The organism is Streptomyces sp. NPDC051243 (assembly GCF_044455405.1).
Lineage (GTDB): Bacteria > Actinomycetota > Actinomycetes > Streptomycetales > Streptomycetaceae > Streptomyces.
Map to the genome: position 1 here is coordinate 667248 of NZ_JBITES010000002.1, position 56522 is coordinate 723769.

Consider the following 56522-nt stretch of genomic DNA (forward strand, 5'->3'; position numbering starts at 1 on the left):
ACCGCAAGTGCGCTGTGTTCCGAAATGTCCGTTTCTGGGTGGATGTTCGGGTGTTGGAGGGCGTAGGGAAGGCGTAGTGTTCGAGAGCGTCAGTCAGCAGTCACGACGTCGGGAGTGAGAGACGGCATGGACCGCGGGACCGTCGGCAGCGCACAGTCTGGCCGACTTCTGGTCGAGGTGCGGGAAGAGGGTTCCAGCGCCGTCGTGACCCCGGCGGGTGAGTTGGATCACCACACGGCCGATTTGTTGCGTGAGCCACTCGAGGACTGCCTCGACAAGGGCTTCAGTCGGCTGGTCGTCGACTGCTCGCGGCTGGAGTTCTGTGACTCCACGGGGCTGAACGTGCTGCTCGGTGCGCGCCTCAAGGCGGAGGCCGCCGGCGGTGGGGTGCATCTCGCGGGCATGCTGCCCGCCGTTGCGCGTGTGTTCGAGATCACAGGAGCCTCGGCGGTCTTCACGGTCCACGACTCGCTCGGCGCCGCCCTGGCCGACGGGGTGGACCAGGCCGACAAGCCGGGCTGACCTCCCGCGTCCCTCCCTGCATCGGACGTCACATCATTTGTGCCGAATACAGGGGTGTTCCCCCGGCCCGGTCGGGCAGGAGACATCCTGAACCTGTCGGCTGTGACGTCGGCCACCGGGGGTGTGGGGACTGTGACCGACGCATCAAGCAAGGACCATGTACTGACGTACTGACTCTGCGTACTGATTCGTGAATTGTGTGAACGTTGAACTGCTGAATCGGTGAATCGGTGAGGTGAAGCGCTGATGAGCACCACCCGGCCTTTCTCGCCGGGCGACCGCGGCCCAGAGCCCAGCGGCGCTTCCGGGGCGTCCGAGGGGCCTTCCGGGGCATCCGACGGGCCCGAGGCGTCCGCCGAGCCGTCTGCGGGACCTCAGGTCCGGCGGCTGGACTTCGAGGGCCAGAGCGGGGTCGTCCCGCTCGCCCGCGACTTCGCCCGCCAGGCGCTGTACGCGTGGGGCTGGCTGCCCGCCGCGACCGCCGACCAGCGGGCCGCCGCCGAGGATGTGCTGCTCGTCGTCTCCGAGCTGGTCACCAACGCCTGCCTGCACGCCGAGGGGCCGGACGAGATGTGGATCGCCTGCGACAACAAGGTGATCCGCGTCGAGGTCTCCGACAAGGGCACGGGCCAGCCGGCGCCCCGCACCCCGCACCGCGCGGGCCGCCCCGGCGGCCACGGCATGTTCATCGTGCAGCGGCTGTGCCTGGACTGGGGGGTCGTACGGACGCCGGGCGTCACGGGCAAGACGGTGTGGGCGGAGCTGGGCGCACCGGCGTAGGGCGCCCGTCCGGCCGTACCGGAAAATCGGTTCCCGTTGCCGAAACGCCCACGTGGCTCCGCCACGCGGGCGCTCCGGCGCCTTGCGATCGCACGCACCAGACGCCGCGGAGCCCGCCCTCCGGGCGGACGATGGGAGCTTGAAGCCGCGGCCCAGCCACCAGCCGCCTGCTGCCCGCGATCCTGGAGCAGCACCAGCGGGCCGACGGCACCGTCGAGGTCCCCGAGGTGCTGCGGCGATGGGGGCTCCCTGAAGTGCTGCGCCCGGTCTGACCCTGAGTTACCGAGGGTCACCTCCTCCACTCGGTGCGCGCCGGATCGCCACAACTCCGGCGTGCGCCGTGTCTTCCTTCCTCAGGGCCCCGGGCGTACCTTGACGGCCGATCTGATGTGCCGTCAGGAAAGAGGGGACCGTGTCGAAGCAGAAGCGAACCGCCGCGCTCGCCACCGTCGCGGCCCTGGCCGGATCGGCGGTGCTGATGGCCGCCCCCGCGGCCCGGGCCGAGGTCGTCGACGTCAACTACGCCTGCAAGACGCCGATCGGCGACAAGAGCGCCGTCTCGCCCATCGACATCAAGGGCGTCAAGAGCGGCAGCGGTTACAAGATCACCATGTCGTGGCAGAAGGGCGTCTCGTCCAGCCCGGTCGAGCTGGGCAAGGGCGCGATGAACCCGAGCGCCACCATCAAGCTGGGCGGCGCCGACAGCGGCACCCTGTCCGTCACCGGGCCCGCCAACCAGGAGGCGATTCCCGCCAACACCCCCATCAAGATCAATGACTTGACGGGCACGTACACCCCGAAGAAGACCGGCAAGGTCACCTTCACCGCGGGCGTCCTCACCATCAAGGCGCTCGGCACGACCACCACGTGCACACCGACCAACAGCCCCGGCCCTTCGCTGACCCTCGACGTGACGGCGGCGGGCGGCGGCGGTTCCGGCGGCGGCACGCAGTCCGGCTCCGGCTCCGGTGCCGAGCTCCCGCAGACCGGCCCCGAGGACTCGGCGATCGCCCTCGGCACCCTCGGCGGCACGGTCCTGCTCGCGGGCGCGGCGGGCGCGCTGTGGCTGACGCGCAGGGGGCAGACGGTACGCCGCTGACCTGTTCTCGTCCGACCGCTGGAGCCGCCGATGTCGTCAGCCGTCCGTGTCCTGTTCCTGTCCCTGCTGCTCGCGTTCCTGTCGGCGCCGGCCCCCGCGGCGGCCGCCGCCGACGGGTGGTCCCTCGCGCCCTCGGGCGGGGGGCGGCCGTCCGTCTACGGCGAGGGCCCGGCGGGGACGGTCCTGCAGGACACGGTGTCCGTGACCAACCCGGGCGGCGAACCGCTCACGGTCCGGCTGCACGCCCCCGGCGTCACCTTCGCGGACGGCACCGTACGCGTCCCCGCCCGCACCCGCGCCGACGTTCCCTTCACGGTGACCGTCCCGGCCGCCGACCGCGCCGTCGAGATCGTCGCCCGCGACACGGACGGGGCGCAGCGGCGCGTGCGGGTCCACCTGCGGGTCACCGTCCCGGAGCTGTCGGCGCTGACCGTCGAGCGCGTGACGGTGACCGGCGACCGTATCGCGTACGAGCTGGTCAACCGCGGTACGACGCCCCTCACCCCGAGGCTGGCCGTCCACGCCGACGGCGTCTTCGGTCCGGTCCTCGACCGCGCCCCGCGCACCCTCCCCGTCGACCTGCCGCCGGGCAGCCGCACCAGGCTCACCGAGCCGTGGCCCGACCACCCCGCGCTCGACGCGGTCGACGTACGGCTGACGGTGACGGCGGCGGCCGGGGCGGGCGACACGGCACAGGTGTCGGCGCGGTTCGTGCCATGGGGCGCTCTGGCAGGGGGCGTGGGGTGCGCGGGGGCGGCGGGGCTGGGCGCTTTGTTCGTCGTACGGCGTCGCAGGCGGCGCAGGCCGTACGACGGCGGGGAGCCCGAGGCCGAACCGCTGGACAAGCAGCGCGAGTTGACGGGAGCGGGGACGTGAACGGCAGGGTGCGGATGTCGGTGTCGCCGGCTGTGGCGGCCGTGCTGTCGGTGCTGTCCGTGCTGGCGCTGCTGTCGGCGACGACCCCCGCCATGGCAGCCGACCCGCCCACCGTGAAGCTCTCCAAGTCCCAGGCGGGGACGGGCGGCTCGATCACCGTGACCGGCGACGGCTGGCGGCCGAAGGCGCTGCTGATGCTCCTGATCTGCGGCCAGTCCGTGCCGTCGACCGGCGTCACCGGCGGCACCAACTCCTGCGCCAACGCGGACGGCAGGGCCGTGACGACGGACGCCGAGGGGCGGTTCAGCCGGAAGCTGCCGGTGGCCGAGCCGCCCGTGCCGTGCCCGTGCGTGGTGCACGTGGCGACGGTCACCGGAGCGAAGGCCGAGGCGGACGCGATCTTCCAGGTGGCCGGACACGCGGTCGAGCCGCTCCCGGCGGAACCGGCGGGCGGACGCCTGTCGGTCCTCACCGACACCCGCCTCGACGGCTCCGACGGCCTGCTCACCTGGTTCGGCGCACCGCCGGCCCGGACGCTCGTCTTCACCGTGGGCAACGTCGGCACCTCGGCGGTGCGGAACCCGGTCTTCCAGGTCGGCACCTCCCACGGCGTGTTCGCCCCCGAGTGGCAGGAACAGCAGTGGCGCGGCACGATCCGGCCGGGCGGAAAGGCTCGTATCGAACTGCCGGTCGAGCTCGCCGCCGGGGCGCACGGCGACTACACGGTCTCCCTGAAGTACGGCGGCAAGGTGATGGCCGAACAGGCCTGGGGCGTGGGCCGGCCCTGGGGCGTGACGCTGTTCTGGGTCCTGGTCTGCCTGGTCGTACCGGCGGCGCTGTTCCGCGTCGGGATGGCGGTGGTGGACCGGGTACGGCCCCGGCAGACGTCCCGCCGCCGAGGCTTCCGTATGCCCGAGGCGGCCCTGCGCATCCCGGGGCTGAAGCCCCGGGCGGAGGCGAGGCACGCCTCGCCCGCACCCTCGACCCTGCCGTGGTTCGCCCCGGACAACGACCCGGGCACGGCCGGTCGGCTCTCCGCACCGCACGACGACAGCCCGACGAGTCCTACGACTCCCACCAGGAAGGGACCCCCGTGAGCAAGCGAAGGAGAGTCACACCGGTCGGGCCGTGGAGCCCCCCACGCCCTCGGAGAGCGACCGCGGCGGGCGCCGCCCTGATGCTCGGCGGTGCGGGCGTGCTGCTCGGCGTGGCCGCAGCTCCCGCGCAGGCCGCCGAGGTGGCGTACGCGACCGAGTGCATCCCGCCCGCGATCTCCGGGCTGCCGCCGGTCCAGGGCACGACCAAGGTGGAGATCATCGCGCCCGCCGAGGCGAAGGTCGGCGACGAGGTGGAGGTGGTCTGGAAGTTCGTCCAGGCGGCGTCCAAGAACCCGAACATCCTCGACCTGGAGGCGAACACGGTCCAGCCGACGGGCACCCTCAAGGCGGCCGGTGCGCAGACGGCGGACATCGCGATGCAGGGGCCGCGCCAGAACCCGCCGATCCCCAAGAACACCGACATGAAGCTGTCCGACATGAAGGGCAAGCTGAAGCTGACGGCGCCGGGCGAGGTGACGCTGACGCCGGGCGCGTACAACATCAACGTCAACAAGCCGATCTCGACGGACACCAAGTGCACGCCCAAGGAGACGGTGAAGCCGGCGGCGACGATCAAGGTGACGGACGCGGGCGGGGGCTCGGGCGGTACGACGGGAGGGCTGCCGACGGTCGTGCCGACGCTGCCGACGGGTGTGCCGACCGATCTGCCCACGGGGCTGCCGACGGGTACGTCGGACCCGACGCCCACGGGTCCGACGCCGAGTGAGAGCGAGACCGGCGGGGACTCCGGTGGCTCGAACACCGGTGGCGGCAGCGGAGGCGGTGACGGCGGCCAGACCGACTTCACGGGCAAGGAGGTCGAGGTCCCGTACGAGTGCAAGACGCCCATCGGCGACAAGAACGCCACCTCGCCGGTCCAGATCAACGCCAAGAAGAACGGCGGGAACTTCGACCTGACGGTCCAGTTCAAGAAGTCGGTGATGGACAGCCCCGCCGACATCCCCAAGGACTCGGTCAAGCCGTCCATGGAGGTCGTCCTCGGCGGTGCGGACAAGGGCACGGTTCACGTCGAGGGCCCGACCAACTCCGAGGACATCAAGGCGGGCGACCCGATCGAGATCCCCGACCTCACGGGCACGTACAAGCCGGGTGCGAGCGGGGAGTCGACGTTGTCGCCGGGTGTGCTGACGATCGAGGCCCTCGGCACGACCACGACCTGCACACCGGCCAGGACGGAGGTCTCGCTGACCCTGGACACGACCGAGCAGGCGAGCGGGGCCTCCGGCGGGTCAGCCGGCGGTTCGGCGGGAGGTTCCGGTTCCGCCGGAGGCTCGTCGACGGACGGCGGCTTGGCGGCGACGGGTGCGGAGGACCAGGGGGCGCTGAAGGCGCTGGGGCTGGTGGCGGGGACGGCGCTGCTGCTCGGGGGAGCGGTGTTCACGTTCATGCCCGGGCGTCGCGTTCGCTAGCGCCCGCCCTTTCGACAGGCGGTACGGACCCTGCTCCCGGACATCTCCGAGCAGGGTCCGGCATCTCCTCGTCACATCCCGTGGTCCAGCCGCAGATGCGTGCGCATCAGTACGTTCGCGTCGGCCACCGCGCTGTGGTCGTACGCCCTGCGTGCGGCGGCCCGCTTCGCCGCGAGGTCCCGGCAGGAATCGCAGTTGTCCACGGGTTTGGGCGAGCGGCTCACGTCGAAGGAGGGATACGGCGACTGCTCGGTCACGGCGCACACCCCTTTCCGACGCTCCAGTGCTCCCGCAACTCCCGTTCGTAGACGTCGGCTTCGGCGGTCCGGCCCGCCTCTCGCGCCGCGTCCCGCTGCGCCAGTAACGCTCCGCACACGTCACAGGCGGGCGGCGGTGGGGGCGCCGCCGTCCACGCCGGACGCGTGCTCACGCCGACCACCGCGCGAGCGCCGCCTCCAGCGCACGCAGCACGGCGGGAGTCGGCGGCGCCCAGCCGCCGGGCGGCGTCCAGGCGGCGGCCGAGCGGTTCGGGCGCGTACGGCGGGGGAGACGGGGGACGCGGGGGAGCGTCGTCGGCGTCATGGCTCACTCCTTGAGGTTCGCGTTCCTGGGAACGCCTGTGCAGTGCGCATTCGCTGGATTACGCTGCGTGTCCAGGTGTAGATACGAGCATGCCGTGCCCGGGACGCGAAAAGGCTGTTGGGACGCGCTAGTTCCACGCTCGGCTCGCCAAATTCCACAAATTCCACAGCCGGGCGGAGGGGGAAACAGGGTGCCGCAGCGACGGAGGGTGACGAGTCGCAGCCATGAGCCGCGACGACGGTTCGCGGAGGAGGTACGGGCGCTGCGTGAGCGGAAAGGGGTCAGTCTGCGGGAACTTGCGGCGGAACTGGGCTGGGACTGGTCGATGCTCGGCAAGCTGGAGCGGGGCCAGACGCTGGGGAGCCCCGAGATGGCGCAGGCGCTGGACGAGTACTACGGGACACCGGGGCTGTTGCTGGCGTTGTGGGAACTGGCGGTCGCAGATCCGGCGCGGTTCAAGGAGCAGTACCGCCGGTACATGCTGCTGGAGGCCGAGGCGGTCAGCTTGTGGCACTTCGCAGTGAGCATCCTGCCGGGCCTGCTTCAGTCGGATGGCTACGCGAGTGAGGTGCTCGCGACGGGCGGCATCAAGGGCGAAGAATTGGCCCAGCAAGTGGAGGCACGCGTCGGCCGCCGCGCGCTGCTGCTGGGGGAGGACGCGCCGACGTTCCGCAGCATCCTGTCCGAGGCTGTGTTGCGCACGCCGTTGCGGGACGCCAAGGCCTGGCGGGAGCAGCTCGAACATCTGGCAGAGGTGGCAGAACGCCCGCACGTCACGCTTCAGGTGCTGCCGCTGGGGGCCGGGCTGCACGGCTTGGTGGGCACCGCCGTGATGTTCCTGCGGATGCCCGAGGGGCGAACGGTCGCCTATACCGAGACCGCGTACCACGGCGAACTGGTCGAGGAGAACAGGGAGGTTGAGCGGCTGCAACGTGCGTACGATTCGATGCGCGACCTGGCGCTGTCACCGGCTGAGTCGCTGAAGTTCATCGGGCAGATGCTGGAGGAAGCACCGTGCGATCCATCGACCTGACCGGCGTGACGTGGCGCAAGAGCAGCTACAGCAATCCGGACGGTGGCGAGTGCGTCGAAGTCTCCGACGACCTTCTGGCCGGGACCTCGTGGCGCAAGAGCAGCTACAGCAACCCCGACGGCGGTAACTGCCTCGAAGTCGCCGACAACATCCCCGCCCCCCTCGTCCCCGTCCGCGACTCGAAGACCCCCCACGGCCCCGCCCTGATCCTCCCGGCGACCGCGTGGGCCTCCTTCGTCACGGCCGTACGACGCGGCGAACTGCCGAACTGAGCTGACCCGAAAAGCCGGAGGCCGTCGCACCACCCTCGGTGCGACGGCCTCCGTCGGTTCCGCTCAGCCGCAGGCGTTAGTGCACGCCGCCCATGAGCGCCTTGACCTTCTTGCGGTACATCCACACCGCCACACCGGCGACCACGGCGAGCGTGGCTTCCATGGCCACCACGCTCGTCTTGTTGAGGTCGACCCCGGCGATGGAGAGCAGGCCGGTCGTGGCGTCACCGGCGGTGACCGCCAGGAACCAGACGCCCATCATCTGGGAGGCGTACTTCGCGGGGGCCATCTTCGTCGTCACCGACAGACCCACCGGGGAGAGCAGCAGCTCACCCACGGTCTGCGTGAAGTAGATCGCCACCAGCCACATCGCCGCCGCCTTGTGACCGCCCTCGGCGATCGACAGCGGGGCCAGGAAGAGGAAGAAGGACGCGCCGACCAGGACCAGACCCGAGGCGAACTTGACGATCGTGCTCGGCTCCTTGCCGCGCCGGTTCAGCGCGAGCCAGAACCAGGCGAAGACCGGGGCCAGGGCCATGATCAGGACCGGGTTGACCGACTGGTACCAGGAGACCGGGAAGTCCCAGCCGAGGACGCTGTTCTCGGCGGAGGAGTCGGCGAAGATCGACAGGGTCGAGCCGCCCTGGTCGTAGATCATCCAGAACACGGCCGCGGCGACGAAGAACCAGATGTACGCGGACATCGACTTCTGCTCGGTGCGGTCCAGGTCCTTGTCGCGCTTGATGCGGACCAGGACGAGGGTCGGGATGATCACGCCGAGCAGGGTCAGCGGAACCAGGATCCAGTTCAGCGTGTAGCTGCCGGAGAAGCCGACGATCGCGTAGAAGACGACCGCGATACCGGCCCAGATCGCGGCCTTGCGCAGGGTGGAGGACTTCTCCTCGGCGGACAGCGGCGTCGGGACGACGCTGGAGCGCTCGGCGAGGTGGCGGGAGCCGATCAGGAACTGGGCGAGACCCAGCGCCATGCCCAGCGCGGCGAGCGCGAAGCCGAGGTGCCAGTTGACGCTCTCACCGATGGTGCCGATGACCAGCGGCGCGGCGAAGGCGCCGAGGTTGATGCCCATGTAGAAGACGGTGAAGCCGCCGTCGCGGCGCGGGTCGTCCGGGCCGTCGTAGAGGTGGCCGACCATCGTGGAGATGTTGGCCTTCAGCAGACCCGAGCCGATGGCGACCAGGCCGAGACCGGCGTAGAAGGTGCCCGAGGCGGGCAGGGCCAGCGTGAGGTGGCCGAGCATGATGATGCCGCCCGCGATGGCGACGGTCTTGCGGGGGCCCCAGACGCGGTCGCCGAACCAGCCGCCGGGCATGGCGAGCAGGTACACCAGCGACACGTACACCGAGTAGATCGCGGTCGCGGTCGCCGCGTCGAGGTGCAGGCCGCCCGGAGCGACCAGGTACAGCGGGAGCAGAGCCCTCATGCCGTAGTAGGAGAAGCGCTCCCACATCTCGGTCATGAAGAGAGTGGCCAGTCCGCGGGGGTGGCCGAAGAAGGTCTTCTCGGAGCCGGGGGTGCCCGGGCGGGCCGAGTCCTTCGTCAGGCTGGACGCCATGGTCGATCCTTGCTGGTCGGGACGCGCACCGAGGTTGAACGGTGGCGCGCCCGGTGGGGGAGCGGCCGGCTCCGGCGGGTACGTCGGCCGCCCGGCCACAGGTCATTCCTTTTGATCCGCACACTGATCCGCACATAAAAGAGACCTTCGGCGTCAACTACCGCCAAAGGTCCCCGCAGTGCTACAGGCGTAGAGTCACCATACGGCAGGACACGGCCGGATATGGAAGGACTTGAGACAGGGATCACAGGTGTCGGGGGAACCGCAGGCACCCTTTCCAAGGTCCTTTCCAGGATCGCACCTCGTAGGCATAGGTCTGTACCACAGCGGGCGAAGGTAAGAGAGCGGTCAAAGGCCGGTAAGAATCAAGGCCTGCGATCACACCCCGGCTCTTGTCCGGAGCGGACTACCATCAGCTCATGACCCGTGTACTGCTCGCCGAGGACGACGCGTCCATTTCGGAGCCGCTGGCCCGCGCACTGCGCCGGGAAGGGTACGAGGTCGAGGTGCGGGAGGACGGCCCCACCGCACTCGACGCTGGAATGCAGGGCGGTATCGATCTGGTCGTGCTGGACCTCGGTCTGCCCGGCATGGACGGCCTCGAAGTGGCCCGCCGGCTGCGTGCCGACGGGCACACCGTGCCGATCCTCATCCTGACCGCCCGCGCCGACGAGGTGGACACCGTTGTCGGCCTGGACGCGGGCGCCGACGACTACGTCACCAAGCCGTTCCGGCTCGCCGAGCTGCTGGCGCGGGTCCGGGCCCTGCTCCGGCGCGGCGCCGCCGAACCGCAGCAGCCGCCCGCCACCCACGGGGTGCGGATCGACGTCGAGTCGCACCGGGCGTGGATGGGGGACGAGGAGCTCCAGCTCACGGCGAAGGAGTTCGACCTGCTGCGGGTGCTGGTGCGGGACGCCGGGCGGGTGGTCACCCGGGACCAGCTGATGCGGGAGGTCTGGGACACGACCTGGTGGTCGTCGACCAAGACGCTCGACATGCACATCTCGTGGCTGCGGAAGAAGCTCGGCGACGACGCGGCGAACCCTCGGTACATCGCGACGGTGCGTGGTGTGGGCTTCCGTTTCGAGAAGAGCTGAGCCGTTGAGGACCGTACGGGCCGAGTACAGATAAGTAGTAAGTAGCAACAGGACATGCGCCGTCGACTGATCCAGTCCACCCTCGCTGTCGTTCTCGTCGTCATCGCCGTCTTCGGTGTGTCCCTCGTCATCGTCGAGACGCGGACGATCACCAGCACCGCGCAGGAGCGGGTCGACACCGAGGCGGTCCGGCTGGTCAGCATCGTGGACAGCCGGCTGCTCGGGGACGAGACCGTGGACGCCTCGGTGCTGCGGGACCAGCTCCAGGGGGACCGTTACGCCGAGATCCGCATCCCCGGCAAGCCGGTGATCGAGGTGGGCTCCAAGCCGACCGGAGACGTCATCAGCGCCAAGGAGACGGGCGAGGAGGGCGAGACGGTCACCGTCCAGGAGCCGCGCTCGTCGGTGACGCGGGAGGTCGGCCGTACGCTGCTGATCATCGGGGCGGTGGCGCTGCTCGCGGTGATCGCGGCGGTCCTGCTGGCGGTACGGCAGGCGAACCGCCTGGCCTCCCCGCTCACGGACCTCGCCGAGACCGCGGAACGCCTCGGCTCGGGCGACCCGCGCCCCCGGCACAAGCGGTACGGGGTCCCGGAGCTGGACCGGGTGGCGGACGTCCTGGACTCCTCGGCCGAGCGCATCGCGCGCATGCTGACGGCGGAACGCCGCCTGGCCGCCGACGCCTCCCACCAGCTCCGCACCCCCCTCACGGCACTCTCCATGCGCCTGGAGGAGATCACCCTCACCGACGATCCCGACACGGTGAAGGAGGAGGCGACCATCGCCCTGACACAGGTGGAACGCCTCACCGACGTCGTCGAACGCCTCCTCACCAACTCCCGCGACCCACGCAACGGCTCCGCCGTCACCTTCGACCTCGACGAGGTCATCCAGCAGCAGCTGGCGGAGTGGCGGCCGGCGTATCGCAGCGCGGGGCGGGCGATCGTCACCTCGGGCAAGCGGCACCTGGAGGCGGTGGGCACGCCGGGCGCGGTGGCCCAGGTCCTGGCGGCCCTGATCGAGAACTCGCTCATGCACGGCGGCGGCACGGTCGCCCTGCGCACCCGCGTCACCGGCAACCAGGCGGTCATCGAGATCACCGACGAGGGCCCGGGCATCCCGGCCGACCTCGGCGCCCGCATCTTCGAACGCGCCATCAGCGGCCGCAACTCCACGGGCATCGGACTCGCGGTGGCCCGCGACCTGGCAGAGGCGGACGGCGGCCGCCTGGAAATGCTCCAGACCAAGCCCCCGGTGATCGCCCTGTTCCTGTCCCGCACGCCGCCACCGAAGAAGCAGACGCAGGATTCGGGGCCGACAGTCAGATAGGTATGCGCTCAGGCAGGCATGCCGGAGGGCTCAACGCCGGGTCCGTGCATCTCAGCCGGGACCTTTCAGCCCACCCGCTGCCCGACCCGCCGCTCAGGCGCCGCAGGCCTCCGCGGCGCAGGCTCACGCGCGTCCAGGAACGATTCCGCGCCACCCGTCGCCGCTGCCACCGCCGGCTCCTCCGAGGGCAACGCCCGGAACACCCACGTCCGGTACGACCAGAACCGGAACAGCGTCGCGACCCCGATACCGAGGAACTTGAAGATGTTGCTCTGCAGCGGGCTGTCCCAGCCGAAGCCGTACGTCGCCGCGTACAGCACGCCGTTCTCGATCACCAGGCCGACCACGCTGAACAGCAGGAACAGACCCAGTTCCGTCGTACGGCGACTCTTGTCGCGGTCCCGGTACGTGAAGTACCGGAAGCCGAGGTAGTTGAAGATGATCGCGACGACCGTCGCGATGACGCTCGCCCGCACCACCTGGAGGTCGGTCACATGCCGCACCAGGTTGAACACGAGGAGGTTGACCAGGAGCCCCGCTCCCCCCACCGCCCCGAACTTGGCGACCTCACGCACCAGCCGGTCGAAGCGCTGCCGAACGGCACTGCGGGGTACCGGAGGCGCCGCATGAAGCCCCGAGGAACCACGTCCCATGGTCGTGAAGGCTCCTGTCGGTCGATTCGTCGGACGGTTTTCGTCAACCCAGCCATGCTAACCACCCCCCTCCTCGATTGCCTGTGCGCAAGCTCATAGGTCGGGAACACTTGGGAAAGAGACCCGGAAAACTCCGGTAAGAGGGGCACTCGGGACGGCCGATACCCTAGGCACGTGACGTTCCCGGTAGTCGGCATGGTCGGCGGGGGCCAGCTCGCTCGTATGACACACGAGGCAGGCATCCCGCTGGGCATCAGGTTCAAGCTCCTCAGTGACACCCCTCAGGATTCCGCGGCGCAGGTCGTCAGCGATGTCGTCATCGGCGACTATCGCGACCTGGACACGCTGCGCGAGTTCGCGCGCGGTTGCGATGTGATCACCTTCGATCACGAACACGTACCCACCGAGCACCTAAGGGCCCTGGAGGCGGACGGCATCCCCGTCCGCCCGGGCCCCGACGCGCTGGTGCACGCCCAGGACAAGGGGGTGATGCGCGCGAAACTCGACTCGATCGGCGTGCCGTGCCCACGGCACCGCATCGTGAGCGACCCGGCCGACGTGGCCGCGTTCGCGGACGAGGGCGACGGCTTCCCGGTCGTCCTCAAGACCGTCCGCGGTGGCTACGACGGCAAGGGCGTCTGGGTCGTCGACTCCGTGGAGGAGGCCGCCGAGCCGTTCAAGGCCGGCGTCCCGGTCCTCGCCGAGGAGAAGGTCGACTACGTCCGCGAGCTCGCCGCCAACGTCGTACGGTCCCCGCACGGCCAGGCAGTCGCGTACCCGGTGGTCGAGTCCCAGCAGGTCAACGGCGTCTGCGACACCGTCATCGCGCCCGCCCCCGACCTCGACCGGACCCTCGCCCTCAAGGCCGAGGAGATGGCCCTGACCATCGCCAAGGAACTCGGCGTCGTCGGCCACCTCGCCGTCGAGCTGTTCCAGACCCGCGACGGCCGCATCCTCGTCAACGAGCTCGCGATGCGCCCGCACAACTCGGGCCACTGGACCCAGGACGGGGCGATGACGTCCCAGTTCGCCAACCACGTCCGCGCGGTCCTCGACCTCCCCCTCGGCGACCCGCGCCCGCGCGCCAAGTGGACGGTCATGGTCAACGTCCTCGGCGGCGACTACCCGGACATGTACTCCGCGTACCTGCACTGCATGGCCCGCGACCCCCAGCTCAAGATCCACATGTACGGCAAGGACGTGAAGCCCGGCCGCAAGGTCGGTCACGTCAACACCTACGGCGACGACCTCGACGACGTGCTGGAGCGCGCCCGTCACGCTGCCGGCTACCTGAGAGGCACGATCACCGAATGAGCAGCGCTGCCGGCCCCGTCGTGGGCATCGTCATGGGTTCGGACTCCGACTGGCCCGTCATGGAGGCCGCCGCCCAGGCCCTCGACGAGTTCGAGATCGACTACGAGGTCGACGTCGTCTCGGCGCACCGTATGCCGCGCGAGATGGTCACGTACGGCGAGCAGGCGGCCGAGCGCGGGCTGAAGGTGATCATCGCGGGGGCGGGAGGCGCCGCCCACCTGCCCGGCATGCTCGCCTCCGTCACCCCGCTCCCGGTCATCGGCGTCCCCGTCCCGCTGAAGTACCTCGACGGCATGGACTCCCTGCTGTCGATCGTGCAGATGCCGGCCGGCGTCCCCGTCGCCACCGTCTCGGTCGCCGGCGCCCGCAACGCCGGTCTGCTCGCCGCCCGCATCCTCGCCGCCCACGACGAGGAGCTGCTGCAGCGGATGCGCGAATTCCAGCAGGACCTGAACGACCAGGCCACCGAGAAGGGCAAGCGGCTGCGCGCCAAGGTCGAGGGAGCGGGCGGGTTCGGCTTCGGCGCGGGGAAGTGACGCCGATGACCTCCGCTTCGCTGGGGGCGGCCCGGGAACTCCTGCGTGAGTTCCCGGTCGTCGACGGTCACAACGACCTCCCGTGGGCCCTGCGCCAGCAGGTCCGCTACGACCTCGACGCCCTCGACATCGCCACCGACCAGGCCGCCCACCTGCACACCGACATCCCGCGCCTGCGCGAGGGCGGCGTGGGCGCGCAGTTCTGGTCGGTGTACGTGCGGTCGGACTACGCCGGTGACAAGGCGGTCAGCGCCACCCTCGAACAGATCGACTGCGTACGGCAGTTGCTGGCGCGGTACCCGGCCGACCTGCGCCCCGCGCTGACGGCCGCGGACATGGAGGCGGCGCGCGCGGAGGGCCGTATCGCCTCCCTCATGGGCGCGGAGGGCGGCCACTCGATCGCCGACTCCCTCGCCACGCTGCGCGCGCTGTACGCGCTCGGCGTCCGCTACATGACCCTCACCCACAACGACAACATCGCGTGGGCCGACTCGGCGACGGACGAGCCGCGGGTGGGCGGCCTGTCGGCCTTCGGCCGCGAGGTGGTCCGGGAGATGAACCGCGAGGGCATGCTGGTCGACCTCTCGCACGTGGCGGCCACGACGATGCGCGACGCGCTCGACACCTCCACCGCGCCGGTGATCTTCTCCCACTCCTCCTCCCGCGCGGTCTGCGACCACCCGCGCAACATCCCGGACGACGTCCTGGAGCGCCTCCCCGGCAACGGCGGCATCGCGATGGTGACGTTCGTGCCGAAGTTCGTGCTCCAGGCGGCGGTCGACTGGACAGCCGCGGCCGACGAGAACATGCGCGCCCACGGCTTCCACCCCCTCGAGACCACCGCCGAGGCGATGAAGGTGCACCGCGCCTTCGAGGAGAGCAACCCGCGCCCGATCGCCACGGCGTCCACGGTCGCCGACCACCTCGACCACATGCGCGAGGTCGTCGGCGTCGACCACCTCGGCATCGGCGGCGACTACGACGGCACGGCCTTCCTCCCGGACGGCCTGAACGACGTCTCCGGCTACCCCAACCTGCTCGCCGAGCTGCTGGACCGCGGCTGGTCCAAGACCGACCTGGCCAAGCTGACCTGGCAGAACGCCGTACGGGTGCTGGGCGCGGCGGAGGACGTGGCCCGTGACCTTCAGGCCACGCGGGGCCCGTCCAACGCGACCATCGAGGAACTGGACGGACCGGCCGGACTGGACGGCTGATCGTCGAGGGCGGGGTAGTCGGTGTATCCGGTCGCCCCGCCCGTGTACATCAGGTACCGGTCCCGCACCGGGTTGAGCGGGGCGCCCAGGCGCAGGCGGGTGACCAGGTCCGGGTTGGCCAGGAACGGCCTGCCCAGGGCGACCAGGTCGGCGCCGGCGGACAGCATCTCCGTGGCCGCCCGGGTGACGGCCTCGGTGGTGAGGCCGGGGAGCACCGGGTTGCCGATCAGCACGCCGGGCCAGTCCGCGCGGATCCTCCGGTACACCGCCGTGTCCGGGTCGGCGTGCACGAGGTGCAGATAGGCCAGGTCCAGGCCCCGCAGCCGGGCCACCAGCGCCGGGTAGAGGACGTCGGTGTCGTCCTCCTCGATGCCGTTGACGGTGTTTCCCGGGGAGATCCGTACGCCCACCCGGTCGGCGCCGATCGCGTCGGCCACCGCCTCGGTGACCTCCGCCGTGAACCGCACCCGCCGCTCCACCGGCCCGCCGTACCCGTCCGTCCTGCGGTTGGTGTTCCCGGCGAGGAACTGGTGCAGCAGGTGCCCGTTGGCCGAGTGCACCTCGACGCCCTCGAAGCCCGCGTCGACGGCCCGGCGGGCGGCCGCGGCGAAGTCGGCGGCGGTGGCCCGGATGTCGTCCGCGGTCATCTCCCGAGGGGTGACGGCCGGCAGCCGCCCGCGCGGTGTGAAGATCGTCTCCGGCAGCGGCACGGAGGAGGGCGCGACGGGCGTCAGGCCCGTGGTCTGCGGATGGCTCACCCGCCCGCCGTGCTGAAGCTGCAGGAACATCCGCCCGCCGCCCGCCCGCACGGCCTCGGTCACCCGCCGCCACCCGGCCACGTGCCGGTCGGTGTGGATAGCGGTGATGTTCGGGTACGTCTGCCCGACCGGGTTCGGCGTCGAGGCCTCGCCGATGATCAGTCCTGCGCCGGCGCGCTGGGCGTAGTGGGTGGCCATGAGCGGGCTCGGGGTCCCGTCGGCCTCCGCTCGGTTGCGGGTGAGCGGTGCCATCACGAGGTGGTGGGGAAGTTCGAGCCGGCCGAGCCGGGCCGGTGTCAGAAAGCCGGTTGTCCGTGTCATGGCCGTACCGTAGAAGTTGACATCAATGTCAGATTCAAGCCCGGACGGAACGGGGGCACGGCATGCGGATCGGTGAACTCGCCCGGCGGACCGGCGTGAGCGAGCGGTCGCTGCGCTACTACGAGACACAGGGGCTGCTGCGCGCCGAGCGCACCCCCGGTGGGCACCGCGACTACCCGGAGACGGCTGTCGACCGGGTCATCCGGATCCAGGAACTGTTCGCCGCCGGGCTGCACAGCACCCGGATCGCGCAACTGCTGCCCTGTATGCGGGACACCGACGGCGGCCCCTCCGCCGTCGCCACGCCCCGGCTGGTCGAGGACCTCACCGCCGAGCGTGACCGCATCGACCGCATGATCACCGACCTCGTCCGGTCCCGGGACACCTTGGACCAGGTCATCGAGGCGGCCCGGGACCGCTGACCGCCGCGCCTACCCCCGAACGCACCGTTTCACGCCGGCCGCCGCGCGGTACCCCCGAACGCCCCGTCCACCAGGAAGCCGCTCCGGGTCCGTGCCACCGTGAGCCGTACCGCTGATCAGGACACCGATCACGTACGGAGACCGCCATGGCAGACCTCAAGGACGAACTGGACACCAGCTCCGAGGTCGGCGAACTCGACGACCTGCCCGCCCCGCCCACCGCAGAGCCGTCCGCACCCGGCACCGGCCCGGGCGAAGACCCCGACACCGGCCTCCTCGACCGCGCCCACGCCCTCCTCGACGCCCACCCCGTCGCCGACGGCTACAGCGGACTGCCCTGGACGCTGCGCCATCTGCCCCGGGTCGACCTGGAGCTCGGCGAGGGCGCCGTCGACACGGACGTGCCGCGGCTGCGCGAAGGCCACGTCGGCGCGCTGTTCTGGGCGCTGCACCTGCCCGAGGGGCTGGCCGGGGACCAGGCGGTCGGTGCCACGCTGGAGCAACTGGACCTGGTGAAGACCGTCGTACGCGCCCACCCCGAGGGCCTGCGCCTGGCCGACACCCCGGGGCCGATCACCGACGTCCGCCACCACGGCCGCGTCGCCGTCCTGCCCGGCCCGGCGGGCGCCGCCGCCATCGGCGACTCGCTCGGCATCCTGCGCTCGCTGCACGGGCTCGGGCTGCGCGCCCTCACGCTGTCCGGCACGTCCTGGGCGAGCGAGGCGGGGCTGACCCGGTTCGGCGAGGAGGTGCTGCGTGAGATGAACCGGCTCGGTGTGGTGGCCGACCTCTCCGGAGCCTCCGCCGACACCGTCCGCCGTGCCTGCGTGGTCTCCAAGGCCCCCGTCCTGTGCGCCCGCTCCGCCGCCCGCGCCCTGCGACCCCACCCGGCCAACCTCCCCGACGACCTGCTCGCCGAGCTGGGCGCCGCCAAGGGCCTGTGCATGGTGCCGCTCACGGCCGAGCAGGCCGGCCCGTCCGTCCGGGACGTCGCCGACCAACTCGACCATGTGCGCCAGGTCGCGGGCCCGGAATGCGTCGGCCTCTCCGGCACGTACGACGCCGGCAGCGCCCATCCCCAGGACCTCGCCGACGCCTCCCGCTATCCCCACCTCATCGCCGAGCTGCTGCGCCGGGGCTGGCCCGAGGCCGACATCGCCCTGCTGACCTGGGGCAATGTCCAGCGGGTGCTGCGCGAGGCCGACTTCACGGCGCGGGAGGCACAGCGACGCAGGCAGCCGTCCACGGCGAAGATCGCGGAGTTCGACGGCTGATCAGGGCTGCTCGATCCGGCAGAGGCAGAAAGGGTGGCCCGCGGGGTCGGCGTACACCCGGAAGTCGTCCTTGTCCTCCGCGTGCAGCAACCGCGCGCCCAGCGCCAGCACCTTCTCCTGGGCCGCCTCGACCTCCTCCCAGGTGGCACCGGCGTCGAAGTCCAGATGGAACTGCTGCGAGTTGCGGTCGGCCCGGGGCCACTCCGGCGAGGTGTACCCGGGCGCGGGCTGGAAGGCGAGCCGTGGTCCTCCCGGGATCCGGAGTACCACCCAGTCTGGGTCGTCGTCCTCGGGCGTACCGCCGCCGACAGCGGCGTAGAAGCGGGCCAGGGCGCGCGGGTCGGGGCAGTCGATGACGACGGAGCGCAGGCTTGCCACGGGGGCCATGGGGTCCTCCCGGAGGTCGGGGCCTGATCAGCAGGCGCACAGGCAGAACGGGTGCCCCGCCGGATCCGCGTAAACCCGGAAGGTCCGCGAGCGGTCCTCGGTGTCCAGCGGCTTCGCGCCCACGGCCAGGATCTCCTTCTCGGCCGCGTCCAGGTCCTCGACCATCAGGTCCAGATGGAACTGCTGCGAGTGATCGGGCGCGGGCCACTGCGGGGGTACGAAACCGGGGGCGGCCTGGAACGCCAGCGACCGCCCGCCGGGCACCTTCAGGTCCACCCAGTCGCCCTCGCCCTCGACGCTGCCGCCGAGCACGCGGGCGTAGAAGTCGGCGAGGGCACGGGGGTCGGGACAGTCCAGGACGACGGCGCCCAGTTCGGCGATGGCCATGGCTTCCTCCTTGAAAGTTCCTTGTTACCCGTAGCACGCCTCAACGGGTAACCTCCGTTACCGCATGCTCCCTCATTGGGGGTAACCTCGCAAGGGGAAATGCGGGAGGTAGCGTGCAGCCATGAGTGAGAGATCGCCCGCGCCCGGGGGCCTGGAGCTGGTGCAGTCCCTGGTCAACACGTTGGACATCGAGTCGGGGGCCGACTCGCTGGACACGGTGGAGGGGCGGGCGCGGTTCGGGGTGGCGGAGGGGGAACTGGCCCGGGCGCGGGAACTGCGGGAGTCGCTGCGGGTGGCGCTCCTCGCGCACGCGGGGCATCCGCCGCACCGGGTGGTGGCGCCGTTGGGGGAGTTGCTGGCGGCGAGCCCGCTGGTGGTCGCGGTCGACCCGGCCGACGGGTCGGCGACGCTGGCTCCGGCTGGCGGGGATTCGCTGTTCTCCCGGGTCGCGGCGGCCGTCGCCCAGGCGCTGGTCGAGGGGACGTGGGGACGGCTCAAGGCCTGTGAGGCCGTCGACTGTCATTGGGCGTACTACGACCGGAGCCCGGCGGGGCGGGGGCGGTGGTGCTCCATGCAGGTGTGTGGGGCGCGGGCGAAGATGCGGCGTTATCGGGCGAAGTAGCGCCCACGCCCACCGGGACAGGCCCCGAGAGACACGCCCACCAGGACCGGTCCTGAGACAAGGGCGTTTCCGTCAGCCCTCCTCTTCGTGTCTCCGCGCTGCCCGTGAGCCCACCAGCAGGAGGCACAGCACCGCGACCCCCGCGACGATCCCGGTCAGGACGAGCAAGGGATCCAGGGGGCGAACCGTCGCCGCCGTGACCTGGGTCTGCGGCAGGGAGGCCGGTGTGGGCGTCGGTGACGGCGAAACCGACCGTGCGGCCGCCGGAGCCGACGCCGGAGCCGACGCCGGGGGCGTCGACCGTGCGGGCGAGCGCGAGGGGGTGCGCGTCGGCGTCGTCCGGCTCGGCGCTGTCGGGTGATGCCCGGACGACCGGTTCCCCGGAGCCGTCCCCGTCTCCGGGTGCTCGTGCGTCGGCGCGGCCGCGGGTGTCGTCGCAGGTGCCGCCTGGACCACGATCCGAGCCGTCATGCTCGGGTGGACCGTGCAGTAGTAGGCGTACGTCCCCGCGGTGGTGAACGTGAAGCTCCAGCTCCCGCCCTTGTCCAGCATGGGGGAGTGGAAGGCGGCCGGGGCGGACGTGGTCTTCACGTCGTGGGGTGCGGTGTCCTGGTTGGTCCAGGTCACCGTGGAGCCGGCGGGGATCGTCAGCGTCGCGGGACTGTAGGCGTAGCCGCTCATGGTCACCCGGTACGTCGCCGCCGACGCCCGGCCGCCCGGCACCGCGAACACCAGCCCGAGCAGGGCGGAAAGGGCGAGCACGGCCCCCTGGACCGTTCGCCGGGCCGCCCTCACGCGAACTCCCCGGCGATCAGCAGCCGCAGCCGCGTGGCCGGACACAGCCGGCCGAACCGGAAGCCGGTGGCGCGCCGCAGCAGCCGGTACGGCAGCCGGGCCACACCCACGCCGAGCAGCCGGTCGTCGGAGCGCTCGACGATCCTCAGCCGCAGCAGTACGGGGAAGCCGGTGCCGTCGGTACCGTCGGTGCCGTCGATGCCCAGATCGCCGGTCAGCTGGACGGTGCCGGCGGTCGGGTGGGGGTGGGCCTGGTCGAGCGTGAGCGTGCCCTTGAGGCGGGCGTCGTCGAACGCGAAGCGGAGAGTGGGGTGTTCGTCGGTCCCGGGCACCGTGAGCACGGCCTCGGCGAGGGCGATGCGACGGCGCCGTACGGGCAACGGGCCGCAGAGCGCGGTGAGTTCGACGAGCGAGCGGTCGGGGGCCACCGTGTAGCGGCCGGGCAGCGGCAGCCAGGGGGCCGGGCCGGGGGCACGGCGGGGTGGGGTCGGGTCGGTGGGGAGGGTGACGGTTGTCATCCCGGTCTCCTTGGAAAGCGGTTCCGTCGAAGCGGCGGTGACGGGGACAATGGGGGGAGCGCCGGTCCGGCCGACTGAGCCTCGGCCGGACCGGCGCCCGTCTTCCGCGAGGGCGGTGTCAGCAGTTGTTGGTGAGGAAGTCCTCGGTGGGGGCGAGCAGATGCGCCGCCCAGACCGTGTGCATCTGCACGTAGCTGTCGACGTTCAGCAGATCGGCGACCTGCTGCCCGGGCGACTCCTCCAGGTGCGCCTTGTTGATGTGGTTCAGCAGCACGCTGAGCGTGTCGTCGGCGATCGTGCCGCCGCCCTCGGTGGCGGGCGTCAGGATGCTCTCGATCCACACCGTGTGCGTCTTGATGTACGTGTCAAGGGCGAGGGCGTCCTGCACCTGCTGGCTCGGGGAGCGCTCCAGGTGCGCCGCGTTGAGGTGCTGGAGGATCGGCAGCAGCACGTCCTGGACGCTGGTGCACTGCTCGTCGCCGCCGGAGCCACCGCCGGACGTACCGCCCGAGGTGCCCCCCGACGTACCGCCGGACGAACCACCGGAAGAGCCGCCGGACGCACCGCCCGTGCTGCCACCCGAGCCCGATCCACCGGACGAGCCGCCGCTCGACCCGCCCGAGGAACCGCCGGACGAGCCACCCGAGGACCCGCCGGACCCGCCGGACGAGCCGCCCGACGATCCGCCGTCGCCGGCCGCCACGACCTTCACCGACGCCACCATGTCCGGGTGCACCGCGCAGTAGTACTCGTACGTCCCCGCCGTGGTGAAGGTGTACGACCACGAGTCGCCCTGCTCCAGCGTCCCCGAGTCGAACTTCTTCGGGCCCTTGGTCGTGGTGACCGTGTGCGGCACGCTGTCATGGTTGGTCCAGCGGACCGTGTCGCCGACCTCGACGACGAGCTGCTTCCCGTCGCCGAACTCGTTGTTCATGATGTCGACCTGGTGGTCGGGTGCCGCATCGGCCGCCGGCCGGTCCGCCGCGGCGGCCGCGGGCGCCTGAGCCGCGCCCGCGTCCGCCGTGGAGGTCGCCCCGGACGCCGAGCTGCCCGCGGCTGCCTGGAGCAGCCCCAGGCTGAGCACCGCGGTCAGTGCCGCGCCGAGTCCGGCGACCAGCAGACCCCGGTTGCCCGAGGGCGCCCGGCGGCGCGGTGCCGTGTCGCTCTCATTACCTTGTTTCAACGCAACTCCTCTTATTCTCCTGCGAATTCACTGATGGGTTTTCTGGGGGACTCACTGGCCGGGGTTGGCCGTGACCAGCAGACTCGTCACGGCGAGCACGACGAGGACCAGCCCCGTCTCGGCCGCGACCGAGTAACCGAAGGGCCGCACGGTGGCGGCGTCGCCGCGCAGCAGCACGGCGAGATCGAGGCGGGTGCGCACCCACTGACGGCTTGCGAGGGCGGCGAGCAGGACGATGCCGAGGACACCCGTCTTGATCAGCAGCAGCTGCCCGTACGAGGTGTGCAGCAGGGCGTCGTACGACCCCACCACCTGCCACGCCAGCACCAGCCCGGCCGCGACGATGCCCGCCACGCTCACCGCCGCGAGCCGCGAGTAGCCCGGCACCACGGCGGCCAGCTCGGCCGGCCGGCGCCGCGGCAGCACCGCCGCCCCGAGCATGACCAGCCCGCCGATCCACAGTGAGACGCCGAGCAGATGCACCAGGTCGGCGATCGCGCCCCAAGTGGGCTCACCGCCCTCGGAGTTGTGACCCGTCATACCGGTCGCCCGCAGCAGCCCGAGCCCCACGGCGAGTGCGCCGACCCGCCAGCCGGGGGAGCGGGAGGTGCGCGGCCCACCCTGGAGCAGTGCGCTCAGCACCACCGCCGCGAGCACCCACAGCAGCACCCGGGCGGCGAGGACGACGCCGGGTTCGGTGGTCAAGATGTCCGCGTACGTCTCGGCGCGCAGCGCGTCACGCACGCCGCCGAGTGAGCCGTACGCCCCCTGGAGACCGATGCTCGCCACCGACGCCAGCAGCCCGCACGTCCAGGCAAGTCCCAGCAGCGCCCGGGCCCGGGGCTCGTGCGCGCCGCGCGGCCACAGCAGGGTGACGAAGGCGAGGCCGCCGATGAACAGCGCCAGTGACAGATAGCCGGCCCAGCGGGCGGCGACGAGGCCCTTCCGCACCAGGGGGGACGGTGCGGGCGCGGCCTCGTCGCCGCGGTCCTGGGCGGTGGCGGGTGCGCCGATGCCGAAGTCCAGCCGTCCTGACGAGGCGTGTCCGTCCGCCTCGTCGACGACCGACCAGACGACGGCGAGGTCACCGGCGGCCGGGTGCCCGAGGGCGGCCCGTACGACCTGGCCCTTGCCGCCCGGCACGCGGGTCACCGGGAGCCGGTCGCCGTCCAGGGTCATCACGCGTACGCCGGCGAGGTCGACGGATTCGTCGAAGGTGAGGGTGAGGTGGTCGGGAACGCGCTTCAGTTCGGCGCCGTTCGCGGGGCTGGAGGTGACCAGCTCGGTGTGGGCGGAGGCGGGCAGGGCGCCGAGGAGGACGTAGAGGAGCGGGGTGAGGGCGAGGAGGACAAGGGTGCGGCGGAGGGCACGTCCGGAGCCGGTTCCGGACAGCGGGAGGGTCACGGCGTCGCCTCCGGGGAGGGGATGACGCCGCCGAGGAGGGACGGGAGCGGAGCGAGGCCGACGCAAGGGGAGGGCCGCGGAGTCGGGGACGCCTCGGCCGTCGGGTCGAGGAGACCGAAGACGGGCTGGGTGAGACCGGTCAGGAGCGGTCGGGCGAGCCGCACCTCGCCGTCCTCGCAGGCGGCGTCACCGCCGGCCGGCGGGGTGGTGCCCGGCGCGGAGGGAATGGGGGAGGCGGGGGACGTGGGGTCGGACGGGGCGGGGGAGTCGCCGTGGCCCGGGTGACCTGCGCCCGTGCCGCCGGACGTACCGGTGTGGCCGGTGTGATCCGTGGCGCCCGTGCCGCCGGGGTGGTGGACGCCGGTGACCGGCAGTGCCCCGGTTCCGGCCGCGCCTCCCGGGGCTGCGCCCGAAGCGTCGCCCGGGACGCCCGGCGGGGTGGTGCCGGTCGGGGGCGAGGGCGCGGTGGCCGCGGGCGGCGGGGCGGCGGTCGGGGCGGAGGCGGTGGCGGGGGCGCCGATCCCCGACGCATAGCCCAGCACGACCACCACGGCGCCGACGAGCGCTCCCGCGACCAGTTCGTCACGGTGGTCCTGCGGCCACACAGCCCGGCGGAACAGGGGCATGGTCTCTCCTGGCATGGTCCGTTCAAAACCAGCGAACGACGACCAGTGGAGTGGCGGGCGAATTCCGCGCGGCTACGCATCCGTTAAACGACTGTTGCCTACCTCTCTTTCGGGGGTGTCCGCACTGTGAGAACAGGCGACAACGACGTTATTCCGCGCAATGCGGCTGTGGAGAATTCGGGTAGAGCATTTTCGTTTCCCGCACGCTACTCGAATAGAATTCGCGGCGAAGTGGCGATTTCGAGGAGAGTCGCATATGCCGTTGTGTGCGCAGGGTGAAGGCGGCCCGTGGCGGCGGAAGGCAACAGGGCCAAGGGCAACGGGAAGGGGCCGGGCCCGACCGCTACCCGACCCCTGCGGAGTCATCCGAATTTCCCTGCCGCGAAAGCCCTTTTCTCAGGCCGTCGGCCGCCCCATCGCCCGATAGGTCCAGCCGGCCTTCCGCCATACCTCGGCATCGAGCGCATTACGTCCGTCCAGAACGACCCGCGCCGCCGCGACCTCGCCGAGCGCCGCCGGGTCCAGCTCGCGGAATTCCCGCCATTCGGTGAGATGCAGTACGACATCGGCGCCCCGTACCGCGTCGGTCGCGCTGTCGGCATAGCCGAGGGTCGGGAAGAGCCGGCGGGCGTTCTCCATGCCCTTGGGGTCGTAGACCGTGACCTGGCCGCCCTGGAGGTGGATCTGCCCCGCCACGTTCAGCGCGGGCGAGTCCCGTACGTCGTCCGAGTCGGGCTTGAAGGTGGCGCCGAGCACCGCGACCCGCTTGCCCAGGAAGGGACCGCCGCCCAGCGCCTGCCGGGCGAGCTCCACCATCTGGCCGCGCTGGCGCATGTTGATGGAGTCGATCTCGCGCAGGAAGGTCAGCGCCTGGTCGGCGCCCAGCTCACCGGCGCGGGCCATGAAGGCGCGGATGTCCTTGGGCAGGCAGCCGCCGCCGAACCCGATCCCGGCCCGCAGGAACTTCTTGCCGATCCGGTCGTCGTGCCCGATGGCCTCCGCGAGCTTGGCGACATCGCCGCCGGCCGCCTCGCACACCTCAGCCATCGCGTTGATGAAGGAGATCTTGGTGGCGAGGAAGGAGTTGGCGGACGTCTTCACCAGCTCGGCGGTGGGGAAGTCGGTGACGACGAAGGGGGAGCCGTCGGCGATCGGCGTCGCGTACACCTCGCGCAGCAGCTTCTCCGCCCGCTCGCTGCGCACGCCGACCACGATCCGGTCCGGGTGCAGCGTGTCCTCGACGGCGAAGCCCTCGCGCAGGAACTCCGGGTTCCAGGCGAGCTCCACCTCGCCGCCGCCCGGGGCGAGCTCCAGGATGCGGGCCGCGAGCCGGTCCGCGCTGCCCACCGGCACGGTCGACTTGCCGACGACCAGGCAGGGCCCCCGCAGGTGCTTGGCGAGGGACTCGACGGCCGTGTCGACGTAACTCATGTCGCAGGCGTACTCGCCGTGCTTCTGCGGGGTGTTCACGCAGACGAAGTGCACATCGCCGAACTCGGCGACCTCCGCCCAGTCCATCGTGAAGCGCAGCCGCCCGGTGGAGCCCTCGATACCGGCGACGTGCTTGCGCAGCAGCTCCTCCAGGCCCGGCTCGAACATCGGGACCTGACCCCGGCCGAGCATCTCGATCTTCTCGGGCACGACATCGAGCCCCAGCACCTCGAACCCGAGTTCGGCCATGGCCGCGGCGTGGGTGGCGCCGAGATAGCCGGTACCGATCACGGTGATCTTCAGGGCCATGGGGACTCCAGAAAACGAGGACGGGGCGGTGCGGGCCCGAGCATAGTCGGCGGGTCTGACGGGCAGCTTCCCCGCTGTCACCAAGCTCACGTATCACTCCCGTGAGCCGACCCCTAAAATTTGAGTTACTTAACGGTAATTAGCGCCAGCATCGCACTGACAACCAGCGTCCTTGGAGCGTGAGAGACCTTGGCCGGATCGGCTGACTTCGACCTGTACCGCCCGTCCGAGGAGCACGACATGCTCCGTGACGCCATCCGCTCGCTGGCCGAGGCGAAGATCGCGCCGCACGCCGCCGCGGTGGACGAGGAGGCCCGCTTCCCGCAGGAGGCCCTCGAGGCGCTGGTCGCGAACGACCTGCACGCGGTGCACGTACCCGAGGAGTACGGCGGCGCGGGCGCCGACGCGCTCGCCACCGTGATCGTGATCGAGGAGGTGGCTCGCGTCTGCGCGTCCTCCTCCCTCATCCCCGCGGTGAACAAGCTGGGCTCGCTCCCGGTGATCCTCTCCGGCTCCGAGGACCTGAAGAAGCGGTACATGACCCCGCTCGCCAAGGGCGACGGCATGTTCTCGTACTGCCTCTCCGAGCCGGACGCCGGCTCCGACGCGGCCGGCATGAAGACGAAGGCGGTCCGCGACGGCGACCACTACGTCCTGAACGGCGTGAAGCGCTGGATCACCAACGCGGGCGTCTCCGAGTACTACACGGTGATGGCGGTGACGGACCCCTCCAAGCGCTCGAAGGGCATCTCGGCCTTCGTCGTCGAGAAGTCCGACGAGGGCGTCTCCTTCGGCGCCCCCGAGAAGAAGCTCGGCATCAAGGGGTCCCCGACCCGCGAGGTCTACCTGGACAACGTTCGCATACCGGCGGACCGCATGATCGGCGAGGAGGGCACCGGCTTCGCCACCGCGATGAAGACGCTGGACCACACCCGCATCACCATCGCCGCCCAGGCCCTCGGCATCGCCCAGGGCGCCCTCGACTACGCCAAGGGCTACGTCCAGGAGCGCAAGCAGTTCGGCAAGCCGATCGCCGACTTCCAGGGCATCCAGTTCATGCTGGCCGACATGGCCATGAAGATCTCGGCCGCCCGCGCCCTGACCTACCAGGCCGCCGCCGCCTCCGAGCGCGGTGACGCCGACCTCACCTACCAGGGCGCCGCCGCCAAGTGCTTCGCCTCGGACGTGGCGATGGAGGTCACCACGGACGCCGTCCAGCTCCTCGGCGGCTACGGCTACACCCGTGACTACCCGGTGGAGCGCATGATGCGTGACGCCAAGATCACGCAGATCTACGAGGGCACCAACCAGGTCCAGCGCATCGTCATGGCGCGCAACCTGCCGTAACAAGCCGTGGAAGAAGGGCCCTCGGTCCTTCAGGCCTTGAGGTAGGACTCGAGGAGCGTGGCCCAGGCGTGCTCGAATTTCGCGAACTCGTCGGGGCATCTCTCGGCCCGCTCCTCGGGGAGCACGCCGTCCGGGTTGCCGTCGCTGCGCACGATCTCCTTGTACGCGTCGGGGTTCGAACCGTAGAGCCGGCAGGACCAGTTGTAGAAGCGCTGGATGTCGAGGGAGTGCTCGTCGGCGTACGCGGAGTCGGGGATGCCCCCGGCCGCGTCCGCCTGCGCCAGGCCGCCCCACGCGTTGATGGTGTCGATCGCGTACCGCTTCCAGAAGGCGTTGGCCTCTCCGCAGCTCTTCGCGCGCAGCGGCACGTCGTACGGGAGAGCGACGATGTCGTCGGCGTGACTCGCCACGCCCTCAAGGACTTCGGTGCGCTTGAGGAATTCCTCGGTCCGCCGGTCCGCGGCCTTCTGCGGCTTCTCGTACGACACCACGAGATCGCCCTGCCCCACGGACGGCGACGGTGATGCGGCGGCGGTGGCCCTGACCGGCCGCACCGCGTCCTTCTCCGCCGCTGTGCCGCCGGAGCCGGTCGAGCAGCCGGCGGCGGTGACGGCGGCCCCGACGAGAACGGCGCCTGCCCGGAGTCGTGAACTCTCGCTGCTGTCACCAGGGCCACTCCTCAGCCTGCGGCGCGGATACGGGACACCTCCGACCCACCCTGGCCACGGGCTCCGCACCGGGCAAACGGCACGCGCCGAACGGGTGGCAGCTGCCACATGTTCGCTTCCCCCGGATGGCGCCCCGCGGCGGGCGGGCGTAGGACGGAAGGGCACGGGGCCCGCCCCGGGCTCCCGCGTCCCCCAGGAGGAGCCATGACCCAGCCCGGAACCATGTCCGCGATGAGCAAGGAGATGCAGGCCTGCGTCGACGCGTGCATGTCCTGCCACGTGGTCTGCGAGGAGACGATGAGCTCCTGCATGCAGATGGGCGGTCAGCCGCAGATGCAGATCATGCGCGCGCTCATGGACTGCGCCGAGACGACCCGCATGTGCGCGGACATGATGATGCGCCGCTCGCCCATGTCGGCCGAGATGTGCGCGATGTGCGCCAATGCCTGTGAGATGTGCGCCGAGGCGTGTATGTCCATGCCGGACGATCCGCAGATGGCGCGCTGTGCCGAGGCGTGTCGCCGCTGCGCCGAGACCTGCCGCGCGATGGCGGGCGCCACGATGTGACAACCGCCCGACAGCACTTGAGGGCACCCCGCCGGGTGCCCTCAAGTGCTGTCCTGGGTGTCACTTGTCGGAGACGGTCACCTTCTCGTCGTTGTTCAGCTGCTCCACCAGCTGCTTCACCTTCGCGGTGTCCCACTGGAGGTTGCCGTTCGCGGAGTTGCCCGAGATCGGCATGTTCATCGACTTGCCCTCGCCGCCGCTGACGCTCTTCATCGCCCAGAACATGGACGCCAGGTCGTACAGGCTCATGTCCTTGTCGACGATCAGGGAGTCCAGGCCGGCGCCCATGGTCGGGTACAGCTTGAACGGGTTGAGGACCGTGCCCGGCGTCGCCACCTGGTTGGCCAGCGCCGAGAGGAACTTCTGCTGGTTCTTCGTACGGTCCAGGTCGGAGCCGGGCAGCGCGTACCGGGTACGGACGAAGGCGAGCGCCTCCTGGCCGTTCAGGGTCTGCTTGCCTTCCTCGAGGTCGGCCCCGGACTTGGAGTCCTTGATGCCGCCCTTCGGGATCTCGATCTCGACGCCGCCGACCGAGTCCACGATGTTCGCGAAGCCCGCGAAGCCGATCTCGACGTAGTGGTCGATGTGCAGCCCGGTGTTGGCCTCGACGGTACGGACCAGCAGTTCGGGGCCGTCCTCGGCGTACGCCGCGTTCAGCTTCACCTGCCGGCCGGTGCCCTCGTAGAACTTCCCGGAGTCCGAGCCCTTGAACGACGGGATCGTGACGTTCGAGTCACGCGGCAGGGAGATCAGCGTGTCGCCACTGCTGCCGACGTGGAGGATCATCATCGAGTCCGTGCGCTTGCCCTGGGCGGACCCGGTGTGCAGTTCCTTCTTCTGCTCGTCGGTCATGCCCTCACGGCTGTCGGAGCCGACGATGAGGTAGTTGGTGCCCTCGCCCGCCTCCGGCCGCTCGATGACCTTGGACAGGTCGACCTCGCGGTTGAGCTTGGAGTCGGCCCAGAAGTAGGTGGCGACGGTCGTCACGACGAGCACCGTCGCGAGCGTTATGGAGGTCAGCTTGATACGGCGCCGCCAGTTCGGCGCGGGCCGCGGCTCGCGCATCCCCGTACCGCCGGAGCCGCCCGAGCCACCGCCGTAGACCTGGCCGGTGTTGTAGCCGCTGTCGTACCCGTCGTCGTAGCCGCTGTCGTCGTTGTAGCCGCCGTGGCCCCGGCCGTTCACGTACGACGGCTGCTGGGGCACCCCGCCGTAGCCCTGGCCGGGCGGTGCCGCCGGGCCGCGGCGGACCTGCCGCATCACGCGCGCGCCTTCAGGCTGTGCGCTCGCGCTGCCGCGTCCGTAACGGTCGCCGCGGTTGTCGTCGGACCATCCCTGGGGCCAGTCATTCATGCGCCCCACTATGCAGGGCACGGCCAGGTGTCTTACAAGGTTCGGCGGAAAATAGGGTCACGGCTGTTGCGAACCCAACACAAAGTCCGCGAATGTCGGCTCGGCATAAGGTGGACGCCATGACAGACCAGGTCACCGCAGCGGAATCAGGCACTCCGGAAATCCCGGGCAAGCCGACGTCCGCGTCCCGCACCACGCTCAGCCACATCATGACCCACAACGACACCAACCTGCTGGGGACGGTGCACGGCGGTGTGATCATGAAGCTCGTCGACGATGCCGCGGGTGCGGTGGCCGGCCGGCACAGCGGCGGCCCCGCCGTCACCGCCTCCATGGACGAGATGGTCTTCCTGGAGCCGGTCCGCGTCGGTGACCTCGTCCATGTGAAGGCCCAGGTCAACTGGACCGGCCGCACCTCGATGGAGGTCGGCGTACGGGTCCTGGCCGAGCGCTGGAACGAATCGGCACCGGCCACCCAGGTCGGCTCGGCCTACCTGGTGTTCGCGGCGGTGGACGCGGACGGCAAGCCGCGCCGGGTGCCCCCGGTCATAACGGAGACCGAGCGCGACAAGCGGCGCTATCAGGAGGCGCAGATCAGGCGGACCCACCGGCTGGCCCGGCGGCGCGCGATCAAGGAGCTGCGGGAGAAGCGGGCGGCTGAGGGTTAGGAGGACTGAGGGTTACGAGGACCTGAGGGTTACGAGGGCCTGAGGGATACGGGGACTGAGGGATACGGGGACTGAGGGATACCGGGACTGAAGGGCCGGGACTTCCACGCGGCGCCGACGGGTGCGGGCCCGGCTAGGAGCACACCGCCTCGTCCCCCCGCACCACGATCGACTCACCCCGCGTCGGGTCCTCCGACCGCACCTTCCGCACCTGCCTGAAGTCCTCCCCGACGATCACCTTCAGCGTCGGCCCCAGCCCCTTCACCGGCCGCAGCTCGCTCCCGGGCAGCGCGGCCGCGAGCGACTTCGCCGAGCGGTCCCAGCGGGGGTCGTGCGCGACGACCGTCCGCTGCACCGGGCGGCCCTGCGCGTCCACCGGCCGCCCGGTCGTCCGGAACCCGGTCGCCGCCAGCGCCGCGTCGACGTGCTTGCCGATGCCCTCCGTGCGCGTGCCGTTCTCCACCTGGACGTGGATGTCCTGCGGGGCCACCTCCACCGGCACCCCCCTGGTCCGCACCCGGTGCTCGGCCAGCGGCCTGTCCTCGCGCAGGGCCTGGAAGAGCCGCTCGGACTTCGCGACGTCCCACTTCACCGTGGAACCGACCCCCTTCACGGGGTACGCCATCTGCCGGATCGGCACGGTCGTGAACTCCGACGACGACGGCGAGAAGTTCCGCATCGCCCGTCCGAGGTCCAGCAGCTCACCCGTGCCGAACTCCTTGTCGGCCCGTACCGAGCCCAGCACCGCCCGCGTCACGTCCCGGAACCGCATCGGGTTCAGCAGGATCCCGGACGACGTCGCCCGCTCGATCAGCGCCGCCATGAAACGCTGCTGCCGCTGCATCCGGCCCAGGTCGGAGCCGCTGTCGAGGTGCCGCGCGCGCACGTACTGCAGCGCCTCGCCGCCCATCAGCCGGTGCGTGCCGGCCGGCAGGTCGAGTCCGGTGTACGAGTCCTTCAGCGGCTTCGCGGTGCAGATCTGCACGCCGCCGACCACGTCCACCGTCTTCATGAAGCTGGTGAAGTCGACCTCCAGGTAGTGGTCGATCTTCACATGGGTCATGTGCTCGACCGTGCGCACGGTCAGGTTCGGGCCGCCCTCGGCGTACGCCGCGTTGATCTTGATGGGGTGTGCCCCGCGCCCCTCGCCGGCGGGCACCTCGGCGTACGAGTCGCGCGGCAGGCTCACCACGCTCGCCCGCTCCCGGTCCTCCGAGATGTGCACGATCATGATCGTGTCGGTGCAGTGACACGGCGCCCCGCCGAGCCGGTACTTGCGCCGCTCCTCCTCGCTGATGCGGTCCCGCCCGTCCGTGCCGACGAGCAGCACGTTCATCCCGGTCCCCGCCTGCGGCCGGTTCTTCATGTCCTTGAACGGGTCCACGCGCTCGATCTTCGCGTCGAGGCTCGTGACCACCGCGTGCCCGATCCCCGCCGAGGCGAGGACCACGACGGACAGTGTGGTCACCGCCCGCATGGCCCACCGCGGCCTCTTCCGCCGTACCGGCGCGGCCGGCCGCGCCCCACGGCGGGACGGCTGCGAACGGCGCTGCGCGGGGGAGGGAGACTGGCGGGGCGGCGTGGGCATGGGGGAGATACCTCCGCTGTCGCTTGCCCTGGGGGCCGTACGTGGGATCCGTGAGCACCGTAGGCCCATACGATCTCCTGCCCGGTGCAGCGACCCCGGCGGCGCGCAAGGGTGTCCCCCGTTCGCGGTAACGTGAGCCCCCTATGAACGCCAATCCCGACGTGCAGCTCCCCGCCGTGTCCGTCATCATGCCCGTCCTCAACGAGGAGCGGCATCTGCGCGGAGCCGTCCAAGCGATCCTCGCGCAGGAGTACGCCGGCGAGATGGAGGTCGTGATCGCCCTCGGTCCGTCCACGGACCGCACGGACGAGATCGCGGCCGAGCTCGTCCGGGAAGACCCCCGCGTGCACACCGTCCCGAACCCGACCGGCCGCACGCCGGCCGCCCTCAACGCCGCGATCAAGGCCTCCCGGCACCCGATCGTCGTCCGCGTCGACGGGCACGGCATGCTCTCCCCGAACTACATCGCCACCGCCGTACGGCTCCTGGAGGAGACCGGCGCGCAGAACGTCGGCGGCATCATGCACGCCGAGGGCGAGAACGACTGGGAGCACGCCGTCGCGGCCGCGATGACCTCGAGGATCGGCGTGGGCAACGCCGCCTTCCACACGGGCGGCGAGGCGCAGGCCGCCGAGACCGTGTACCTCGGTGTCTTCCGGCGCGAGGCGCTGGAGCAACAGGGCGGCTACAACGAGGAGTTCATCCGCGCCCAGGACTGGGAGCTGAACTTCCGGATCCGGGAGGCGGGCGGGCTGATCTGGTTCTCGCCCGAGCTGAAGGTGTCGTACCGGCCGAGGCCGTCGGTGAAGGCCCTCGCCAAGCAGTACAAGGACTACGGCCGCTGGCGCCACGTCGTCGCCCGCTACCACGCCGGCTCCATCAACCTGCGCTACCTCGCCCCGCCCACGGCCGTGTGCGCGATCGCGGCCGGCCTCGTGCTGGGCGCCCTGGTGACCCCGTGGGCCCTGGTGGTCCCCGGCGGCTACCTCGCGGCCATCACCGCCGGCTCGGTCCCGGCCGGCAAGGGCCTGCCCCTGAAGGCTCGCCTCCAGATCCCCGTCGCCCTCGCCACCATGCACATGTCGTGGGGCTACGGCTTCCTGACCAGCCCGCGGTCCCTGGCGCGGAAGGTCATCGCCTCCCGCCGCCCGGCGGTGCTCACCGCCGACTGAGCCCGTTCACCGAGGCCGCCCCCGCCGAGACCGGCGTGGGCGGCCTTTCGGCAACGGTTTGCCTTGCGGCGTCGCCGTCACCAGGTGAAGTCCGGGTCCACCTTCATGCACGCCTTGGTGTCGGAGGCGTTCAGCGCGTCCGCCGTCTTCGGCGTCTTGTCGTCCTGCTTCGGGGCCTTGTACGCCGTACCCTCCCGCCAGTCGGCGCCGATGACGAGGGTGACGCCGGAGACGTCCGTGGACCTCTTCACCGCGCTGGTCGGGATGCCGAGGGCCTTGGCGACCCGCTCGGCGTCGCCCTGGAGGTCGGCCGACGGGTAGCGGACCAGCGTCGTCTCCGTGGCCGGGGCCGCCGAACCGTCCGCCACGGCCTGCGTGAAGCCCTTGCCGGCCAGCAGCCCGGCGACGGTGGTCGCGCGGCCGGAGACCGCGGCGAGGGTGTCGGTGCGGGTGCCGTTCTGCACCTGGACGGCTATCTCGCCGTCCGCCGCGGCCGGGTCGGTGGAGGCCTTCTCCTCGGTGGTCTTCTTCTTGTCCTTGCCGTCGAGGGCGATGTCCTCGCGCACCAGCCGGAACAGCTTCGTCGCGTCGTCGGTGGGCACCACGCGGCCGGTCTGGATGGTGTCGTACTCGTTGGGCATCGTCGTCATGGTGATGCGCGAGGTCGGCACCTTCTTGAGCTCGCCCGCCAGGTCGTACAGCTTCGCCACCGTGCCCAGACCCGGGTCGACGGTGAGCGCCTTGGTGGCCGACTCGGCGAGGGCGCGCAGCTTGCCCGGGTTGCTCAGCGTGGCGTTCTCGCGCAGCTGGCGGACCATCGAGTTCATGTACATGTGCTGTGCCTTGGCGCGGGCGAGGTCGCTGCCGTCCTCGAAGCCGTACCGGGTGCGCAGCCACTGCAGGGCCTGCTCGCCCTGCACGTACGTCGTGCCCTCCTTCAGCTTCAGCCCGGAGCCGTGGCCCTTGCTGTCCCTGGATTCGATGTTCTTGTCGACGCAGACCGGGACGCCGCCGATCGCGTCCGCCATCGACACCACACCCGAGAAGTCGATCATCATGAAGTGGTCGATGTGGATGTCGGTCAGCTTCTCCCACGTCGCCACCGAGCAGCCCGGGCCACCGCGGCCGAGCGAGCGGTTGGTCATCACCCGGTCGAGGGCCTCGTAGACCTCCCCGCTGTCCGGGTCCGTGCACTTGGGGATGCTCACCAGCGTGTCGCGCGGCATGCTCACGACCGACATGTTGGTGCGGTCGGCGGAGACGTGCAGCAGCATCTGGACGTCGGCGAGCGGTTTGGCGCCGAACGTCTCCTTGGCGCCGCCGAGTTTCTGGTTCTCCTTGCTGTCGCGCGCGTCGGAGCCGATCAGCAGGATGTTCAGCGGCGTCTGACCGGCCGCGTTCGCCTCCGTCTTGGTGGCGCGGTCCTTCGCGTCGCCGATGTTGAGGTCGTCCTTCTTCAGATTGCCGTTGAGGTGCTGGTAGTAGAGATAGCCGGCACCGGCGGTGCCCAGTATCACCACCGCCAGAACCGTCGCCGACCAGCGCAGCACACGCCGTCTGCGCCGCCTGCCGTCGACTCCCCGGCCGCCCCTGCGTCCCCCGCCGCCGTGCCGGCCGCCCAGGTCGGCCGGCGTGGCCTGGTCGGCCTTCGGGGTGAGCGACATGGTGTCGTCCACCGCGGGGGCCTCCCCTCGCACACTGCTCTGCGCCAACTCCTCGCCCTTCCCCACCCTTTGCCCGACACGGCATCGCTCCGCGCCGGACCTCCCTGTCCGGTGCGGAGCGCACCATGTCGGACCACCCTGTCCGACACCGGTTCGCAACCTGTCAGACCTCTGTGGGTCCGAACCGGGTTGGCCACGTGTCGGCAAAATCCACGCCCGGCACGGCCGCACGGTGTGCCGGGCGAACGCCGCCTGACACAACCACGTCCTGTGTCAGACAAACGAGTGGCCGGGACAGTTGCGTTCCCGGCCGGAATTCCGGTGCCGGAGCCCGCCTCCCGGCCCCGGACCCCGGCCCGCCCCAAGTCGGCGGCGGGCCGGGCCGGTTGAGACAACGGCTACTTCGCGCACTCGACCTTGTCGGCGGTGGACTTCGGCACATCGGGCGCCTTGGTCGGAGCGGTGAGGGACACGCCCGCGCCCTTGAAGTCCTTGCCCAGCGTCAGGGTCATCATGGGCAGGCCCTGGGAGTTGGTCACGCTCTTGCCGGGCTTCATCGCGGCCCCGGAGAGCCCCATGATGGCGGCGAGGCGGCGTGCCTGGTCCGCCTGCTCCGGCGCGTACTCGAGCGTCGTCTTCGCCAGCGTCGCCGGGGCGTTGCCCGCGTTCTCGGACTTGTCCACGCCCTCCTCGGTCTGCAGCCAGGTGAGGGTCTCCTGGGCACTGCCGGCGGGCGCGCCGCCGTTAATGACCTGCACCCGCACCTCGGAGGCGTCGGCCTTGGTGCCCTTGAGCCGGGCGGCCACGGCGGCGGCCTCCTTCTTCTTCTGCTGCTTGACGGCGGTGAAGGAGACGTCGTTCTGGATCGCCTCGAAGACCTCGGGCGCCTTCGTCTCGTCGAGCACGACCGTCGCCTTCACCTTCTCGGCCGGGTTGTCGATCACCGGGATCGTCGTGAAGGTGAGGTTCTTGGTGTTGAGCTTGCCCAGCTCCAGGCCGAGGTCCTTGAGCTTGTCGATGCTGTCGAGGTTGCTGTCGACGGTCAGCGCCTTGGTGCCCGCCTCGGCCAGCTTGATCATCTTCGTCGGGCTGGTGAGCGTGTCGTTGGACTTCAGCTTGCGCATCAGCGCGCTGAGGAACTGCTGCTGGAGCCCGATCCGGCTCAGGTCACCGCCGAAGCCGACCGAGTGCCGGGTACGGACGAAGGCCAGCGCCTGCTCGCCCTCGATCACGTGCTCGCCCTTGGTGAGGTTGAGCTTGGAGTCGGGGTCGTTGATGTCCTTGGCCAGGCACACCTCGACGCCGCCGACGGCCGACGTCAGGGTCTTCACCGCGTTGAAGTCGGCGACCATGAAGTTGTCCGGCTTGATCCCGGTCAGCTCGGTCACGGTCCGCATCGTGCAGCTGGGCGTGCGGCCCTCCTGGCCGAGGCTGGTGTTGAAGCGCTCGCCGGTCTCTCCCGGGATGACCTTCTGGGTGCCGTCCTCCTGCTCCGTCTGGCAGTCCGGGATGTCGACGATCAGGTCGCGCGGGATGCTGAGCGCGGTCGCGTTCGAGCGGTCCTTGGACACGTGCAGCAGGATCGTGGTGTCGGCGTGTCCGGCGCTGCCCTTGTCGCCGTAGCTGCCGTTGCCCGCGCCCGTGCGCTTGTCCGTGCCGATCAGCAGGATGTTGATGGCCTTGTCCTTGCTGAAGCCACCGGTGCTCGCGCCGTCGTCGGAGACGGACTGGATGTTGTCGTTGAGGTGCTCGATGTAGAGGTAGGCGCCGGCCGCGGCGGCGACGACCACGAACGCCATGATCCCGCCGGTCCAGAGCACGGCCTTCTTCGCCTTGTTCGCCTTCTTGGCCGGCCGCCGACCGCGCCGCCCCGGCAACGGCTCCTCCGGCGCGCCCCGGCGCCGGCGCTGCGGCGGCACCTCACGCCCCGGCGCCGACCGCGTCTCGCGCCCCGGCGCCGCGGCCCGGTTGCGCACGGCGCCGCCGGCCGTGCCGCCCGCCGCGCCCTGGGCGCTCTTGCCGGCGGCGCGTGAGGCGGCTCTGCGTGGTCCGGGAACCGATGACTGCGGAGCGGAAGGAGTCAGTCGCAGTTCGTATTCACCGGTGTTCGGATTGAGCACCCACTGGTCTGCGGGATCGATGTCTTCCGCCCGCCCACGGCCTTGCGCGTCCACGGTTGTCTGAATCCTCCGTCGGGGCCACGCGGCGCCTTCCCCCTCCAAGGCGCTCGGGTCTCTCGGTCAAACAGTGCGCAAGCCTAACTACGGCCGGGTGCACCGGATCGCTCACACTATCCGTCCAGTTCAGCGTCAAGCGACGACGGTGACAAATTCCACGTCCCTACAACTGGGCAATCCGCCCCATTTCTTTGAATTGAGGTTCGTGGACTTGGTGAGCGCTTTACCCGCAGTGGTCCTCGGCGGCGGTCTTGCCGCGGAAGGTGGGCGGCGGGGCGGTGGGTTCGGAGGGTGCGGCGGGCGGTTCGGCGACGGGCTTCCGGTCGTCGTCAGGGGAACTCCTGTGCGATGACTTGGGTGCCGCCCCCTGGGGCATTTCGGGCGAATCCACGACTTCCACCGGTGTGTCGGTGCGCAGTCGCTCGAAAAGCCGCTCGGCCGCGGGCTTCACGAGCTGGTCGCGATTGGAGTTGTGGATGTAGGACTCCCGGGGAACCGTGAGGAATTGCACGCGTTCGGTGGGGATGTCGCGCACACCGCGGACGAGTTCGTACAAACCGCGCAAGCTGGCCAGGGCGGGGTCGGTGGTCAGGGAGGACGTGGCCGCGTCGAGAACCGGGTAGAGCCGCACCGGGTTCAGCAGTACGTCGTTGCTCTGCACCTTGCTCACCAGCGCGGCGAGGAATCGCTGCTGGCGGTCCATGCGGTCGGTGTCGCTGCCGTCGCCCAGGGACTTGCGGGCGCGGACGTAGCCGAGGGCCTGTTCGCCGTCGAGCGTCACCTTGCCGGCCGGGAGCCGCAGCTTGGCGGCCTTGTCGTCGATGGGCTCGGTGAGGCAGATCTCGACGCCGTCGAGGGCGTCGATCATCTTCTTGAAGCCGTTGAAGTCGACGACCACGTGGTGGTCGACGCGGATGTCGGTGAGCCGCTCCACGGTGCGGACGGTGCAGGCCGAACCACCCACCTGGAAGGCGTGGTTGAACATCGCGAACATGGGGCTGCTGCGGCTGCCGTCGTCCCTTCGGCAGCCCGGGACGTCCACCATCAGGTCCCGGGGTATCGATACGGCGGTGGCGCTGCGGCGGCCGGCGGACAGGTGCAGCAGGATGGTGGTGTCGGAGCGCTCGGTCCCGGAGTCGCGCCCGTAGCGGCGGTTTCCGCTGCCCGCCCTCGTGTCGGACCCGATCAGCAGGATGTTCCGCGCGTCGCGCACGAGTGAGGTGGGCCGCTCCCGCTCGTACCGAGCGAGTTCCGCTGCGGCGGCCTCGTCGGCGGTGATGTTGGAGTCGAGCCGGGCGTAGACGGCCCACCCGGCCCCCGCGGCGGCGACGACCACCAACCCCACACCCACGGCCCCCCGCCGCACCCACCGCCACCGCCGACGCCTTCCCCCGGCAACGCCGGGATGTCCGGGGCGTGGGCGTGAAGTGCCGGTCACGTCTGGCTCCACTCCTCAGGGCGTGCTGCTTGTGGTGTGGGCTGTTGTTACGACCATGGCCCGGGTGGAGGGTGAGGGGTGGGTGGTGGTGGGCTGAACGGGTGACGCTTGCCTCCGGCGGCCGGGCGGATGCATGCGTCCCGCTGCTTGGCGCGCGGGTGGTCTCTTGTCCGTGCCGACGTAGCTGCGGGCAGTCGTGCCGCTGGGGCGGCGCGGGTGGGCGCTGGGGGTACCCCCTGCTCGAAGAGCTTGGGGGAGGCACCCCGCAGCGCCGGGCTGCGCACCCACCCCGCCCAGCCCCCACGTCGGGCACCCGGAATCAGGCAGTACCGGTCCAAGGAGTACCCGTGCCGTGCCTACCGCGCCGTCGCCGTCACCCGCTCACTCTCGATCCGCTTGGCCAGCGCCTCTTCCCCCAGCGCCTCCACATGCCGGCACAGCACCACCGACCCACCGGTCGCGAGCGCCGCGTACAGCCCGGCGTTCAGCCCCTCCCACGTGTCGTACGGCAAGGCGGACAGGATCCGTGAGCCCGGCCCCGTAAGCCCCAGCCCCGGCGCCTCCGCCCCGGCCCGCTCGACGACCTCCGCGCCGCTGAACTCCCGCCCGGCGACGATCAGCGCGGGGTCCTCCGGATCGATCGGGGCGTACGGGGCGAAGCGGTCGCCCTGGCTCGGCACCTCCACCGCGTAGTCGAGGAAACCGGCCGGCGGCTGCGGGAACCGGCCCCCCAGCGGCCGTAGGGCCAACGCGACCCGCTCCCCCCGGCACGCCCGCGCGGCCTCCAGCGAGTCCGGTCCGCTCACGACCACGTCGGCCGCCGCCGGATCCCCGCCGACGTCCGCGATCGTGCCCACCGACGAACACGCCAGCAGCCACACCGCCGTCTGCCAGTGCGCGGGCAGCAGCAGCGTGACCCGGTCGCCGGGCCCGGCCCCGAGATCGCCCTGGAGCAGATTCGCGGTCTTGGCCACCCAATTGGCGAAGGTGGCCACGGACAATTCGACGCGCTCCCCGGTGGCGTCGTCGTAGAAGGTCACCAGGGGGCGTCCGGGATCCGCGGCGAGCGCGGAACGCAGCAGGTCGGCAGGGGTGCGATCGGTGGCGTTCACCCGCGCAAGGGTACGCGGACCCGCCCCCGCGCACCCCCAGTTGGCCGTACCCGGCCGTCACCGGTTCGAACGAATCATCGGCCAACGCCCCATCAATTCCCAGATGGACAGGTTTGTATGACTATGTCCACCATCGGGAGCATGCGTGGATTCCTTGCTTCCTCCATCGGTGTCACGTGCGCGGCCGCTCTGGCTCTCCCGCTCACCCCACCCGCCGCCGCGGCGACCGCGAGACCGGCGCACGGCCTGGAAGTGGCCACGAGCGCGGAGACAGTGGCCATGGTGCGCGGGCAGGCAGCGCGTCGTACGAACGCCGAGCCGTCCGTCCCCGGCAGCACCCAGTCGCTGCCCCTGACCCCCCTCAACGACGATCGCATCCTCGGCGAGCCCGCCGAACAGGGCCTGTACCGGCACGACGTACCGCACTTCTCCCTCGTCGGCGTCATCTGGGACGACCCGAACGTCGAACTGCACGGCCGCGTCCAGGTCCGCACTCGCTCGGTCGGCACCGGCACCTGGTCCGACTGGCAGGACATCGAGACGCACAACGCCGACCACGCGGCCGACCCCGACACGGCCGAAAGCTCCTCGGGCCGGGTGCGCGGCTCCACGGCACCGCTGTGGGTCGGGGAGTCGGACGGTGTGGAGGTGCGGGTGACGTCGGAGGCCGTCGTGAGCCGGTCCGAGAGGCCGGCACCGGACGCCGGTGACCCGGCCCCGACCACCGGCACCGCCGTCGCCTCCCCGCTGCCCGCCGGTCTCCGGCTCGAACTCGTCGATCCCGGCGAGGCCGCGCCCCCACCGGACGACCCCGGCGCCCCCCACCCGGGAACCCTGACGACCGAAACCGACGAGACCGCCGAGGCCCTCGGCGCCACCGCGGCCGACGCCGCCGCCTCCGCCGTCAACGCCGAACTCGCGCCCCTCGGCGCCACCGAGATCCCCGCGCTCGGCCGCGCCGAGACCGAGGCGGAACTGCTGGCCCTGCGCGGCAGCGAGTTGACGCAGGAGCAGAAGGCGAAGCCGCACATCGGGCCGCGGCCGCGCATCGTCACCCGGCGCGGATGGGGCGCGGACGAGGGGCTGCGGGATAAGAAGTTCGTCTACACCAAGCGGGTGAAGGCGGCCTTCGTGCACCACACGGCGACCGGTTCCAAGTACTGGTGCACGCAGGCTCCCTCGCTCATTCGCGGTATCTACCGCTACCACGTCAAGAGCATGGGCTGGCGCGACGTCGGCTACAACTTCCTCGTCGACAAGTGCGGAAACATCTACGAGGGGCGCGCCGGAGGCGTGGCGAAGTCGGTCCTGGGCGCCCACACCCTCGGTTTCAACACCGACAGCATGGGGATCGCCGTCCTCGGCAGCTACGGCACCAGCAAGCCGTCCGCCGCCGCACTGCGCGCCGTCGCCCGGCTCTCGGCCTGGAAGCTGGGCCTCTTCGGCGTCAATCCGCGCGGCAAGACGTACCTGAAGTCCGCCGGTGGCAACCTCTATCGAAAGGGAACGAACGTACGAATGAACGCTATCTCCGGCCATCGGGACGGTTTCGCCACGGAGTGCCCCGGCCTGCAGCTCTACCGCAAGCTGGGCACGGCCCGCGCCGCGGCGGCCCGCTACCAGGGGCGCTGAGGGCCGGCGGAGTTCACTCGGGGGAGTTGGCTGGGAGGAGTCGGCCGGGGGAGTCCGGTGGGGCGAGTCCGCCGGGAAAGTCCGCTGGGGGGAGTGGCGCGTCGGCCAGGGGTGTACGGCAAGGCGCGCCGGGGGGTATATAGGGGCAATTGGGGGCCATGTGGGGGGCGCACCGGGGGCAAGCGCGGGGGTTGCTGGGTATGTGCGGGGGCATGTACGGGGAACGGGGTCGCATTCATCGCCGTCGTAGGACACGTGGCGGAATGCGGAACGATCGCATCGCACCGCCGTCGAGGGCGCCACACAACGGTCTGCATACAAACGGTCTGCATACACTGGCCGGCCGAAAGACAGTTCGGCCGGTCCCGGCAGGAAGCAGAGACGACAGGTGACAGAAGCGATCCTCCTGGTCGGCGGCAAGGGCACTCGGCTGCGTCCGCTCACCGTGCACACGCCGAAGCCCATGGTCCCGGCGGCAGGGGTCCCGTTCCTCACACACCAGTTGGCGAGAGCGAGAGCGGCGGGGGTCGAGCACATCGTCCTCGCGACGTCGTACCTGGCCGAGGTCTTCGAGCCGTACTTCGGCGACGGCTCGGCGCTGGGCCTCCATCTGGAGTACGTGACGGAGGAGGAGCCTCTCGGCACGGGCGGCGCGATCCGTAACGTGGCGTCGCGTCTCCACTCCGCGCCGGACGACCCGGTGCTGATCTTCAACGGGGACATCCTGACGGGCCTGGACATCAGGGCCCTGGTCCGCACGCACGAGACGACGGGCGCGGACATCTCCCTCCACCTCACCAAGGTGACCGACCCGAGGGCGTACGGCCTGGTCCCCACGGACGACACGGGCCGGGTGACGGCGTTCCTGGAGAAGCCGCAGACCCCGGAGGAGATCGTCACCGACCAGATCAACGCGGGGGCGTACGTCTTCCGCCGCTCGGTGATCGACACGATCCCGGCGGGCCGCCCGGTGTCGGTGGAGCGCGAGACGTTCCCGGACCTCCTGGCCGCCGGCGCCCACCTCCAGGGCATGGTCGACTCGACGTACTGGCTGGACCTGGGCACGCCCGCGGCCTTCGTCCGCGGCTCCGCCGACCTCGTCCTGGGCCGCGCGCCGTCCCCCGCGGTCCCCGGCCGCTGCGGCGACCGCCTCGTCCTCCCCACGGCCAGGGTGGCCCCCGACGCCAAGCTGACCGGGGGCACGGTGGTGGGCGAGGGCGCGTTCGTCGCGGAGGGCGCCCGGGTCTTCGGCAGCACGATCCTCCCGGGTGCCGTCATCGAACCCGGCGCCGTGATCACCGACTCCCTCATCGGCACCCGCGCCCGCGTGGGCGAACGCTCAGTCCTCACCGGCACGGTCATCGGCGACGGCGCGGTGATCGGCGCCGACAACGAACTGAGGGACGGCGTACGAGTGTGGTGCGACGCACAGATCCCGGCCGGGGCGGTCCGATTCTCGCCGGACCTCTAGAACACCGCGTACAACACCGACCCTCAGCCCGGAGGAACGCGACCTCCCACCGGCAGCGGGTATTTTTCCTCGGCCGACGGTGACTTCCAGGCGCCGGTCGGCATGTCCCAGCCTGTCCGGCGTTCGAGGACGAGGCCCTTTCGGGGCCGAAGCGGGGGTCTGGGGGCGGCAGCCCCCAGAAAGGGCCGGGGTCGAAGGGGCAGCGCCCCTGGGGGATGGGACGGGTAGGGGCGGCGGGGGCGAAACCAGCCAACGGCATCCAGCGACGCAGCCCGCCGTCCCGTCACAACCGCCCGATATCCACCCGAGGCATCTTCGGCGCCCGCCGCCCCGGCACCCGCCCACTCAACAGAATCAACCGAGCCGCCCGATGCCGCTGCCCCGCATACGGCTCCAGCAACTCCAGCATCACGGCGTCATCCGCATCCCGGTCCCCGGCAAGCGCGAACCCCACGATCCCCGGCAGATGCAGATCCCCCACGGTCACCGCATCCGCCGCCCCATGACTCCGCTGCACAACCTCCGCCGACGTCCACGGCCCGATCCCCGGCACAACCTCCAACCGAGCCTGCGCCTCCGTCGGAGACATCCGCACCGCCTCCTCCAGCCGCGCGGCGACCCGCACAGCCCGCAGAATCGTGGACGCCCGCTTGTTGTCGACCCCGGCCCGATGCCACTCCCAGGACGGAATCAGCCGCCAGGTCCCCGCATCCGGCATCACACACATCCGCCCGGGCGCGGGCCCCGGCGCCGGCTCCCCGTACTTCCGTACCAGCAACCGCCACGCCCGATACGCCTCATCGGTCGTGACCTTCTGCTCCAGAACCGACGGAATCAACGACTCCATCACCAGCCCGGTCCGCGTCAGCCGGAGCCCCGGTCGCCGATGCCGGGCCATCGCCACCACCCGATGCCGGGGCACGAACACGGACGGATCGTCGGCGGCGCCGAGCAGCTCCGGCAACTGCTCCAGCAGCCACTCGGCCCCCGGCCCCCAGGCCTCCCCCCGCACCTCGGCACCCCGTACACCGACCCGCAGCGTCCCGGGACCGGCCGGCGTACGGCAGGCCCGCCACACGGACCCGTCGGGCATCGCCCGGAACGTCGGATCCCCCGGCCCACGCCGCAAGGGCCCCAGCACCAGCCCGAGATCGAGCGGCCCGTCGGGCACCACCGTCCGTACCTTCCCCGCCACCTTCCCCGGCGCGACAGCCTGCCGAGGCACACCCGCGGGCACACCGACATGCCCACCGCGCACGGTCGTACGCGTGGGCCGCGGAGCGAAACGTCCTGACACGGCTGATGTCCTAGTGGTGCGGGAGGTCCTACGAGCGTATGCACCGACGGGCGCCTGCGAGCGTCGGCGCCGAAGAAATCCTGTGCGCGCCGGCAGGGGAGGCGCCCTACGAGCGTATGCCTCGCCCGGTACGCATCAGCGCACCTCGATGAAGGCTCCGGCGTCCCGCCCGGCCCGCGGCCGTGGTTCCTCCGCCGGATGCCCGACCGCCACCGCCCCCATCGGATCCCACTCCTCCGGCAGCCCCAGCACGTCCCGCACGACACTCCGGCAGAACATCGTCGACGACACCCACGCCGAGCCCAGCCGCTCCCCGGCCAGCGCGACCAGGAAGTTCTGCACCCCGGCCCCGGCGGCGACGACGAACATCTCCCGCTCGGCCCCGTCCCGCCGCGCGTCGCCGTACGTGTGCGAACCGTCCATCACCAGACACGGCACGACGAGATACGGCGCGTTCCGCAGCACATCCCCCCGCCGCACCCGCTTCGCGATCGACTCCTCGCTCTTGCCGTCCCGCCGCAGATCCGCGATCCAGGCGTCGCGCATGGCGTCGAGCAGCCGCGTTCGCGACTCCGCCGACTCCAGCAGCACGAACCGCCAAGGCGTCGTGTGGTGCGGCGCCGGAGCCGTGACCGCCGCCGCGACCGCTCTTCGTACGGCCCCGGGGTCGACCGGATCGTCCGTGAAGGCCCGTACGGTACGGCGCTGGGTGACCGCCTCCCGTACCGCCTCGGACGTCCCCAGCCGGAACATGTCGTCACGAGCGCCGCGCACCAGGGCCCGCGCCCCGTCCCCGTCTTCCTCGGTCACCGTGTGCGCCAGCCCGCGCACGACGGCGACGGGCAGACCGGCGGCCTTGCCCTTCACCAGGTCACCGGCGGCGGCGAGTTCGTCCGCCGTCGCCACGACGGTCGCGCTGAGCGGGTTGCCGTACGCGTCCGTGCCGCCCCGCAGATCGTCGAGCACACGCACCCCCGCGGCCCCGATCGCGACGTCCGTGAGCCCGGAGCGCCAAGGGCGCCCGAAGGTGTCGGTGACGACGACCCCGACGTCGACGCCCAGGGCGTCCCGCAGCCCGTCCCGTATCGCCCGCGCGGACGCGTCCGGGTCCTCGGGCAGCAACAGCACGGTTCCGGCGGGGGTGTTGGAGGCGTCGACCCCGGCGGCGGCCATCACCAGCCCCTGCCGGTTCTCGACGATCCGCAGGGTGCCGCGGCGGGCAACCACCCGCACGGTCTCCGCGTCGATCGCGGCCTCCCGGTCGGCCGCCTCGACGATCCGCCCCTCCGCCTTGGACACGATCTTCGAGGTGACCAGCAGCACGTCCCCGTCGGCGAGTCCCGGCTCGGCGGTGGCGATCAGTTTCGCGAGGTCGTCGCCCTGCCGGACCTCGGGGATTCCGGAGACGGCCCAGACCCGGTAGCCGTCGGCAGACACCTCGCTCAAGCGCCCCGCACCTCCTCGGCCAGCGCCAGCGCCTCCCGGGCCATGCGCGCGGCCGCGTCCACGTCGGTCATCATCAGCGGTACGGCACGGCAGCGGATCCCCGCTGCCTCGACCCGCTCCACGGAACCCGCGTCGACGGTGTCGACGAGCCAGCCGTCGAGGAGCCCGGAGCCGTAGTGCTCGGCGACCGCCGCGGCCGTCGACTCCACGCCGACCGCCGCGAGCACCTTGTCGGCCATCCCGCGCACGGGCGCGTCCCCGACGATCGGGGAGAGGCCCACGACCGGCACCCCGGCGTCGGCGATCGCCTCCCGGATGCCGGGCACGGCGAGGATCGTGCCGACCGAGACGACCGGGTTGGACGGCGGGAAGAGGATCACGTCCGCCTCGGCGATGGCCTCCAGGACGCCCGGCGCCGGCTTGGCCTGCTCGGCCCCGACCGGCACGATCGCCTCGGCCGGCACCTGGGCCCGCAGCCGTACCCAGTACTCCTGGAAGTGGACGGCCTTGCGCTCGCCGTCCACCTCCACCGCGACGTGTGTCTCCACGCGGTCGTCGGTCATGGGGATGAGGCGGACTCCCGGCTTCCACCGGTCGCACAGCGCCTCCGTCACGGCGCTCAGCGGATAACCGGCACCGATCATCTGCGTCCGCACGATGTGCGTGGCGAAATCCCGGTCGCCGAGCCCGAACCACTCCGGGCCCACGCCGTACGCCGCGAGTTCCTCCTTGAGATGGAAGGTCTCGTCGGCCCGGCCCCAGCCCTGCTCCTCGTTGATGCCGCCGCCCAGCGTGTACATCACCGTGTCGAGGTCCGGGCAGACCTTCAGGCCGAAGAGGTGGATGTCGTCCCCGGTGTTGCCGATGACGGTGATGTCCGCGTCCGGCACGGCCCGCTTCAGACCGCGCAGGAAACGGGCACCGCCGATGCCGCCTGCCAGAACCACGATTCGCATTCAAACAGTGTGTCAGCCGCCAGGCTGACTCGTTGAGGGGTGGTGGTCGGGTGACGGGTGGGCAAGTCTTGCAGGCGGGTACGACAACGCGTCAGGCAGTCACCGGCCGCGGTGCGACACGGGCCTCGCAGGCGGTGGAGGTGTGCATCGGCATCTCGGTCAGGCCCGGGTAGTAGACGTGCAGGCTGACCGCGGGCTCCAGCGCGTCGTTCGCCACCTCGTGCACATAACCCGGCGCGAACACCCGCTGCGTGCCCGCCGCCAACGCGCGCGTGCCGCGCTCCGTGCGCTCGGTGAGCGTGCCGTCCAGGACCGTCAGGACGCCGGAGGACCGGCCGTGGTCGTGCAGTCCGCTGTCCTGCCCGGGCACCCAGGACAGCAGCCACACCTCGTAGCCGGGGCCCGTGCGCAGCCGGTGGTACCAGCGGGTGGTCGCGTCGTACCGGACGAGGTGCTCCCACTGGGACCGGTCGGCGGCGATGGAGCGGGCCAGGCCGACGAAGTCGGCGACGGTGGCCGGGTGCTCGCGCGGTGCCTGGAGGAGGTGCTGGACTTCGAGGATGTCGCCGGCGATCTGGAGGTCGCTGTCGCTGTTCATGGGGTGTCGTGGTTCCTCAGTGAAAGAAGGTCAGAGGGAACGGCAGCCGAGCGTCATGAAGGCTCGGCCTCCAGCTGGAGCGGGGATGGCTCAACAGCTGGGACAGCAACAGCTACAGCGAGCGCGGGCAGCACCGTGGGACCCGGCGGTGCGGGTCGAGGTGAGTGCCGAGTTCGCGAGCATGCCCACAAGGACACCGGTTCATGCCTTCACTGTCAACTCGACGCCCGGCGATGTGGCGCAGGTTTCACCTCATCCGGTTCATCTTGGTGGTGAAAGGTTTGTTCCAGGAGTAGCCGGGACACATGGCGCACAACCGGCGCACGGGCGTCGTTGTGATCCTGTGATCCGACTGTGATCCAGTTCGCTTCTACGCACGCGTGCAACGAGATCGAACTTCTGGGCGTCCTTTTCCGTACAGGCTCTGTGGAGGGCCGGAGGCCCTCCCAGGCCTCATCTGCTTGTCAAGGTTTATGCCGATTTGAACACTTTCCGCTAGGCCTTGGTTCCGCAGAGTGAATAAGGGGCTCAATAGCAGATCTCGGCTTGACTCGCCCGGAGCAGCACACTTGTAATTTCACTCGTGTCGTTCAGCCGAAATCGGTAACGGCAACATCACGGGGACGCGAAAGACAGACGAGGGGCGCACATGACCGAGCTGGTGCAGCAACTGCTGGTCGACGACGCGGACGAGGAACTCGGCTGGCAGGAGCGCGCGCTGTGCGCCCAGACCGACCCCGAGTCCTTCTTCCCCGAGAAGGGCGGCTCCACCCGCGAGGCCAAGAAGGTCTGCCTCGCCTGTGAGGTCCGCTCCGAGTGCCTCGAGTACGCCCTCGCCAACGACGAGCGCTTCGGGATCTGGGGCGGCCTGTCCGAGCGTGAACGCCGCCGGCTGAAGAAGGCCGCCGTCTGACGAAACGGCGCAGAACGACACGTACAACCGCACGTACATACGCACGTACGGCCCGTCGCGGGTGGGTTATCCACAGGCGGCGGGCCGCTCTCATGCCCAGCCGATAGTGTGGTCGCTCGTCCGGGACGCACCGTTGTCCCCTCGGGGCACAGGCGTCCACCGCAGTCCATCGAACCGGGGCCCGTACCTCGATGTCCGTGCACAGCCACCCGGCAGCCCAGCACGACTCCGCTGCCGCACCTGAGTTTCCGCGTCATGTGGTGACCGCGGTGCTCGTCTCCCATGACGGCGCCCGCTGGCTGCCCGACGCGCTCGCCGGGCTGCTCGGCCAGGAGCGCCCCGTCCAGTTCGCCGTGGGTGCCGACACCGGCAGCGCGGACCACTCCGCGCAACTGGTCACCGACGCCCTCGGCGCCGACCGCGTCCTGCACCTCGCCCGGCGCACCGGGTTCGGCCAGGCCGTCGAGGAGGCCAACCGCACGGCCCCGGTCCTCACCCCCGACGAGCTGACCTATCTGAAGCGGCCGAGCGGCTGGGACCCCGTCACGCGCACGTGGCGCGACGACGCCTACGACCTGCCGGAACTCCCGCACGGAGAGCCGGTGCAGTGGCTGTGGCTCCTGCACGACGACTGCGCCCCCGAACCCGACGCACTCGCCCAGCTGCTGCGGGTCGTGGACAACGAGTACGAACTGGGGCGGGACGACGTCGCCGTCGTCGGCCCCAAACTGCGCGGCTGGTACGACCGACGGCAGCTCCTCGAGGTCGGCGTCACCATCGCCAACTCCGGCCGCCGCTGGACCGGCCTGGACCGCCGCGAACAGGACCAGGGCCAGCACGACCACGTCCGGTCCGTGCTGTCCGTGTCCACCGCCGGCATGCTCGTCCGGCGGGACGTCTTCGAACAACTCGGCGGCTTCGACCGACGGCTGCCCCTCATGCGCGACGACGTCGACCTGTGCTGGCGCGCCACCGCCGCCGGACACCGCGTCCTCATCGCCCCCGAGGCGGTCGTACGACACGCCGAGGCCGCCTCCCGCGAGCGCCGCACCGTCGACTGCGTGGGCCGCACCGCCGCCTCCCCGCACAAGGTCGACAAGGCGGGCGCCGTCTACACCCTCCTGGTCAACACGCGTACGGCCGTGCTGCCCTGGGTCCTGCTGCGCCTCGTCCTCGGCACGGTCCTGCGCACCCTCGCCTACCTCGTGGGCAAGGTCCCCGGACAGGCCCTCGACGAGATCCGCGGCCTCATGGGCACGTTGCTGCGGCCCGAGCGGATCATCGCCGGGCGGCGCAGGCGCGGGAATCCCGTCATCGACAAGGGCGAGCTACGGGCGCTGTTCCCGCCGCCCGGCGCGACCGTGCGGGCCACCGTCGAGCAGGTCGCGAGCAGCGTCGTGGGCCGCTCCGACCCCGAGGTGGCCTCCGGAGCGGGCCGGCACGGCGGCGCGATCGAGTCCGGGCCCGGCGGCGACGACGCCGACTTCATGGAGATAGAGCAGTTCGCGCGCCTCAAGCGCATCGCCCGCAACCCCGGTCCGATGCTCTTCCTGGTGCTCCTGTTCGTCTCGCTCATCGCCTGCCGCGAACTCCTCGGCGGCGGCGCCCTCGCGGGTGGCGCGCTGCTGCCCGCCCCGGCCGACTCCGCCGAACTGTGGTCCCGTTACCTGGACGCCTGGCATCCGGTCGGCGCCGGTGACACCCCGTCCGCGCCGCCGTATCTCGCGATCGTGGCGATGCTCGCCTCCACCCTGCTCGGCTCGACCGGGCTCGCGGTCACGATCCTGCTGGTCTGCTCCGTGCCGCTGGCCGGGTTCACCGCCTACTTCGCCTCCCGCCCGCTCGTCGAGTCCCGCCTCCTGCGCGCGTGGGCGGCCGTCGTCTACGCCTTCCTGCCCGCCGCCACGGGCGCCCTTGCCGGCGGCCGCATCGGCACCGCCGTACTCGCCGTCCTGCTGCCGCTCATCGCGCGCGCGGGCGTCGCGGCGAGCGGACTGGCGAACAGTCCCGGCGCACGCGGCAGTTGGCGCGCGACCTGGGCGTACGCACTGCTGCTGACGATCACCACGGCCTTCACGCCGATCGTCTGGCCGATCGCGCTGGTGCTCGGGCTCGGGCTGCTCGCCGTGCGGCGCACCGACATCACCGCGTACGGCCTGCGCTTCCTCGCCCAGTTCGGCGTGCCCCTGCTGGTGCTCGCGCCCTGGTCGCTGTCGCTGCTTCCGTTCGGCTTCTTCCAGGAGGCCGGACTGGAGTACGGCTCCTCGACCGCCTCCGCCCTGGACCTGCTCGGCGCCAACCCCGGCGGGCCCGGCACCGTCAGCGGACTGATGCTCGTCGGCGTCGTACTGGCCGCCCTGGCCGCCCTGCTGCGCTCCGAGCGCCAGTTCGGCATCTGGGCCGCCTGGGCGGTCGCCCTGGTAGGCCTCGTCTTCGCGGTCCTGTCCAACAGCTCCACCTGGGCCGGCCCCGCGACCCTCGTCTACGGCGTCGCCCTCCTGGCCGCCGCGCTGCTCGGCGCCGACGGGGCCCGCTCGCGCGTGGCCGAGCAGAGCTTCGGCTGGCGCCAGCCGGTCGCCGCCCTCGTCGCCTTCGCCGCGGCCGCCGGCCCGCTGCTCGTCGCCGCCGGCTGGATGATCCGCGGCGCCGACGGACCGCTGGAGCGGCGCGACCCCGTACAGGTGCCCGCGTTCGTCGCCGAGGACGCCGGCAACCGCGACCAGGCCCGCACCCTCGTCCTCGACAGCGAGTCCACGGCCCAGGTCGGCTACATGCTCGTCCGTGGCTCCGGCGCGCGTCTCGGCGACGCCGAACTCGCCGCCGCCGACGGGGAGAACGCCAAGCTCGACAAGATCGTCGCCAACCTCGTCGCCGGCTCCGGCGCCGACCAGGCCGACCAACTGGGCGCGTTCGCGGTGCGCTACGTCCTCGTCCTCAAGGGCGCTCCCCGCGACGTCACGCGCGTGCTGGACGCCACGCCGGGACTGGAGCGGCTGAGCGAGCAGAACGGCAGCGCGCTGTGGCGGGTCGACCGGCAGGTGTCGCGGGCGGCCATCGTCTCCGAGGCCGATTCGGGGTCCGGCTCGGCCGAGCCCCAGCCCGTCGCCGCCGGGCCCGTCGAGATCCACACCACGATTCCCGCCGGCACCGAGGGACGCGTCCTGCGCCTCGCCGACAGCGCCGACGACGGCTGGACGGCCACCCTCGACGGCCGGCCGCTCACCCCGACGACGGTCGACGGCTGGGCCCAGGGCTTCGAACTCCCCTCCGGGGGCGGCAGGCTGGACGTCACCTACGACGACCCGATCGGCCACACCGCCTGGCTGTGGACCCAGGGCTTCCTCGCCCTTGTCCTCGTCGTGATGGCCCTGCCCGGACGCCGCCGTGACATCGACGACGACCTGCCCGAGGAGCAGGCCGTCCCGGCCGAGGCCATGGCCGGCGAGGGACGGCGAGCCCGCCGCCTGCGCGCCCAGGCCGAGACCGAAGAGTCCGGTCAGGAAGGGGAGTTCCCGTCTCCTCCCGCGGAGGAGACCGCCGCGGCGATTCCGCAGCAGCAGTCCTACGGCGACTGGAACACCCCCGGCTACGCGGGCGCCGCCGAGTACGGCGGCTACAGCGGCGAGCAGTACGCGGACGGCCGGCAGTACCCGCCGGGCGGCGCCTACGACCAGTCCTACCAGGCGGATCCGTACCAGGGCGGCCAGTACGACCCCTACGCGTACGGCGGGCAGTCCCAGGCGGGGGCGTACGACACGTCGTACGACGCCTCCTACGACCAGACGTACCAGCAGGGTTACGACGCCACGTACGACCCGGCGCAGCCGCATCCGCACGGCAGTGAGCGTTCCGACGGGAGCCAGCAGTGAACCGCACGACCCTGTCCCTGATCGCCGGTGTCACGGCCCTCGCGGCCATAACCGGCGTCGCGGCGCTCACCACGCCGGACGCGTCCGGGACGAACACCGCCAAGGCGGCCGCCGAGCTGCCCGTGGAGCGTTCGAGCCTGGTGTGTCCGGCGCCGAGCACCTCGGACCTCGCCGAGACGACGTACACCTCGTTCACACCCGTCACCAAGGGGACGGGGAGCGAGGGGAAGGCGGAACTGCGGTCCGGTGCGCTGGAGTCGGGCGGCGCGACGGACGCCAAGGGGGAGAAGGCCGACGCCACGGACAAGGCCGGCAAGCCCGTCCTGGCGGCCAAGGAGCCGGGCACGCCGGTCACCGAGGACGTGTCCGGGTCGGACTCACCGGCGCTCATCGGGAGCGCCGACGGGAAGTTCGCGCCCGGCTGGACCGTGCAGGAGAGCACGGAGGTCGCGGCGGGCACGGGTCGTGGGCTGCAGGGGGTCAACTGCACCGCACCGGACACCGAGTTCTGGTTCCCGGGCGCCAGCACCGCGGCCGACCGTACGGACTACGTCCATCTGACCAACCCCGACGACTCCGCCGCCGTCGTCGACATCGAGCTGTACGGCAAGGACGGTGCCCTGGAGGCGACGGCGGGGGAGGAGTACACCGTTCCGCCGCGCTCCGACGATCCGATCCTGCTGTCGACGCTCACCGGTGAGAAGCAGGAAAACGTGACCGTGCACGTGAGTGTGCGCAGCGGCCGGGTGGGCGCTTCGGTGCAGGCACTGGACGACAAGCTGGGCGGGGACTGGCTGGCCGCGTCCGCCGACCCGGCGGGAAGCCTCGTGGTCCCCGGCATCCCGAAGGACGCCAAGGCCGTGCGGCTCGTCGCCTTCACACCGGGCGACACGGACGCGGATTTGAAGGTACGGCTCGCCTCGCCGTCCGGGGAGATCACACCCGCCGGGAACGAGACGTTGCACGTCAAGGCGGGTATGACCAGTGCGGTCGACCTCGGTGACGTCATGCGGGGCGAGCCGGGATCGCTGGTGCTGACGCCCACGGATCATGCCGTACCGGTGGTCGCGGCGGTGCGGGTGGTCCGTGGGGAGGGCGCCAAGCAGGAGACGGCCTTCATCCCGGCGAGCCGACCGATCGCCGCGCGGGCGACGGTGGTCGACAACAGGGCGAAGGGCACGACCCTGTCCCTCACGGCGCCCTCCCGATCGGCCGAGGTCAAGGTCACGGCGTCCGCGGGCAGCGAGGGCGGCACGGCGTCCTCAAAGACGTACACGATCAAGTCCGGGACCACACAGGACGTGGAGATCCCGGTCCCGAACGGCTTGAAGGGCACGTACGCGCTGACCGTCGAGACCGTGTCGGGCGGCCCGGTGTACGGCGCTCGGACGCTCGCGGTGACCTCGGGGGGCGTACCGGCCTTCACGGTGCAGACACTGCCGGACGACCGGGGGATGGTGGCGGTGCCGGAGGCGGACGAGGACCTGTCGGTGCTGCAGAAGTAGGCCGTCAGCGGGCGCCCAGCCGAACCGCGGCCGCCGCGCGGCACCCCGTAGCGCCGGGCTGCGCACCCACCTTCGGCCCACACCGACGCCGGGCGCCTCGCGGCCGACGGCATCAGTCCTCGCCGTAACGCCGACCCCGACGCCCTCAATCCTCCCCGTACCGCGGATCCACCGTCTCCGGCGTCAGCCCCAGCAACTCGGCCACCTGCTCCACGACCACCTCATGCACCAGCGCCGCCCGCTCGTCCCGCCCCTTGGTGCGGATCTCCACCGGCCGCCGGTAGATGACGACCCGCGCCGGCCGCCCCTCGCGCGCAGGGATCGTCCCGCCGAGAGGCACCGCCTCGTCGTTCCAGGTGCGGCCAGGACCGTCCAGCCGAGGCACCTCGAGGACCAGGAAATCGATGTCGGCGAGCTGCGGCCACCGGCGCTCGAGGCGTTCCACGGAGTCCTGCACGAGGTCGGCGAAGGCGTCGGCACGGCTCGCGGCGAGCGGGACCTGGGGTGGTGCGATCGGGCCGCGCATGCCCCGCCCGTGACGATCACGGCGGCGGGGCCCGGGGCCGACGGCACGGGGCGGTACGGGGGTGTCCATCACTGGTGAAGGGTAGTCCTCGCGACGGGCGCGTGTCCGAGCGGCGTGTGGTGGCGGGGGCGGGTGTCCGTCCGCCGGTACGGCATGTCGGCAGATGACCATTCCAGCCAAGGTTGGGCTCGATTCCGCTTCTCTCCGAGACCGACGAGCTCGAGGTAAATGTTGGGGTTTGTAGCGAGTGGTGACCGGTTCGGAACGCGTTCGGGATCTCGGAACAGGGCTTCCGCGCAGGTCAGTGGAGTGGGACGGAAGGGGCGTGTGGGGTGTTTCACAGCACGACACGGGGGAGTGACCTGGGGGAGAGTCGTCGCGGCCCGCTCAAGAGTGCGGTACCGTCCAACGTCGTGAGCCCTGTACGTCGCTGTTCGCGCACCGCTTGCGGCCGTCCCGCCGTAGCGACGCTGACGTACGTCTACGCCGACTCGACCGCGGTCCTCGGCCCGCTCGCCACCTACGCCGAACCCCACTGCTACGACCTGTGCGCCGAGCACTCCGAGCGCCTCACCGCCCCTCGCGGCTGGGAGGTCGTGCGGCTGCTGGACGGCTCTGCTCCGGCCCGCCCGAGCGGCGACGACCTGGAAGCGCTTGCCAACGCCGTGCGTGAGGCGGCCCGTCCGCAGGAGCGGGCGGCCGAGGCCGGTGGGGGTGGCGGGGCGCGCGGCGCCGACCCCATGGAAGTCGCACGGCGGGGCCATCTGCGAGTGCTGCGTTCGCCCGACAACTGACGGTCGTTTTCCTCCCTTTGCGGGCTCCTTTCCGTGCCCGTCTTCCCTCGGCGGGTCCTTTCCTGCGCCTGTGCGGCCCTTCCCTGAGCGCTCGCTCCGAACCCGTTTCGTTGAGTGACGCACAGGCATTGACGCGCGCTTGGCGCGGACACGACCATTCCGTATGCCGGAACGAGAAATCGCTTTCCGCATGGCGAAATCCGGGGAGGCGCCCGTGTACGTCCAGAAACTGGAACCCGTCGCCGACTCGCTCGGCCTGTCCGCACTGGTGGCCGCCCTGCCGCTGGTGATCGTCCTCGTCCTGCTGGGCGGGGTCCGGACGAAGGCTCATCTGGCGGGGCTCACGGGGCTTCTGGCGGCCGTACTGGTCGCCTGGCTCGCGTACGGCATGCCACTCGACCAAACGCTCTCCAGCGCCGCCCAGGGCGCCGTGTTCGGGCTGTTCCCCATCCTGTGGATCGTCGTCAACGCCCTGTGGGTGTACCGGATGACCGTCCGGACGCGTCATTTCGACATCCTGCGGCGGTCGTTCGGGCGGCTGTCCGACGATCCGCGGATCCAGGCGCTCGTCGTAGCGTTCTGCTTCGGAGCCCTGCTGGAGGCCCTGGCCGGCTTCGGGGCGCCGGTCGCGATCTGTTCGGTCATGCTGGTGGCGCTCGGGTTCGAGCCGGTGCGCGCGGCGGTCGTCGCACTGGTCGCCAACACGGCGCCCGTGGCCTTCGGAGCGATGGGCACACCCGTGGTGACGCTGGCTCAGGTCACCGGACTTCCGCTGGACGACGTGGCCTCCGTGGTGGGGCGCCAGACGCCCTTGCTGGCCCTGGTCGTGCCGCTCGTGCTGGTCGGGCTCGTGGACGGGCGGCGCGGGCTGCGGGAGACCTGGGTGCCCGCCGTGGTGTGCGGAGTCGCCTTCGCCGTCGCACAGTTCGCCGCCTCGAACTACGTCTCCGCCCAACTCGCCGACATCGGCGCCGCCCTGGCCGGTGCGGGCGCCCTGGTCGCCGTACCGCACGCGCGCGTGCCCGCCGCCGAGGCCGTACGCGCGTCCGTGCTGACCGGGGCGCGGAGCGAGGAGCTGGACGAGGACGACCCGCCGCGAGAGGTCGTGCGGGCGTATGCGCCTTACGGGTTGATTGTCGTGATCTTCTCCATCGCGCAGATCCCCGTCATCAAGGACTGGCTGGCCGGGGCGACCCAGACGTACGACTGGCCCTTCCTCGACGTCGCCGACCCGGACGGGGAGCCGGTCGGAGGCAATGTCTTCAGCTGGCCGATCGTGTCCACCGGCGGCACGCTCGTGCTGCTCGCCGGGGTCTGCACGGCGGTCGTACTCGGGGTGCACGCGCGCGTGGCGCTCAAGGAGTGGGCCTCGACCGTGCACGAGTTGAGGTACGCCATCCTCACCGTGACGTCGGTGCTGGCGCTCGCGTACGTCATGAACCTCTCCGGGCAGGCCGCCACCATCGGCTACTTCGTGGCGGCGGCCGGCGCCGGGCTCGCGTTCCTGTCGCCGGTGCTGGGCTGGTTCGGGGTGGCCGTGTCCGGGTCGGACACCTCGGCCAACGCGCTGTTCGGCGCCCTGCAGGTGACGGCGGCCCGGGAATCGGGGCTGTCGCCGGAACTCCTGGCCGCCGCCAACAGTTCAGGTGGTGTGCTCGGCAAGATGATCTCGCCGCAGAACCTCACCATCGCGTGCGCGGCCGTGGGGCTCGCGGGCCGGGAGGGCGACCTGCTGCGACGCGTCCTGCCGTGGAGTCTTGGCCTGCTGCTGGTGATGTGTCTGATCGTGGTCGGACAGAGTTCACCGGTGCTGGACTGGATGCTTCCCTGACGTCCGCGCTGACCTTGAGGTTACGGCTCGGGGTCCACTCAGTGGGCACACAGCGCACTGTCAGTGAGGGCGGGTAGTTTGGGGTG

Annotated in this window: 53 protein-coding genes; 27 read left to right on the forward strand and 26 right to left on the reverse strand. The window is 71.2% G+C overall.

What is annotated here, in order from left to right; genetic code table 11:
• The first annotated feature begins 126 nt into the window (after positions 1-126).
• The 6 genes from ACIBAG_RS06970 (at position 127) to ACIBAG_RS06995 (ending at position 5804) form a co-directional block, all read left to right on the forward strand.
• The gene (locus ACIBAG_RS06970; RefSeq protein WP_399101794.1) at positions 127-522 is read left to right on the forward strand and encodes an STAS domain-containing protein; all 396 of its coding nucleotides are present in this window, start codon (positions 127-129) and stop codon (positions 520-522) included.
• A 246-nt stretch (positions 523-768) separates the two neighbouring features.
• On the forward strand, positions 769-1302 hold the full coding sequence (locus ACIBAG_RS06975; RefSeq protein WP_399101796.1) for an ATP-binding protein: 534 nt from the start codon (positions 769-771) through the stop codon (positions 1300-1302).
• Between the two features lie 412 nt (positions 1303-1714).
• The gene (locus tag ACIBAG_RS06980; RefSeq protein ID WP_399101799.1) at positions 1715-2401 is read left to right on the forward strand and encodes an LPXTG cell wall anchor domain-containing protein; all 687 of its coding nucleotides are present in this window, start codon (positions 1715-1717) and stop codon (positions 2399-2401) included.
• Between the two features lie 30 nt (positions 2402-2431).
• Complete coding sequence (locus tag ACIBAG_RS06985; protein ID WP_399101801.1) at positions 2432-3277, forward strand: hypothetical protein; 846 nt, start codon at positions 2432-2434, stop codon at positions 3275-3277.
• Positions 3278-3291: 14 nt separating this feature from the next.
• On the forward strand, positions 3292-4374 hold the full coding sequence (locus ACIBAG_RS06990; RefSeq protein WP_399101971.1) for a hypothetical protein: 1083 nt from the start codon (positions 3292-3294) through the stop codon (positions 4372-4374).
• Positions 4371-5804, forward strand: a complete 1434-nt coding sequence (locus ACIBAG_RS06995; RefSeq protein WP_399101803.1) for a hypothetical protein — start codon at positions 4371-4373, stop codon at positions 5802-5804. The genes ACIBAG_RS06990 and ACIBAG_RS06995 overlap by 4 nt, the downstream gene beginning before the upstream one ends.
• Positions 5805-5875: 71 nt before the next feature.
• Here the strand turns inward: ACIBAG_RS06995 and ACIBAG_RS07000 are convergent, their stop codons facing one another.
• From ACIBAG_RS07000 to ACIBAG_RS07010, 3 genes are read right to left on the reverse strand one after another with little or no spacing between them, the layout of a single operon-like run.
• Complete coding sequence (locus ACIBAG_RS07000) at positions 5876-6061, reverse strand: hypothetical protein (RefSeq protein ID WP_399101806.1); 186 nt, start codon at positions 6059-6061, stop codon at positions 5876-5878.
• On the reverse strand, positions 6058-6234 hold the full coding sequence (locus ACIBAG_RS07005) for a hypothetical protein (protein ID WP_399101808.1): 177 nt from the start codon (positions 6232-6234) through the stop codon (positions 6058-6060). The genes ACIBAG_RS07000 and ACIBAG_RS07005 overlap by 4 nt, the downstream gene beginning before the upstream one ends.
• Complete coding sequence (locus tag ACIBAG_RS07010; RefSeq protein WP_399101810.1) at positions 6231-6386, reverse strand: hypothetical protein; 156 nt, start codon at positions 6384-6386, stop codon at positions 6231-6233. Before ACIBAG_RS07010 ends, ACIBAG_RS07005 begins: the two co-directional genes overlap by 4 nt.
• A gap of 190 nt (positions 6387-6576) precedes the next feature.
• Between ACIBAG_RS07010 and ACIBAG_RS07015 the strand changes: the two genes are divergently transcribed.
• Positions 6577-7419, forward strand: coding sequence for a helix-turn-helix domain-containing protein (locus ACIBAG_RS07015; protein ID WP_399101812.1), 843 nt, complete (start codon positions 6577-6579; stop codon positions 7417-7419).
• Positions 7401-7691 (forward strand): DUF397 domain-containing protein, encoded by a 291-nt coding sequence (locus ACIBAG_RS07020; protein ID WP_399101814.1) that lies wholly within the window; start codon positions 7401-7403, stop codon positions 7689-7691. The genes ACIBAG_RS07015 and ACIBAG_RS07020 overlap by 19 nt, the downstream gene beginning before the upstream one ends.
• A gap of 76 nt (positions 7692-7767) precedes the next feature.
• On the opposite strand, the gene ACIBAG_RS07025 is transcribed toward ACIBAG_RS07020, so the two are convergent.
• The gene (locus ACIBAG_RS07025; RefSeq protein WP_399101816.1) at positions 7768-9264 is read right to left on the reverse strand and encodes an oligopeptide:H+ symporter; all 1497 of its coding nucleotides are present in this window, start codon (positions 9262-9264) and stop codon (positions 7768-7770) included.
• A 419-nt stretch (positions 9265-9683) separates the two neighbouring features.
• Here ACIBAG_RS07025 and ACIBAG_RS07030 point away from each other — a divergent pair, with 419 nt between their 5' ends.
• Together ACIBAG_RS07030 and ACIBAG_RS07035 are read left to right on the forward strand one after the other, a co-directional pair.
• Positions 9684-10361 carry a response regulator transcription factor gene (locus ACIBAG_RS07030; RefSeq protein ID WP_365533383.1) on the forward strand — a complete coding sequence of 226 codons (678 nt, stop codon included), beginning with the start codon at positions 9684-9686 and terminating at the stop codon, positions 10359-10361.
• A 54-nt stretch (positions 10362-10415) separates the two neighbouring features.
• The gene (locus ACIBAG_RS07035; RefSeq protein ID WP_399101818.1) at positions 10416-11690 is read left to right on the forward strand and encodes an ATP-binding protein; all 1275 of its coding nucleotides are present in this window, start codon (positions 10416-10418) and stop codon (positions 11688-11690) included.
• Between the two features lie 65 nt (positions 11691-11755).
• Here ACIBAG_RS07035 and ACIBAG_RS07040 read toward each other — a convergent pair whose 3' ends face one another.
• Entirely contained in the window at positions 11756-12343 is a 588-nt protein-coding gene (locus ACIBAG_RS07040) for a GtrA family protein (RefSeq protein WP_399101820.1), read from the reverse strand.
• Positions 12344-12517: 174 nt separating this feature from the next.
• Here ACIBAG_RS07040 and ACIBAG_RS07045 point away from each other — a divergent pair, with 174 nt between their 5' ends.
• Genes ACIBAG_RS07045 through ACIBAG_RS07055 form a run of 3 tightly spaced genes read left to right on the forward strand, consistent with a single transcriptional unit; the run spans position 12518 to position 15407 of the window.
• Positions 12518-13657: a 5-(carboxyamino)imidazole ribonucleotide synthase gene (locus ACIBAG_RS07045; protein ID WP_399101822.1), complete on the forward strand. Its 1140-nt coding sequence runs from the start codon at positions 12518-12520 to the stop codon at positions 13655-13657.
• Positions 13654-14193, forward strand: coding sequence for a 5-(carboxyamino)imidazole ribonucleotide mutase (purE, locus tag ACIBAG_RS07050; RefSeq protein ID WP_399101824.1), 540 nt, complete (start codon positions 13654-13656; stop codon positions 14191-14193). Before ACIBAG_RS07045 ends, purE begins: the two co-directional genes overlap by 4 nt.
• 5 nt (positions 14194-14198) lie before the next feature.
• Complete coding sequence (locus ACIBAG_RS07055) at positions 14199-15407, forward strand: dipeptidase (RefSeq protein ID WP_399101827.1); 1209 nt, start codon at positions 14199-14201, stop codon at positions 15405-15407.
• Here the strand turns inward: ACIBAG_RS07055 and ACIBAG_RS07060 are convergent.
• Complete coding sequence (locus ACIBAG_RS07060) at positions 15338-16486, reverse strand: alkene reductase (RefSeq protein WP_399101829.1); 1149 nt, start codon at positions 16484-16486, stop codon at positions 15338-15340. The genes ACIBAG_RS07055 and ACIBAG_RS07060 overlap by 70 nt on opposite strands.
• A gap of 62 nt (positions 16487-16548) precedes the next feature.
• On the opposite strand from ACIBAG_RS07060, the gene ACIBAG_RS07065 reads away from it, so the two are divergent.
• Entirely contained in the window at positions 16549-16908 is a 360-nt protein-coding gene (locus tag ACIBAG_RS07065) for a MerR family transcriptional regulator (protein ID WP_399101831.1), read from the forward strand.
• 146 nt (positions 16909-17054) lie between these two features.
• Positions 17055-18182: a dipeptidase gene (locus tag ACIBAG_RS07070; protein WP_399101833.1), complete on the forward strand. Its 1128-nt coding sequence runs from the start codon at positions 17055-17057 to the stop codon at positions 18180-18182.
• Here ACIBAG_RS07070 and ACIBAG_RS07075 read toward each other — a convergent pair whose 3' ends face one another.
• Positions 18183-18569: a VOC family protein gene (locus ACIBAG_RS07075; protein WP_399101835.1), complete on the reverse strand. Its 387-nt coding sequence runs from the start codon at positions 18567-18569 to the stop codon at positions 18183-18185. It abuts the gene before it with no gap.
• A gap of 27 nt (positions 18570-18596) precedes the next feature.
• Positions 18597-18956, reverse strand: a complete 360-nt coding sequence (locus ACIBAG_RS07080) for a VOC family protein (protein WP_399101837.1) — start codon at positions 18954-18956, stop codon at positions 18597-18599.
• Positions 18957-19077: 121 nt separating this feature from the next.
• On the opposite strand from ACIBAG_RS07080, the gene ACIBAG_RS07085 reads away from it, so the two are divergent.
• The gene (locus ACIBAG_RS07085) at positions 19078-19578 is read left to right on the forward strand and encodes a CGNR zinc finger domain-containing protein (RefSeq protein WP_399101839.1); all 501 of its coding nucleotides are present in this window, start codon (positions 19078-19080) and stop codon (positions 19576-19578) included.
• Positions 19579-19650: 72 nt separating this feature from the next.
• Here ACIBAG_RS07085 and ACIBAG_RS07090 read toward each other — a convergent pair whose 3' ends face one another.
• The 6 genes from ACIBAG_RS07090 to ACIBAG_RS07115 form a co-directional block, all read right to left on the reverse strand.
• On the reverse strand, positions 19651-20340 hold the full coding sequence (locus tag ACIBAG_RS07090; protein ID WP_399101841.1) for a cupredoxin family copper-binding protein: 690 nt from the start codon (positions 20338-20340) through the stop codon (positions 19651-19653).
• Between the two features lie 29 nt (positions 20341-20369).
• Positions 20370-20891 carry a hypothetical protein gene (locus ACIBAG_RS07095; RefSeq protein WP_399101843.1) on the reverse strand — a complete coding sequence of 174 codons (522 nt, stop codon included), beginning with the start codon at positions 20889-20891 and terminating at the stop codon, positions 20370-20372.
• 118 nt (positions 20892-21009) lie between these two features.
• On the reverse strand, positions 21010-22074 hold the full coding sequence (locus ACIBAG_RS07100) for a plastocyanin/azurin family copper-binding protein (protein ID WP_399101845.1): 1065 nt from the start codon (positions 22072-22074) through the stop codon (positions 21010-21012).
• Positions 22075-22125: 51 nt separating this feature from the next.
• A complete protein-coding gene (locus ACIBAG_RS07105) occupies positions 22126-23478 on the reverse strand; it encodes a copper resistance CopC/CopD family protein (protein ID WP_399101847.1) in 1353 nt (450 codons plus the stop codon).
• A complete protein-coding gene (locus ACIBAG_RS07110; protein ID WP_399101849.1) occupies positions 23475-24104 on the reverse strand; it encodes a hypothetical protein in 630 nt (209 codons plus the stop codon). Before ACIBAG_RS07110 ends, ACIBAG_RS07105 begins: the two co-directional genes overlap by 4 nt.
• Positions 24105-24500: 396 nt before the next feature.
• A complete protein-coding gene (locus ACIBAG_RS07115) occupies positions 24501-25844 on the reverse strand; it encodes a UDP-glucose dehydrogenase family protein (RefSeq protein WP_399101851.1) in 1344 nt (447 codons plus the stop codon).
• 189 nt (positions 25845-26033) lie between these two features.
• Here ACIBAG_RS07115 and ACIBAG_RS07120 point away from each other — a divergent pair, with 189 nt between their 5' ends.
• A complete protein-coding gene (locus tag ACIBAG_RS07120; RefSeq protein WP_399101852.1) occupies positions 26034-27191 on the forward strand; it encodes an acyl-CoA dehydrogenase in 1158 nt (385 codons plus the stop codon).
• 29 nt (positions 27192-27220) lie between these two features.
• On the opposite strand, the gene ACIBAG_RS07125 is transcribed toward ACIBAG_RS07120, so the two are convergent.
• Positions 27221-27745: a DUF4344 domain-containing metallopeptidase gene (locus ACIBAG_RS07125; protein WP_399101855.1), complete on the reverse strand. Its 525-nt coding sequence runs from the start codon at positions 27743-27745 to the stop codon at positions 27221-27223.
• Between the two features lie 318 nt (positions 27746-28063).
• Between ACIBAG_RS07125 and ACIBAG_RS07130 the strand changes: the two genes are divergently transcribed.
• Positions 28064-28426, forward strand: coding sequence for a four-helix bundle copper-binding protein (locus ACIBAG_RS07130; RefSeq protein WP_399101857.1), 363 nt, complete (start codon positions 28064-28066; stop codon positions 28424-28426).
• Between the two features lie 60 nt (positions 28427-28486).
• On the opposite strand, the gene ACIBAG_RS07135 is transcribed toward ACIBAG_RS07130, so the two are convergent.
• Entirely contained in the window at positions 28487-29779 is a 1293-nt protein-coding gene (locus tag ACIBAG_RS07135) for an LCP family protein (protein WP_399101859.1), read from the reverse strand.
• 119 nt (positions 29780-29898) lie between these two features.
• Here ACIBAG_RS07135 and ACIBAG_RS07140 point away from each other — a divergent pair, with 119 nt between their 5' ends.
• Positions 29899-30447 carry an acyl-CoA thioesterase gene (locus tag ACIBAG_RS07140; protein WP_399101861.1) on the forward strand — a complete coding sequence of 183 codons (549 nt, stop codon included), beginning with the start codon at positions 29899-29901 and terminating at the stop codon, positions 30445-30447.
• Between the two features lie 133 nt (positions 30448-30580).
• Here ACIBAG_RS07140 and ACIBAG_RS07145 read toward each other — a convergent pair whose 3' ends face one another.
• Positions 30581-32035, reverse strand: coding sequence for an LCP family protein (locus ACIBAG_RS07145; RefSeq protein ID WP_399101863.1), 1455 nt, complete (start codon positions 32033-32035; stop codon positions 30581-30583).
• 143 nt (positions 32036-32178) lie between these two features.
• On the opposite strand from ACIBAG_RS07145, the gene ACIBAG_RS07150 reads away from it, so the two are divergent.
• Positions 32179-33207: a glycosyltransferase family 2 protein gene (locus ACIBAG_RS07150; protein WP_399101866.1), complete on the forward strand. Its 1029-nt coding sequence runs from the start codon at positions 32179-32181 to the stop codon at positions 33205-33207.
• A 77-nt stretch (positions 33208-33284) separates the two neighbouring features.
• On the opposite strand, the gene ACIBAG_RS07155 is transcribed toward ACIBAG_RS07150, so the two are convergent.
• From ACIBAG_RS07155 to ACIBAG_RS07170, 4 genes are all read right to left on the reverse strand, one after another.
• Positions 33285-34871 (reverse strand): LCP family protein, encoded by a 1587-nt coding sequence (locus ACIBAG_RS07155; protein WP_399101974.1) that lies wholly within the window; start codon positions 34869-34871, stop codon positions 33285-33287.
• A 398-nt stretch (positions 34872-35269) separates the two neighbouring features.
• A complete protein-coding gene (locus tag ACIBAG_RS07160; RefSeq protein ID WP_399101868.1) occupies positions 35270-37045 on the reverse strand; it encodes an LCP family protein in 1776 nt (591 codons plus the stop codon).
• Positions 37046-37271: 226 nt separating this feature from the next.
• Positions 37272-38399 (reverse strand): LCP family protein, encoded by a 1128-nt coding sequence (locus ACIBAG_RS07165; protein WP_399101870.1) that lies wholly within the window; start codon positions 38397-38399, stop codon positions 37272-37274.
• Positions 38400-38842: 443 nt separating this feature from the next.
• Positions 38843-39598: a TIGR03089 family protein gene (locus ACIBAG_RS07170; protein WP_399101872.1), complete on the reverse strand. Its 756-nt coding sequence runs from the start codon at positions 39596-39598 to the stop codon at positions 38843-38845.
• A gap of 141 nt (positions 39599-39739) precedes the next feature.
• On the opposite strand from ACIBAG_RS07170, the gene ACIBAG_RS07175 reads away from it, so the two are divergent.
• Positions 39740-41230, forward strand: a complete 1491-nt coding sequence (locus ACIBAG_RS07175; protein ID WP_399101874.1) for a peptidoglycan recognition protein — start codon at positions 39740-39742, stop codon at positions 41228-41230.
• Between the two features lie 388 nt (positions 41231-41618).
• Positions 41619-42701 carry a sugar phosphate nucleotidyltransferase gene (locus tag ACIBAG_RS07180; protein ID WP_399101876.1) on the forward strand — a complete coding sequence of 361 codons (1083 nt, stop codon included), beginning with the start codon at positions 41619-41621 and terminating at the stop codon, positions 42699-42701.
• Positions 42702-42984: 283 nt separating this feature from the next.
• Here ACIBAG_RS07180 and ACIBAG_RS07185 read toward each other — a convergent pair whose 3' ends face one another.
• From ACIBAG_RS07185 to ACIBAG_RS07200, 4 genes are all read right to left on the reverse strand, one after another.
• Positions 42985-43998 (reverse strand): DNA-3-methyladenine glycosylase family protein, encoded by a 1014-nt coding sequence (locus ACIBAG_RS07185; protein ID WP_399101879.1) that lies wholly within the window; start codon positions 43996-43998, stop codon positions 42985-42987.
• Between the two features lie 135 nt (positions 43999-44133).
• Positions 44134-45444: a coenzyme F420-0:L-glutamate ligase gene (locus tag ACIBAG_RS07190; RefSeq protein ID WP_399101881.1), complete on the reverse strand. Its 1311-nt coding sequence runs from the start codon at positions 45442-45444 to the stop codon at positions 44134-44136.
• Positions 45441-46400, reverse strand: coding sequence for a 2-phospho-L-lactate transferase (cofD, locus tag ACIBAG_RS07195; protein ID WP_399101883.1), 960 nt, complete (start codon positions 46398-46400; stop codon positions 45441-45443). Before cofD ends, ACIBAG_RS07190 begins: the two co-directional genes overlap by 4 nt.
• Positions 46401-46491: 91 nt before the next feature.
• Positions 46492-46998, reverse strand: coding sequence for a cysteine dioxygenase (locus ACIBAG_RS07200; RefSeq protein WP_399101885.1), 507 nt, complete (start codon positions 46996-46998; stop codon positions 46492-46494).
• A 649-nt stretch (positions 46999-47647) separates the two neighbouring features.
• On the opposite strand from ACIBAG_RS07200, the gene ACIBAG_RS07205 reads away from it, so the two are divergent.
• From ACIBAG_RS07205 to ACIBAG_RS07215, 3 genes are all read left to right on the forward strand, one after another.
• On the forward strand, positions 47648-47911 hold the full coding sequence (locus ACIBAG_RS07205; protein WP_003975777.1) for a WhiB family transcriptional regulator: 264 nt from the start codon (positions 47648-47650) through the stop codon (positions 47909-47911).
• A 191-nt stretch (positions 47912-48102) separates the two neighbouring features.
• Positions 48103-51780, forward strand: a complete 3678-nt coding sequence (locus ACIBAG_RS07210) for a glycosyltransferase family 2 protein (RefSeq protein ID WP_399101887.1) — start codon at positions 48103-48105, stop codon at positions 51778-51780.
• Positions 51777-53285: a DUF5719 family protein gene (locus tag ACIBAG_RS07215; RefSeq protein ID WP_399101889.1), complete on the forward strand. Its 1509-nt coding sequence runs from the start codon at positions 51777-51779 to the stop codon at positions 53283-53285. Before ACIBAG_RS07210 ends, ACIBAG_RS07215 begins: the two co-directional genes overlap by 4 nt.
• Before the next feature lie 145 nt (positions 53286-53430).
• Here ACIBAG_RS07215 and ACIBAG_RS07220 read toward each other — a convergent pair whose 3' ends face one another.
• Entirely contained in the window at positions 53431-53880 is a 450-nt protein-coding gene (locus tag ACIBAG_RS07220) for a metallopeptidase family protein (protein ID WP_107050031.1), read from the reverse strand.
• 344 nt (positions 53881-54224) lie between these two features.
• On the opposite strand from ACIBAG_RS07220, the gene ACIBAG_RS07225 reads away from it, so the two are divergent.
• Positions 54225-54605: a DUF3499 domain-containing protein gene (locus ACIBAG_RS07225; protein ID WP_399101891.1), complete on the forward strand. Its 381-nt coding sequence runs from the start codon at positions 54225-54227 to the stop codon at positions 54603-54605.
• A 214-nt stretch (positions 54606-54819) separates the two neighbouring features.
• Positions 54820-56436, forward strand: a complete 1617-nt coding sequence (locus tag ACIBAG_RS07230) for an L-lactate permease (RefSeq protein WP_399101976.1) — start codon at positions 54820-54822, stop codon at positions 56434-56436.
• Positions 56437-56522 lie beyond the last annotated feature (86 nt).

Bases quoted from the DNA above. Each gene is read 5' to 3' on its own strand.
- ACIBAG_RS07220 (WP_107050031.1), bottom strand. From the start codon at position 53,880: ATGGACACCCCCGTACCGCCCCGTGCCGTCGGCCCCGGGCCCCGCCGC.
- ACIBAG_RS07060 (WP_399101829.1), bottom strand. From the start codon at position 16,486: ATGACACGGACAACCGGCTTTCTGACACCGGCCCGGCTCGGCCGGCTC.
- ACIBAG_RS07095 (WP_399101843.1), bottom strand. From the start codon at position 20,891: ATGACAACCGTCACCCTCCCCACCGACCCGACCCCACCCCGCCGTGCC.
- ACIBAG_RS07210 (WP_399101887.1), top strand. From the start codon at position 48,103: ATGTCCGTGCACAGCCACCCGGCAGCCCAGCACGACTCCGCTGCCGCA.
- ACIBAG_RS07070 (WP_399101833.1), top strand. From the start codon at position 17,055: ATGGCAGACCTCAAGGACGAACTGGACACCAGCTCCGAGGTCGGCGAA.
- ACIBAG_RS07040 (WP_399101820.1), bottom strand. From the start codon at position 12,343: ATGGGACGTGGTTCCTCGGGGCTTCATGCGGCGCCTCCGGTACCCCGC.
- ACIBAG_RS07135 (WP_399101859.1), bottom strand. From the start codon at position 29,779: ATGAATGACTGGCCCCAGGGATGGTCCGACGACAACCGCGGCGACCGT.
- ACIBAG_RS07055 (WP_399101827.1), top strand. From the start codon at position 14,199: ATGACCTCCGCTTCGCTGGGGGCGGCCCGGGAACTCCTGCGTGAGTTC.
- ACIBAG_RS07145 (WP_399101863.1), bottom strand. From the start codon at position 32,035: ATGCCCACGCCGCCCCGCCAGTCTCCCTCCCCCGCGCAGCGCCGTTCG.
- ACIBAG_RS07155 (WP_399101974.1), bottom strand. From the start codon at position 34,871: ATGTCGCTCACCCCGAAGGCCGACCAGGCCACGCCGGCCGACCTGGGC.
- ACIBAG_RS07205 (WP_003975777.1), top strand. From the start codon at position 47,648: ATGACCGAGCTGGTGCAGCAACTGCTGGTCGACGACGCGGACGAGGAA.
- ACIBAG_RS06970 (WP_399101794.1), top strand. From the start codon at position 127: ATGGACCGCGGGACCGTCGGCAGCGCACAGTCTGGCCGACTTCTGGTC.
- ACIBAG_RS07175 (WP_399101874.1), top strand. From the start codon at position 39,740: ATGCGTGGATTCCTTGCTTCCTCCATCGGTGTCACGTGCGCGGCCGCT.
- ACIBAG_RS07025 (WP_399101816.1), bottom strand. From the start codon at position 9,264: ATGGCGTCCAGCCTGACGAAGGACTCGGCCCGCCCGGGCACCCCCGGC.
- cofD (WP_399101883.1), bottom strand. From the start codon at position 46,400: ATGCGAATCGTGGTTCTGGCAGGCGGCATCGGCGGTGCCCGTTTCCTG.
- ACIBAG_RS06975 (WP_399101796.1), top strand. From the start codon at position 769: ATGAGCACCACCCGGCCTTTCTCGCCGGGCGACCGCGGCCCAGAGCCC.
- ACIBAG_RS07085 (WP_399101839.1), top strand. From the start codon at position 19,078: ATGAGTGAGAGATCGCCCGCGCCCGGGGGCCTGGAGCTGGTGCAGTCC.
- ACIBAG_RS07115 (WP_399101851.1), bottom strand. From the start codon at position 25,844: ATGGCCCTGAAGATCACCGTGATCGGTACCGGCTATCTCGGCGCCACC.
- ACIBAG_RS07010 (WP_399101810.1), bottom strand. From the start codon at position 6,386: ATGACGCCGACGACGCTCCCCCGCGTCCCCCGTCTCCCCCGCCGTACG.
- ACIBAG_RS07075 (WP_399101835.1), bottom strand. From the start codon at position 18,569: ATGGCCCCCGTGGCAAGCCTGCGCTCCGTCGTCATCGACTGCCCCGAC.
- ACIBAG_RS07030 (WP_365533383.1), top strand. From the start codon at position 9,684: ATGACCCGTGTACTGCTCGCCGAGGACGACGCGTCCATTTCGGAGCCG.
- ACIBAG_RS07150 (WP_399101866.1), top strand. From the start codon at position 32,179: ATGAACGCCAATCCCGACGTGCAGCTCCCCGCCGTGTCCGTCATCATG.
- ACIBAG_RS07080 (WP_399101837.1), bottom strand. From the start codon at position 18,956: ATGGCCATCGCCGAACTGGGCGCCGTCGTCCTGGACTGTCCCGACCCC.
- ACIBAG_RS07065 (WP_399101831.1), top strand. From the start codon at position 16,549: ATGCGGATCGGTGAACTCGCCCGGCGGACCGGCGTGAGCGAGCGGTCG.
- purE (WP_399101824.1), top strand. From the start codon at position 13,654: ATGAGCAGCGCTGCCGGCCCCGTCGTGGGCATCGTCATGGGTTCGGAC.
- ACIBAG_RS07140 (WP_399101861.1), top strand. From the start codon at position 29,899: ATGACAGACCAGGTCACCGCAGCGGAATCAGGCACTCCGGAAATCCCG.
- ACIBAG_RS06990 (WP_399101971.1), top strand. From the start codon at position 3,292: ATGTCGGTGTCGCCGGCTGTGGCGGCCGTGCTGTCGGTGCTGTCCGTG.
- ACIBAG_RS07110 (WP_399101849.1), bottom strand. From the start codon at position 24,104: ATGCCCCTGTTCCGCCGGGCTGTGTGGCCGCAGGACCACCGTGACGAA.
- ACIBAG_RS06985 (WP_399101801.1), top strand. From the start codon at position 2,432: ATGTCGTCAGCCGTCCGTGTCCTGTTCCTGTCCCTGCTGCTCGCGTTC.
- ACIBAG_RS07035 (WP_399101818.1), top strand. From the start codon at position 10,416: ATGCGCCGTCGACTGATCCAGTCCACCCTCGCTGTCGTTCTCGTCGTC.
- ACIBAG_RS07200 (WP_399101885.1), bottom strand. From the start codon at position 46,998: ATGAACAGCGACAGCGACCTCCAGATCGCCGGCGACATCCTCGAAGTC.
- ACIBAG_RS07130 (WP_399101857.1), top strand. From the start codon at position 28,064: ATGACCCAGCCCGGAACCATGTCCGCGATGAGCAAGGAGATGCAGGCC.